General features: G+C 69.3%; 52 protein-coding genes and 1 other RNA gene (1 of these 53 only partly in view). 37 read left to right on the top strand and 16 right to left on the bottom strand.

The genetic code is table 11. The features are described from left to right. The first annotated feature begins 243 nt into the window (after positions 1 to 243). A complete protein-coding gene (locus ACLARN_RS36900) occupies positions 244 to 1,038 on the top strand; it encodes a hypothetical protein (RefSeq protein ID WP_409496120.1) in 795 nt (264 codons plus the stop codon). 86 nt (positions 1,039 to 1,124) lie between these two features. On the opposite strand, the gene ACLARN_RS36905 is transcribed toward ACLARN_RS36900, so the two are convergent. After that, on the bottom strand, positions 1,125 to 2,132 hold the full coding sequence (locus ACLARN_RS36905; protein WP_409496121.1) for a stage II sporulation protein M: 1,008 nt from the start codon (positions 2,130 to 2,132) through the stop codon (positions 1,125 to 1,127). A gap of 61 nt (positions 2,133 to 2,193) precedes the next feature. Here ACLARN_RS36905 and ACLARN_RS36910 point away from each other — a divergent pair, with 61 nt between their 5' ends. Further along, positions 2,194 to 3,081 carry an RDD family protein gene (locus tag ACLARN_RS36910; protein ID WP_409496122.1) on the top strand — a complete coding sequence of 296 codons (888 nt, stop codon included), beginning with the start codon at positions 2,194 to 2,196 and terminating at the stop codon, positions 3,079 to 3,081. A 155-nt stretch (positions 3,082 to 3,236) separates the two neighbouring features. Here ACLARN_RS36910 and ACLARN_RS36915 read toward each other — a convergent pair whose 3' ends face one another. Next, positions 3,237 to 4,622 carry a neutral zinc metallopeptidase gene (locus ACLARN_RS36915; RefSeq protein WP_409496123.1) on the bottom strand — a complete coding sequence of 462 codons (1,386 nt, stop codon included), beginning with the start codon at positions 4,620 to 4,622 and terminating at the stop codon, positions 3,237 to 3,239. A 100-nt stretch (positions 4,623 to 4,722) separates the two neighbouring features. Here ACLARN_RS36915 and ACLARN_RS36920 point away from each other — a divergent pair, with 100 nt between their 5' ends. From ACLARN_RS36920 to ACLARN_RS36970, 11 genes are all read left to right on the top strand, one after another. Then, complete coding sequence (locus ACLARN_RS36920) at positions 4,723 to 6,492, top strand: DUF2207 family protein (protein ID WP_409496184.1); 1,770 nt, start codon at positions 4,723 to 4,725, stop codon at positions 6,490 to 6,492. Position 6,493: 1 nt separating this feature from the next. After that, a complete protein-coding gene (locus ACLARN_RS36925) occupies positions 6,494 to 8,176 on the top strand; it encodes a DUF2207 family protein (protein ID WP_409496124.1) in 1,683 nt (560 codons plus the stop codon). Between the two features lie 21 nt (positions 8,177 to 8,197). Next, positions 8,198 to 9,502, top strand: a complete 1,305-nt coding sequence (locus tag ACLARN_RS36930; protein ID WP_409496125.1) for a M16 family metallopeptidase — start codon at positions 8,198 to 8,200, stop codon at positions 9,500 to 9,502. Beyond that, complete coding sequence (locus ACLARN_RS36935; RefSeq protein WP_409496126.1) at positions 9,499 to 10,875, top strand: M16 family metallopeptidase; 1,377 nt, start codon at positions 9,499 to 9,501, stop codon at positions 10,873 to 10,875. The genes ACLARN_RS36930 and ACLARN_RS36935 overlap by 4 nt, the downstream gene beginning before the upstream one ends. Next, positions 10,875 to 11,888, top strand: coding sequence for an NAD(+) diphosphatase (nudC, locus tag ACLARN_RS36940; RefSeq protein WP_409496127.1), 1,014 nt, complete (start codon positions 10,875 to 10,877; stop codon positions 11,886 to 11,888). The genes ACLARN_RS36935 and nudC overlap by 1 nt, the downstream gene beginning before the upstream one ends. Before the next feature lie 357 nt (positions 11,889 to 12,245). Then, a complete protein-coding gene (locus ACLARN_RS36945) occupies positions 12,246 to 13,496 on the top strand; it encodes an ROK family protein (protein WP_409496128.1) in 1,251 nt (416 codons plus the stop codon). 10 nt (positions 13,497 to 13,506) lie between these two features. Then, positions 13,507 to 14,889 (top strand): extracellular solute-binding protein, encoded by a 1,383-nt coding sequence (locus ACLARN_RS36950; protein ID WP_409496129.1) that lies wholly within the window; start codon positions 13,507 to 13,509, stop codon positions 14,887 to 14,889. Positions 14,890 to 14,893: 4 nt separating this feature from the next. Further along, positions 14,894 to 15,883, top strand: coding sequence for a carbohydrate ABC transporter permease (locus ACLARN_RS36955; RefSeq protein WP_409496130.1), 990 nt, complete (start codon positions 14,894 to 14,896; stop codon positions 15,881 to 15,883). Further along, complete coding sequence (locus ACLARN_RS36960) at positions 15,880 to 16,773, top strand: carbohydrate ABC transporter permease (protein WP_409496131.1); 894 nt, start codon at positions 15,880 to 15,882, stop codon at positions 16,771 to 16,773. Before ACLARN_RS36955 ends, ACLARN_RS36960 begins: the two co-directional genes overlap by 4 nt. Next, positions 16,770 to 18,035: a 6-phospho-beta-glucosidase gene (locus ACLARN_RS36965; protein ID WP_409496132.1), complete on the top strand. Its 1,266-nt coding sequence runs from the start codon at positions 16,770 to 16,772 to the stop codon at positions 18,033 to 18,035. Before ACLARN_RS36960 ends, ACLARN_RS36965 begins: the two co-directional genes overlap by 4 nt. Further along, on the top strand, positions 18,020 to 19,024 hold the full coding sequence (locus ACLARN_RS36970) for an N-acetylglucosamine kinase (protein ID WP_409496133.1): 1,005 nt from the start codon (positions 18,020 to 18,022) through the stop codon (positions 19,022 to 19,024). The genes ACLARN_RS36965 and ACLARN_RS36970 overlap by 16 nt, the downstream gene beginning before the upstream one ends. Before the next feature lie 84 nt (positions 19,025 to 19,108). Here ACLARN_RS36970 and ACLARN_RS36975 read toward each other — a convergent pair whose 3' ends face one another. From ACLARN_RS36975 to ACLARN_RS36990, 4 genes are read right to left on the bottom strand one after another with little or no spacing between them, the layout of a single operon-like run. After that, complete coding sequence (locus tag ACLARN_RS36975) at positions 19,109 to 19,633, bottom strand: SRPBCC family protein (RefSeq protein ID WP_409496134.1); 525 nt, start codon at positions 19,631 to 19,633, stop codon at positions 19,109 to 19,111. Next, entirely contained in the window at positions 19,630 to 19,959 is a 330-nt protein-coding gene (locus tag ACLARN_RS36980; RefSeq protein ID WP_409496135.1) for an ArsR/SmtB family transcription factor, read from the bottom strand. The genes ACLARN_RS36975 and ACLARN_RS36980 overlap by 4 nt, the downstream gene beginning before the upstream one ends. 46 nt (positions 19,960 to 20,005) lie before the next feature. After that, positions 20,006 to 21,373, bottom strand: coding sequence for a gluconate:H+ symporter (locus ACLARN_RS36985; protein ID WP_409496136.1), 1,368 nt, complete (start codon positions 21,371 to 21,373; stop codon positions 20,006 to 20,008). Continuing rightward, positions 21,373 to 21,864, bottom strand: coding sequence for a gluconokinase (locus tag ACLARN_RS36990; protein ID WP_409496137.1), 492 nt, complete (start codon positions 21,862 to 21,864; stop codon positions 21,373 to 21,375). Before ACLARN_RS36990 ends, ACLARN_RS36985 begins: the two co-directional genes overlap by 1 nt. A gap of 127 nt (positions 21,865 to 21,991) precedes the next feature. Here ACLARN_RS36990 and ACLARN_RS36995 point away from each other — a divergent pair, with 127 nt between their 5' ends. Together ACLARN_RS36995 and ACLARN_RS37000 are read left to right on the top strand one after the other, a co-directional pair. Next, positions 21,992 to 22,675 carry a FadR/GntR family transcriptional regulator gene (locus tag ACLARN_RS36995; RefSeq protein ID WP_409496185.1) on the top strand — a complete coding sequence of 228 codons (684 nt, stop codon included), beginning with the start codon at positions 21,992 to 21,994 and terminating at the stop codon, positions 22,673 to 22,675. A gap of 42 nt (positions 22,676 to 22,717) precedes the next feature. Then, positions 22,718 to 23,656 (top strand): cobalamin biosynthesis protein, encoded by a 939-nt coding sequence (locus tag ACLARN_RS37000; RefSeq protein ID WP_409496138.1) that lies wholly within the window; start codon positions 22,718 to 22,720, stop codon positions 23,654 to 23,656. Positions 23,657 to 23,823: 167 nt separating this feature from the next. Here ACLARN_RS37000 and ACLARN_RS37005 read toward each other — a convergent pair whose 3' ends face one another. Genes ACLARN_RS37005 through ACLARN_RS37015 form a run of 3 tightly spaced genes read right to left on the bottom strand, consistent with a single transcriptional unit; the run spans position 23,824 to position 25,804 of the window. Next, on the bottom strand, positions 23,824 to 24,444 hold the full coding sequence (locus tag ACLARN_RS37005; RefSeq protein ID WP_409496139.1) for an FMN-binding negative transcriptional regulator: 621 nt from the start codon (positions 24,442 to 24,444) through the stop codon (positions 23,824 to 23,826). Between the two features lie 53 nt (positions 24,445 to 24,497). Further along, complete coding sequence (locus tag ACLARN_RS37010; protein ID WP_409496140.1) at positions 24,498 to 25,319, bottom strand: SURF1 family protein; 822 nt, start codon at positions 25,317 to 25,319, stop codon at positions 24,498 to 24,500. A 23-nt stretch (positions 25,320 to 25,342) separates the two neighbouring features. After that, complete coding sequence (locus ACLARN_RS37015; RefSeq protein WP_409496141.1) at positions 25,343 to 25,804, bottom strand: low molecular weight protein-tyrosine-phosphatase; 462 nt, start codon at positions 25,802 to 25,804, stop codon at positions 25,343 to 25,345. Between the two features lie 130 nt (positions 25,805 to 25,934). On the opposite strand from ACLARN_RS37015, the gene ACLARN_RS37020 reads away from it, so the two are divergent. Continuing rightward, the gene (locus ACLARN_RS37020) at positions 25,935 to 26,255 is read left to right on the top strand and encodes a hypothetical protein (protein WP_409496142.1); all 321 of its coding nucleotides are present in this window, start codon (positions 25,935 to 25,937) and stop codon (positions 26,253 to 26,255) included. 222 nt (positions 26,256 to 26,477) lie between these two features. Here ACLARN_RS37020 and ACLARN_RS37025 read toward each other — a convergent pair whose 3' ends face one another. After that, the gene (locus ACLARN_RS37025; RefSeq protein WP_409496143.1) at positions 26,478 to 27,035 is read right to left on the bottom strand and encodes a chorismate mutase; all 558 of its coding nucleotides are present in this window, start codon (positions 27,033 to 27,035) and stop codon (positions 26,478 to 26,480) included. 31 nt (positions 27,036 to 27,066) lie between these two features. On the opposite strand from ACLARN_RS37025, the gene ACLARN_RS37030 reads away from it, so the two are divergent. The 4 genes from ACLARN_RS37030 to ACLARN_RS37045 all read left to right on the top strand — a co-directional run bounded on the left by ACLARN_RS37030 (position 27,067) and on the right by ACLARN_RS37045 (position 31,602). Further along, positions 27,067 to 27,888 (top strand): Nif3-like dinuclear metal center hexameric protein, encoded by an 822-nt coding sequence (locus ACLARN_RS37030; protein ID WP_409496144.1) that lies wholly within the window; start codon positions 27,067 to 27,069, stop codon positions 27,886 to 27,888. A gap of 17 nt (positions 27,889 to 27,905) precedes the next feature. Further along, positions 27,906 to 28,643, top strand: a complete 738-nt coding sequence (locus ACLARN_RS37035) for a zinc ribbon domain-containing protein (RefSeq protein ID WP_409496145.1) — start codon at positions 27,906 to 27,908, stop codon at positions 28,641 to 28,643. After that, a complete protein-coding gene (locus ACLARN_RS37040) occupies positions 28,640 to 29,752 on the top strand; it encodes a bifunctional RNase H/acid phosphatase (RefSeq protein WP_409496146.1) in 1,113 nt (370 codons plus the stop codon). The genes ACLARN_RS37035 and ACLARN_RS37040 overlap by 4 nt, the downstream gene beginning before the upstream one ends. A gap of 113 nt (positions 29,753 to 29,865) precedes the next feature. Then, positions 29,866 to 31,602: a hypothetical protein gene (locus ACLARN_RS37045; RefSeq protein WP_409496147.1), complete on the top strand. Its 1,737-nt coding sequence runs from the start codon at positions 29,866 to 29,868 to the stop codon at positions 31,600 to 31,602. Here the strand turns inward: ACLARN_RS37045 and ACLARN_RS37050 are convergent. The 3 genes from ACLARN_RS37050 to ACLARN_RS37060 are packed head-to-tail and all read right to left on the bottom strand — an operon-like array spanning position 31,590 to position 35,376. Then, complete coding sequence (locus ACLARN_RS37050) at positions 31,590 to 34,472, bottom strand: AAA family ATPase (protein ID WP_409496148.1); 2,883 nt, start codon at positions 34,470 to 34,472, stop codon at positions 31,590 to 31,592. The genes ACLARN_RS37045 and ACLARN_RS37050 overlap by 13 nt on opposite strands. Then, positions 34,457 to 34,813: a zf-HC2 domain-containing protein gene (locus ACLARN_RS37055; protein ID WP_409496149.1), complete on the bottom strand. Its 357-nt coding sequence runs from the start codon at positions 34,811 to 34,813 to the stop codon at positions 34,457 to 34,459. Before ACLARN_RS37055 ends, ACLARN_RS37050 begins: the two co-directional genes overlap by 16 nt. Beyond that, on the bottom strand, positions 34,810 to 35,376 hold the full coding sequence (locus ACLARN_RS37060; protein ID WP_409496150.1) for a sigma-70 family RNA polymerase sigma factor: 567 nt from the start codon (positions 35,374 to 35,376) through the stop codon (positions 34,810 to 34,812). Before ACLARN_RS37060 ends, ACLARN_RS37055 begins: the two co-directional genes overlap by 4 nt. A 247-nt stretch (positions 35,377 to 35,623) precedes the next feature. Between ACLARN_RS37060 and ACLARN_RS37065 the strand changes: the two genes are divergently transcribed. From ACLARN_RS37065 to ACLARN_RS37130, 14 genes are all read left to right on the top strand, one after another. After that, positions 35,624 to 36,274: a DUF4142 domain-containing protein gene (locus ACLARN_RS37065; protein WP_409496151.1), complete on the top strand. Its 651-nt coding sequence runs from the start codon at positions 35,624 to 35,626 to the stop codon at positions 36,272 to 36,274. Next, positions 36,271 to 37,080, top strand: coding sequence for a ferredoxin (locus ACLARN_RS37070; protein WP_409496152.1), 810 nt, complete (start codon positions 36,271 to 36,273; stop codon positions 37,078 to 37,080). The genes ACLARN_RS37065 and ACLARN_RS37070 overlap by 4 nt, the downstream gene beginning before the upstream one ends. Beyond that, the gene (locus tag ACLARN_RS37075; RefSeq protein ID WP_409496153.1) at positions 37,077 to 38,360 is read left to right on the top strand and encodes an NAD(P)/FAD-dependent oxidoreductase; all 1,284 of its coding nucleotides are present in this window, start codon (positions 37,077 to 37,079) and stop codon (positions 38,358 to 38,360) included. The genes ACLARN_RS37070 and ACLARN_RS37075 overlap by 4 nt, the downstream gene beginning before the upstream one ends. Then, the gene (locus ACLARN_RS37080; protein ID WP_409496154.1) at positions 38,281 to 38,847 is read left to right on the top strand and encodes a hypothetical protein; all 567 of its coding nucleotides are present in this window, start codon (positions 38,281 to 38,283) and stop codon (positions 38,845 to 38,847) included. The genes ACLARN_RS37075 and ACLARN_RS37080 overlap by 80 nt, the downstream gene beginning before the upstream one ends. 14 nt (positions 38,848 to 38,861) lie before the next feature. After that, positions 38,862 to 39,260: RNase P RNA component class A (gene rnpB / locus ACLARN_RS37085), an RNA gene on the top strand. Between the two features lie 544 nt (positions 39,261 to 39,804). Next, a complete protein-coding gene (locus ACLARN_RS37090; protein WP_409496155.1) occupies positions 39,805 to 40,674 on the top strand; it encodes an SCO6745 family protein in 870 nt (289 codons plus the stop codon). Positions 40,675 to 41,127: 453 nt separating this feature from the next. Beyond that, a complete protein-coding gene (locus ACLARN_RS37095) occupies positions 41,128 to 41,394 on the top strand; it encodes a hypothetical protein (protein ID WP_005166545.1) in 267 nt (88 codons plus the stop codon). 13 nt (positions 41,395 to 41,407) lie between these two features. Next, positions 41,408 to 41,884, top strand: coding sequence for a hypothetical protein (locus tag ACLARN_RS37100; protein WP_409496156.1), 477 nt, complete (start codon positions 41,408 to 41,410; stop codon positions 41,882 to 41,884). A 3-nt stretch (positions 41,885 to 41,887) separates the two neighbouring features. Further along, positions 41,888 to 44,845, top strand: coding sequence for an ATP-binding protein (locus tag ACLARN_RS37105; RefSeq protein WP_409496157.1), 2,958 nt, complete (start codon positions 41,888 to 41,890; stop codon positions 44,843 to 44,845). After that, entirely contained in the window at positions 44,842 to 47,007 is a 2,166-nt protein-coding gene (locus ACLARN_RS37110; RefSeq protein ID WP_409496158.1) for a magnesium transporter, read from the top strand. Before ACLARN_RS37105 ends, ACLARN_RS37110 begins: the two co-directional genes overlap by 4 nt. Before the next feature lie 3 nt (positions 47,008 to 47,010). After that, positions 47,011 to 47,607, top strand: a complete 597-nt coding sequence (locus ACLARN_RS37115) for a hypothetical protein (protein ID WP_409496159.1) — start codon at positions 47,011 to 47,013, stop codon at positions 47,605 to 47,607. Positions 47,608 to 47,611: 4 nt separating this feature from the next. Beyond that, complete coding sequence (locus ACLARN_RS37120; RefSeq protein ID WP_409496160.1) at positions 47,612 to 48,610, top strand: C40 family peptidase; 999 nt, start codon at positions 47,612 to 47,614, stop codon at positions 48,608 to 48,610. A gap of 93 nt (positions 48,611 to 48,703) precedes the next feature. Then, the gene (locus ACLARN_RS37125; RefSeq protein WP_409496161.1) at positions 48,704 to 49,867 is read left to right on the top strand and encodes a hypothetical protein; all 1,164 of its coding nucleotides are present in this window, start codon (positions 48,704 to 48,706) and stop codon (positions 49,865 to 49,867) included. 34 nt (positions 49,868 to 49,901) lie between these two features. Next, a complete protein-coding gene (locus tag ACLARN_RS37130; protein ID WP_076163388.1) occupies positions 49,902 to 50,099 on the top strand; it encodes a hypothetical protein in 198 nt (65 codons plus the stop codon). Positions 50,100 to 50,258: 159 nt separating this feature from the next. Here the strand turns inward: ACLARN_RS37130 and ACLARN_RS37135 are convergent, their stop codons facing one another. Further along, positions 50,259 to 51,224, bottom strand: a complete 966-nt coding sequence (locus tag ACLARN_RS37135; RefSeq protein ID WP_409496162.1) for an AAA family ATPase — start codon at positions 51,222 to 51,224, stop codon at positions 50,259 to 50,261. Positions 51,225 to 51,358: 134 nt separating this feature from the next. Between ACLARN_RS37135 and ACLARN_RS37140 the strand changes: the two genes are divergently transcribed. Together ACLARN_RS37140 and ACLARN_RS37145 are read left to right on the top strand one after the other, a co-directional pair. Further along, positions 51,359 to 52,768: an RNB domain-containing ribonuclease gene (locus ACLARN_RS37140; RefSeq protein ID WP_409496186.1), complete on the top strand. Its 1,410-nt coding sequence runs from the start codon at positions 51,359 to 51,361 to the stop codon at positions 52,766 to 52,768. Further along, entirely contained in the window at positions 52,765 to 53,535 is a 771-nt protein-coding gene (locus ACLARN_RS37145) for a helical backbone metal receptor (protein WP_409496163.1), read from the top strand. The genes ACLARN_RS37140 and ACLARN_RS37145 overlap by 4 nt, the downstream gene beginning before the upstream one ends. Positions 53,536 to 53,578: 43 nt before the next feature. Here the strand turns inward: ACLARN_RS37145 and ACLARN_RS37150 are convergent, their stop codons facing one another. After that, on the bottom strand, positions 53,579 to 55,009 hold the full coding sequence (locus tag ACLARN_RS37150; RefSeq protein WP_409496164.1) for an aldehyde dehydrogenase family protein: 1,431 nt from the start codon (positions 55,007 to 55,009) through the stop codon (positions 53,579 to 53,581). Then, positions 55,006 to 56,337: a 4-aminobutyrate--2-oxoglutarate transaminase gene (gene gabT / locus ACLARN_RS37155; protein WP_409496165.1), complete on the bottom strand. Its 1,332-nt coding sequence runs from the start codon at positions 56,335 to 56,337 to the stop codon at positions 55,006 to 55,008. The genes ACLARN_RS37150 and gabT overlap by 4 nt, the downstream gene beginning before the upstream one ends. Positions 56,338 to 56,446: 109 nt before the next feature. Here gabT and ACLARN_RS37160 point away from each other — a divergent pair, with 109 nt between their 5' ends. Continuing rightward, positions 56,447 to 57,003, top strand: the beginning of a protein-coding gene (locus ACLARN_RS37160; protein WP_409496166.1) for a PucR family transcriptional regulator. The gene runs 916 nt beyond the window's last position; the window shows 557 of its 1,473 coding nt (coding positions 1-557); it begins with the start codon at positions 56,447 to 56,449; the stop codon falls past the right edge of the window.

Below are 57,003 nucleotides of genomic sequence, written 5' to 3' on the forward strand. Positions count from 1 at the left end.
GATCCGGTAATACGGGCAATCGATGATCAATCGGATAATTCGGCCCCAACCAGTGTCCTTTATGACGGTCAAGGGAAGGATTCCTTCGCGGGGTTGCACTTCACGCGATCTTCACGGAATCACTCATAGGCCGAACTGCTCGCGACCGAAGTGGCGGACGCCGCGGTTCGGCTGAACCCGATGGAGTGGTGCTGGTTGGCGATGGGTGTCCCGGGCGGTTAGCTCGGAAGGAGACCGACAGGATTGGGGTCCGGCTTGCGCAAGGTCGTGCTGTTCTTCGCGTTGCTCCCGATGGTGCTGCTCGTTTCGCCCGCGTCGGCGCGACCGGCCGGGACACCGGTCTACCTCGCCGACGGAGGCGGGACCCTTTCCTTGGCCGCCGCCGAGGGCAAACCGGTCTTCGCCGACGCGAAGGACGCCGGGGCACAGTGGCTGTACGACAAGGCGGCCCTTTCGTACAAACATGTCGCGAGTGGACAGTGCCTGGCGGCGATCAGCCCGGTGGACGGGGTCGGCGTCAAACTCGTGGCGTGCGACGGCAAGGACCGGTACCAGCAATGGCGCCGCAACGCCGGGCTGCCGGGGCTGGTGCTGCTGGCGAACGCGGCGACCGCCCGCTGCCTGACGGCGGAGGCGCCGACCGTCGGGGCGCGGCTCTACCAGGAGGTCTGTTCGCTGCCCGGCCTGTCCAACACGTGGGCCGCCGGGGTGCGGACGCTCGCGATCCTGTCCGGCAACGGGCAACGGCTGTCGTCGAAGACGCCGGGGCAGCCGTTCGTGGTGCGCGTGATCGGGGAGAACGGCCAGCCCGCCGCCGACGTGCCGGTGAACTTCTTCGTCCGCGCGGCGCGGCCGAAGAACGTGCTGGTCTTCGAGGGCGGTGCCGAGACGGCGGCGGCGAAGACCGGGGCCGACGGGTCGGCGTCGAGCCTGAAGATCGTCCTGACCGAACCGGGCGAGTTCGAGATCCGGTTCGCGGGCAGCGCGAGCCTGGAGGACGGGAACAGCATCGCCTTCGAAGGTAGTTGCAGCTGCTAAACAACGGGAGCAAGGGACCTTTGCTAGCGTTGTTTAGTGCACTAAGCAATGGGGAGAGTAAAGGTCCCTTGCTCTCTTTCCGCAGGTCAGCCCGCTTCAGGGCGGGAATCTCCGGCGTACCGCCAGTCCACGTCGCCCACTTCGCCCGCCTTCGCGGCCTTACGCCCGACTACGAACACGTAGAGCAAGAAGAGGACTTCGGCGACTACGCCGATCCCGATCCGTGCCCAGGTCGGCAAGCCCGACGGCGTCACGAAACCCTCGATCACGCCGGAGATCAGCAGTACCGCGGTCAGCCCCAGCGCCATCACCACGACCGATCGGCCCTGTTCACCGAGCGCCGCCGTCCGGGAGCGGCGTCCCGGGTCGATGACCGTCCAGCCGAGCTTCAGCCCCGTCCCGGCCGCGACGAACACCGCTGTCAGCTCCAGCAGGCCGTGCGGCAGGATCAGGCCGAAGAACACGTCGAGCCGTCCCGCCGACGACATCAGCGCCGCGCCGATCGCGAGGTTCAGCGAGTTCGCCCAGAGCGCGTAGATCACCGGGACACCCAGCACCACACCGAGGAACAGGCAGGTCGCGGCCACCCACGCGTTGTTGGTCCAGACACGCGCGGCGAAGGAGCCCGCGGGATCGGACGAGTAGTACGTCTCGTACTTCCCGCCCGGCGCCGTCAGGTCCTTGAACTCCTCCGGTGACGCCAGCGACGCGAGCACCTGCGGGTCACCGGCGATCCACACCGCCGCGATCGCCATCACCGCGATCGACGCCGCCGCTGACGCCAGCCACCAGCGTCTGCTCAGGTACAGCGCCGCCGGAAACCGTTGGGTGAAGAACAGGCCGACCTCGCGCCAGGCGGGGCTGTGCGAACCCGTGACGGCCGACCGGGCCTTCGCGACCAGGCCGGACAGGTGCGCGACGAGCACGGGGTCGGGCGCGACCGAGCGGATGATCGAAAGGTGCGTCGCGACGCGCTGGTACAGCGTCACCAGCTCGTCGGCGTCCGGGCCGCTGAGTTTCCCGGCGCGGCCGACGAGGTCACGCAGCCGATTCCATTCGGCCTGGTGCGCGGCGACGAACACGTCCACGTCCAACTCGGAGCCCTCCCGGCGATCGTCCTTGGTGGCCCAGCCTATTCGTCACTACGCTTGCCAGGTGGAACAAGAGTCCGAACTCGTCACCGGCGAGGCCGTCGTCCTGGACGTGCGCGCGGCGAAACTGGCCAGCCGCGGGCTCGCCATGATGCTCGACGTCGCACTCCAGATGATCACGCTGGTCGTCGCGATGCTGGTACTGAGCCAGGTCGCCGCGTTCGGTGACGAAGCGCTCGCGCTGACCCTGTTCCTGGTGACCCTCGTGCTGGTCATGGTCGGCTACCCGGTGATCTTCGAGACGCTGAGCCGCGGCCGGACGCTCGGAAAGATGGCGCTCGGCCTGCGCGTGGTCCGCACCGACGGCGGACCGGTCCGATTCCGGCACGCGCTGGTCCGCGGGCTCGCCGGGTTCTTCATCGACTTCTGGGCGCTGGGCCTGCTCGGCGTCGTGGCGGTGGTCACGTCGCTGCTGTCCACCAACGGCCGCCGCGTCGGCGACTACCTCGCCGGCACCCTGGTGATCCGGGAACGCATGCCAGCCTCCCGGACGCCGTATGTCGGGATGCCGCCGCAGCTGGCGTACTGGGCTTCGCAGCTGGACCTGACCCGCCTGCCGAACGAGCTCGCGCTCGCCGTCCGCCAGTACTTGAGCCGCACGAGCGAGCTTCGCCCCGAAGCGGTCGAAGCCCTCGGGTACGGGCTCGCGCAGCAGGTCGCGGCGACGATCGGGGCGCCGGTGCCGCCCGGGGTGCCGTCCTGGGCGTATCTGTCGGCGGTGCTGGCCGAGCGGCGGCGGCGGGATCAGGTGAAGTTGCAACCCCGGTACGCGCCGCCGCCGCAGCCTCAGTACCCGCCGCAATACGCGCAGCCGGTCGCGCCGGTGACCGCACCGGTTCCGGTGACCCCGGCGGAACCGGTGCCGGAGAACCCCTTCGCGCCACCAGGCTGACAACGCGACCGCCGCAATTAGTCCTCTAGTTGCGGTTCGCTGGGCACCATCAGTCACAGTGCGAGCGCGTGAAGGCCCCCTGCCCTCGGCTCAGCCGAGGGAAGGGGGCCTTCACGCGCTTGAGGACGCCGCAATTAGTCCTCTGGTTGCGGGTTTCAGGAAACGTCGGAAGACTTTGCCGCCCAGGTGTTGCATTGCGCCATCCGGTTCTTCTGCGCGCCGTGCTGCCACCACGAGATCGCGTGCGCGTCGGAGCCGTGGTCGCGCGGGCCGCCGTTGTGGTCGCCGCGGTCCTGCGAACCCCACGCGTCCCGGTACATCGACTGATCGACCGAGCCGCCACGGCCCACCGTCGAGCCAAGGAACGTCCCGGACAGACACTGCGCCGAAAGTTCGTTCCGCCTCGACATCTCCAGGCCCGCCGCCGAGTCGGTGCCCGCTTCGTACCGCGCGTCCCAATAGGCCTGCGAGATACCGGAGAGCGCCTGGATGTGGTGCGCGTATTCGTGCGCGAAGACCGCGAGGTACACCCCGGGCTTGTTGCCGTATTGATCAACCTGAAGGCCTTCGTACGGCATGTACAGCGTCTCGTTCTGCGAGCAGTAGAACGCCGCCCAGCCCTTGCTGGCGTCACCGCACGGGCTTGACCAGTTCTTGCCGGACGGGTATTTCACGGTCGGGACCCGGAACGGCAGTTTCGAGTAATTCATGACCTGTTGCCAAACGCTGTCCAGGCAAGGCCGCGCGCTTTCGAAGAACGCCGACGACGCGTTCGGGTTGTTCGCCCAGCGCGAGAGATTGCACGCTTGGTTCGGCAGGCCGACGTTGGAATTGAGCCACAGCGGGTTGTCCGCCAGCTTGTGGTGCGGTTGCGGGCCGGACGGCGCTCGGTTGGAGGTCTCGCGGGTCGAGCCGGCCGACGTCTCGCGCGAGGCAGTCGAATCACGCGATCTGGTGGCCGTGGTCGCCGACGTGTCACTGGATGTGGTGGTCGTCGAGTACTCCGAAGACGAGGTCGTCGGGTACGACGAGTAACCGGCGTCGGCGACGTGCCGTGAGCCGCCGTTCGCGATGGCGATCACCATGATCAGCCCGCCCATCACCGCCATCACGGCCACGATCGCGACGGCCGCGATGACCCCGCCGTTCGACTTCTTGGCGCGGTATCCCCCGTAGGGCGTGAACGCGGGCTGAGCGAAACGCGGGCCGTAGGGAAGCTGCGGCGGGCCGACGGCGCCGGGCTGGAACGGGACCGGCGCGCCGATCCGCGGCGGCGGCAGCGGAGCCGCGCCCGGCGGGGGCAGCGGCATCCCGCCGCTCGGTGGACCCGGCCGGAACGGCGGCGGGATCGGCATCGGCTGCGAGATCGGCGGACGGCCAGGGACCGGGCGTCCACCGGGGCCCGGCCGGATCGGCGGGCCACCGCGCGGCGGCAGCGGTCGCGCGCCCGGCGGCGGGAGCGGACGGCCGCCCTGCGGTGGTCGCGGCGGCGGAGTCGGCCGGCGCCGCGGATCAGGCGGGCCGGGCGGCTGCTGGTTCATCGAGTGGATCCCCCATGCGGTTCGGCAACGCCGTTCGCCCAGGTGGCGGATCCGGCGTTTCGGCGGTCAGCATAGATCGGCTGCCCTAGAGTGTGTGGCTGTGTTGACGAAATGGGGGACGGCGGTCGTGGCCGTCGCGGCGAGTACGGCCTTGATGGCCCCGCCGACGGATTCGAACGTTCCGGAGGCGCCCGAAGCGGGCCCTTCGCTGACGAACGCGCCACAAATGCCGAAGCCGCCACCGATCGGCGCACGCGGTGAGCTCGGCCTGCTCCAGCCGCCGAGCGGCGCGGCCGCGAACGTCGCGGTGAAGGTGGAACGCGACGGTTCGGTGTCGATCACGGAGCAGGTGACCGTCCCGGGTGGACAGCGTCTGGTGCGCCGGATTCCGTTGAAGGTTCCCGCCGGTGAGGAACAGGACCGCGTCTACGGGGTCCGTGACGTGACCGTCGAGGGCGCGGGCAAGACCGAGTCGAACGGTGAACAACTGGTCGCCACCTTCGACGGCGGCGCGTCCACCCTCAAGTACAAAGTGGACGGAGCGGTCGCCGACGTCAACGGCGCGCAGCAGGTGCGCTGGCAGGTCGCGAGCGGCTGGGACGGAGAACTGTCCCGGGTGTCCGCTTCGTTCAGCGCGCCGACGCGCGAAATGCCCACAGTGGACTGTTTCGCCGGGCCGCTCGGTTCGGACAGGCAGTGTTCGCTCGCCGAAACCGACCACAGCGGTGTCGTCCGCATCGAGCAGGACAAGCTCGCGGCGGGTGAACGGGTCGACCTCGCCGTCCAGCTCCCGGCGGGCACCGTCCCCGCGAACGCGCGGTTCGAGCGGATCGCTTCGGTCAGTGGCGCGTTCGCCCTCACCACGCTCACCGGCATCGGTTTCGGCGCACTGGCACTGTTCCTGCTCCTCGGCGCGCTGGCCGTCTGGTTGTCGCGTCGTCGCGACAAGGGTGCGCTCACCGCGGGCACCGGCCCGGTCGACGTCCTCATGCGCGACGGTGATCGCGTCTCCTTCGCCTCCCCCGACGGCGTCCTGCCCGGCCAGGTCGGCACGGTCGTCGACGAGACGGTCGACGTCGTGGACGTCAGCGGCACGGTGGTCGACCTCGCGGTCCGCAACTACCTGTGGATCGCCGAGGTCCGCGGCGCGGGCACCGTCGACTGGCAGATCGCCCGCCGTAACGCGCCGGACGAGCACCTCGTCGCCTTCGAACGCGAGATCTACACCGCGATCCTCCCCGACGGCACCGATTCCGTGCTGCTGTCGGAACTCCGCGGCCGCGGCACCGTCGATCTCCGCGTGGCGGGCGAGGCGATGTACACCGACGTCGTGCGCAAAGGCTGGTTCTCGCGCCGCCCCGACAAGGGCAAGAGCAAGCTCACCTGGGTGGGTATCGGCCTGGTCGCGTGCGGACTCGTGGGTACCGCGGTCCTGACGTTCACGGCCGGGCACGCGTTGCTCGGTGTCGCGGTCGCGCTCGCCGGGGTCGCCGTGCTGCTGGGCGCCTCCTGGGTGCCGCCGCGGACCTCGCGCGGCAGGCGCCTGGTCGGCCAGGTGCGCGGGCTGCTCGAATACCTGCGCACGGTCAAGGTCGCCGAGATTCCGTTGGGGGACCGGGAAATGGTGTTCTCCCGGTCGCTGCCGTACGCCATCGTCCTCGGTGACACCGAACACTGGCTTCGGACGTTCGAAGCGCTCGACCCGTCGGCGGACGGTTCGGCCGGGCTGTACTGGTTCGGCGGGCTCGAAGGCGATCGGGATCTGCGCCGGTTCGCCGCGCATCTGCCGTCGTTCCTGTCCGCTTTGGACGGTCTGCTCGCCGAATCCGGGCATCTGCGCTCGATTCGCCCGGAACCGGTCCCCGCCTGACGTGAAGACTCGCGATTCGGCACCAGCTTGCGATCCTCGCACGCGCAACTACCGCAATCTGGTGCCGAATTGCGTGCTGGTGGCGGTGCTTTTGGGCGTGCTTCTGGTCGTGCTGGGCGCGGCACCGGCGGGAGCGCAGGGCGAGGCTCCGCTCCCGACGCTCCCCAACAGCGCGGAGATCTCGCTCAAGGTGGAACGCGACGGCGCCCTCTCGGTCGTCGAGGCGGTGTCCGTGCCGAGCGAGGCGACGATGACCCGCCGGATTCCGCTGCGGACGGCCGCGCCGCACGATCGCGACCGGATCATCGGCATCCGTGACGTCGTCATCGAAGGCGCGGGCAACGCCGAACTGACCGACGACGAATTCGTCATCCGCCTCAAGGGCGGCACCTCGATCGTCCGGTACACAGTGGACGGTGCGGTCGCCGAAGCCGACGGGCTGGCGCGGGTCGGCTGGCAGCTCGCGGGCGGCTGGGACACCCGCCTCGAACTCGTGCGCGCGAGCTTCGCCGCACCGGCCATCCCGAACGCGGTCACCTGTTACGCCGGTCCCGAGGGGTCGCGCGCGCACTGCGGGGCCGCCCAGATCGCGCATTCCGGGCTGACCCGGTTCAGCCAGCAGAACCTCGCGGCCGGGCAGCGGATGGAGATCTCGGTCGAGTTGCCCGGTGGCACCGTCCCGGCGAACGCGCGGCTGGAGCCGTCGAAGACGTTCGCCGGCGCGTTCGTGCTCACCGCCCCGGTCGGCTGGGCTTGGGGTGGCTTCGCGCTCGCGCTGATCGTGGCCGCGGTGGCACTGGGCTTGCTCCGAAGGCGGGACAAACACCCCGGCGACGCACTCCCGGTCGAGCTGCTCACCGGGAAGGATGACCAGGCCGCGTTCGCGTCGCCCGATGGCGTACTGCCGGGGCAGGTCGGGATGGTCCTTTCGGGGCATACCGACGCCGTCGATCTCGCGGCGACGGTCGTCGACCTCGCGGTCCGGAACTACTTGTGGGTGAGTGAGGAGCCCGGCGAGCTGACCGGCTGGCGGCTCGTCCGCCGCAACCCGCCGGACGAGCAGCTCACGACCTTCGAACGAGCCGTGTTCGAGGCGCTGCTGCCGGACGAGCGCGAGTCGGTGCTGCTGTCGGAGATCCAGTCCGCCCGGATCGGGATCGGGACGGTGCGCGGCGAGCTGCGCGACAGCGTTGTCGAACGCCGCTGGTACTCGCGCCTGCCCGGCAGGCTCGCCCGCGTCGGCCCGCGTATCTGCTTCTACGGTTTGTTCCTCACCGTCCTGCTGGCGCTGACCGTCGGCTACGCGCAACTCGGGCTGATCGTCGTCGCGGCGGGGGCGGTACTCGCCGTCGCCGCCCGGTGGCTGCCGGTGCGCACCGGTGCCGGTGTCGCGCTGCACCGTCGGCTGCTCGGTGTGCGTGACGTGCTGCTGGCGACCAAGCCGTCGGCCGTCCCGAAGCTCGAACGCGAGGTGCTCCTTTCCCGGGCGCTGCCCTACGCGCTCGCTCTCGGCGAACAAGAACAGTGGGTCGCCGGATTCGCCAGACTGAAGGGTCCGCCCAAGATCTACTGGTACGGAAAGGAAGGCGTCGAGGAGGACGGCCTCACGCGGGTGAGCGACTTCACGGCCGCGCTAGTGGGAACCTTCGCCGCGACCCGCCAGGGTCGTCGCCCGGAGGCCTGACTAGCCCGTAGGGTGGTGCGCATGGCCGATCCCGAGCTTGTCCGATTCACCCTCGACAACGGTCTGCGCGTGGTGCTCGCGCCCGACGCGACCGCTCCGGTGGTGGGTGTCAGCGTCCACTACGACGTGGGCTTCCGTTCCGAGCCCGAAGGGCGCACCGGTTTCGCGCACCTCTTCGAGCATTTGATGTTCCAGGGGAGCGAGAGCCTGGAGAAGCTCGCGCACTTCCGGTACGTCCAGTCGAGTGGTGGCAGCTTCAACGGCTCCACCCATCCGGACTACACGGACTACTTCGAGGTCCTCCCCGCCGCGGCACTCGAGCGCGCGCTGTTCCTCGAAGCGGACAGGATGCGGGCGCCGAAGCTGACGCAGGAGAACCTGGCCAACCAGATCGACGTGGTCAAGGAGGAGATCCGCCTCAACGTGCTGAACCGGCCGTATGGCGGGTTCCCGTGGATCACCCTCCCGCCGGTGCTGTACTCCACGTTCCCCAACGCGCACAACGGTTACGGCGGTTTCGAGGACCTTGAGCAGGCCACCCTGGACGACTGCGCGGCCTTCTTCGACACCTACTATTCACCCGCGAACGCGGTGCTGACCGTCGCCGGTGACTTCACCGTCGAGCAGGCCCGCGAGCTGATCGAGAAGCACTTCGGCGACGTGCCGCACCGGCCCGCGCCCGTGCGTCCCTCGTTCGCCGAGCCCGCCCCCGAGGGTGAGCTGCGCGGCGAGCAGGTGGACCCGCACGCCCCGCTGCCCGCGGTCGGCATCGGCTACCGGATGCCGGACCCGATCAACGACCTCGACGGCTACCTGGCGAACCTCGTACTCGCCGGCGTGCTGACCGACGGCGACGGCTCCCGGCTGCAACAGCGGCTGGTGCACCGCGAGCCGCTGGTCGTCGACATCGGCGCCGGTGCCGGGCTCTTCGGCCCGTTCGAGGCGCGTGACCCGGACACGTTCACCATCACCGCGATCCACCCGCCGGACGTGAGCACCGACCAGGTCCTCACCGCGCTGGACGAGGAGTTGGAGAAGCTGGCGGCCACGCCGCCGGGAGACCAGGAGATCAAGAAGGTCACCGCGCGCTGGGCCGCGAGCCTGCACTCCGAGCACGACAAGCTGGTGTCCCGGACGCTCGCGCTCGGCTCGTTCGAGCTGCTGTACGGCGACGCGTCGCTGGTGTACCGGCTCGCCGAGAAGATCTCGGCGGTCACCGGCGAGGCCGTTTCGGCGGCGGCGAAGGCACTGCGGCCGGATTCGCGCGCCGTGCTCGTCGTCCGCCCGGGCAGTGGATCTTCAGACCAGGAAGGTACCGAGCAGTGAGCGCACCGCACCGCACCGCCGAGGAGATCGGCCGCACGGCCGCCGGGCCGCGTCCGGTCCCGCCGCTGGGAACGCAGCGCGCCGCCGCCGATCTGTCCCATGTGGACACCACGCTGAGCAACGGGCTGCGGGTTCTCGCTGTCCGCAAGGCCACCGTGCCGCTGGTCGAGCTGCGGGCGTGGATCCCGTTCGCCGGCGACGACGCGCTGCACCCGGCGACCGCCGAGGTGCTGGCCGAGACCCTGCTGACCGGCACCGCCCGCCGCGACCGCATCGAGATCGACGCGGACCTGGCGCTGATCGGTGGTGACCTCGCGTCCGGCGTCGACCCGGAGCGGCTGGCCATCAACGGCACCTCGCTTGCCGACGGCCTGCCGACGATGCTCGACGTCCTCGCCGACGCGCTCACCGGCGCGTCGTACGCGGACGCCGAGGTCGAGCGGGAACGCGAGCGGCTCATCGAGCGGATCGCGGTCTCCCGCACGCAGCCGAGGACGATCGCCCGCGAGGCGTTGCAGAAGCACCGCTACGGCAACCACCCCGCTGTGCGCGAGGTGCCGGAGGCCGCTGATGTGGCTGCCGTCGCGCCCGATCGCGTTCGCGCGCTGCACCAGGCTTCGGTGCTGCCGCGGGGATCCGTGTTGGTGCTGGTCGGCGACATCGACCCGCAGACCGTCATCGGGGACCTGGAGAAGGCGCTCGGTGGCTGGGCCTCGGACCGTTCCGCCGTCCGCCTGCCCGTGCTGCCCGATCTCACCGGCGGCAACGTGCTGCTGGTGCCGCGCGCGGGTGCCGTGCAGTCGCAGATCCGGCTTTCCGCGCAGGCCGTGTCGCGGACCGACCCGGGTTACGCCGCGCTGCAACTGGCGAACCTCGCCTACGGCGGGTACTTCTCGTCGCGGCTGGTCGAGAACATCCGTGAGGACAAGGGTTACACCTACAGCGCGCACTCGGGTTTCGAGTTCACCGACCAGACCGCGGTGGTGAACGTCGACGCGGACACCGCGACCGACGCGACCGCGGCCGCGCTCCTGGAGACGCGGTACGAGCTGGCCAGGCTCGGTCTCGTGCCGCCGACCGCAGACGAGGTCGAGTCGGTGCGCCAGTACGCGATCGGTTCGCTGGTCACTGCGGCGTCGTCGCAGGGCGGCCTCGCCGCGCAGCTGGCCGCGCTCGCCGCGACCGGCCTTGGCGCCGAATGGCTCGCCGAGCACCCGGCACGGCTCGCCGCGGTCACCGCCGAAGAAGTGGCCGATGCCGCGCTGGAGTTCTTCGCGCCCAAGCGGTTCACCGGGGTCGTCGTCGGTGACGCCGACGTCCTCGCACCGAAGCTGGAGGCGCTGGGTGACGTGACCGTCGGGGAGCCTTCCTGATGGAGACGCCGTTCGGGTTGGGGGCGCTCCCGACGCTTTCGCGCTCCACGGCGGACCGTCAGGAATCCTTGCGCACCAACCCGGACAGGCTCGCCGAGCGCTGGCCGGACGCGCACGTCGTCCTGCTCGACGAGCACGCGCGCACCCCGGTGGTGGAGGGTTCCGGCACGCTCGCGACCCGCAAGACGCAGGACTTCGGCGCCGAGCCGCCCGCCGACGCGGTCTTCCTGGGGGAGTGGCAGGGCACCGACTTCTGGTCGCTGCCCGGCCGTCCCGCCGGGGAGACCGAGACCGTCGAGATGGCGGGCAGCTGGGGCGTCGTCGAAGAGGTCCCGCGCCACGAAGGCGAGATCTGGGTCGACCTGCGCGGCTACGGCGACCTGCTCGACGACGCGTCGGCCGGGCTGTTCACTACCGCGCAGGCGCTGCGGAACTGGCAGCGGCAGGCGAAGTTCTGCACGCGCTGCGGGAGCCCGGTCGAAGTGATCCAGCTGGGCTGGGCGAGCAAATGCACCGGCTGCGGCCGGGAGGAATACCCGCGCACCGACCCCGCCGTGATCTGCCTCGTGCACGACGACGCCGGTGTCAACGGCGAGCACGTCCTGCTGGCGCGGCAGCCGATCTGGCCGGAAAACCGGTACTCGATCCTCGCCGGATTCGTGGAGGCGGGAGAGTCGCTCGAAGGCTGTGTCGAGCGGGAGATCCGCGAAGAGGTCGGCGTCGAGGTGCGCGATGTGCGTTACCTCGGCAGCCAGCCGTGGCCGTTCCCCCGGTCGATCATGCTCGGGTTCACCGCGCGGGCCGACATCTCTTCGACGATCGTGCCCGCGGAGGGCGAGATCGAGGAGGCGTTCTGGGTCTCGCGCTCGGAGGTGCGGGCCGCTTTCGCGAACAGTCAGTTGCGGAACGCGGGCGCCGTGCCGACGCCGATCGCCGGGGGTGAGCGGCAGCTGGTATTGCCGGGGAACTCGTCGATCGCTCGCGTGATGCTGGCTGCTTGGGCGGGCGTCTGACCCTTCCCCGAATGCGCCCGCCGATGTTATGAAAGTCCCGTTCATAACACTTGAGGGGGCAGAGTCGGTGCTCCACTGGTCCGATCGTGACAGTAGCTCCTCAAGTACATGAAGGCCCCCTTCCTTGCGCCTAGGTACAGGAAGGGGGCCTTCATGTACTTGGCCGGGCCGTGTCCCTGAGTGGCCACCCTCCGCAGCGGTACATCTACCCGCTGTGCGGAACACGTCAAGCGTTACCTCCCCGTTTCCCAGGCCCGTTGACGACTGTGGTTCGGCTCACTACAGTCCCCGGAAACCGTCTGTAAAGTTTCCTAACGAAGTCGGGAGCGAACCCCAGTGCGAGCCGGTAGTCCGCGAATGCTGCGCGAGATCAACGATCGCGCGGCCATCGAGGTCCTCCTCAGGGACGGCCCGCTGACGCGCTCCGAGCTCGAGGTCGCGATCGGCCTGTCCAAACCCGCGACGGCGCAGCTGCTCACCCGCCTCGAACAGGACGACATCGTCGCCAAGGCGGGCGTGCGCGGTGGGGGCCGCGGGCCGAGGGCGCAGCTCTGGCAGGTCAACGGCGGCGTCGCCTACGTCGCGGCCGTGGACCTGACGCCCAAAAAAGCAGATTTCGTCGTCGCCGACGTCACGGGCGCGGTGCTCGCGGAGTACCAGGTCCCGCTGCCGGTCCACGCGGGCGCGGACGTCGTCGGCACCTTCGGCGAAGCACTTACGAAGGTCGCGAACAACGCCGGGCTCGCCGCCACCGACCTCCGCCACGTCGTCATCGGCGCGCAGGGCGCGTTCGATCCGCGCACCGGCCTGCTCTCTTCGGCGCCGCACATCCCCGGCTGGCTCGGCTTCGACGTGCCGAGCAGGCTCAGCCAGGAACTCGGCGTCGAGGTCACCATCGAGAACGACGTCAACCTCGTCGCGATCGTAGAAATGACCGCCGGCCAGGCCGTCGGGCTGGACGACTTCGTGATGATCTGGCTCAGCGACGGCGTCGGCGGCGCGGTGGTGGTCGGGCGGCGGCTGCTGCGCGGCGCGACCGGCGGTGGCGGTGAGATCGACTGGATGCGCGTCCCCGACCCGGTTTCCGTCGCCACCCCGAACCCCAAGCCCCGTGCCGGAGATCGGTTCGGCGACATCGTCGCGTCGCCCGCGGTCGTCGCGTTGGCCGCCGCGCACGGCATCGAAGCCGAGACCGGCGCGGACGCCGTCGCCAAGGCGCGGCAAAACGACAACGAAGGTTTCCTCGACGACCTCGCCCGCCGCGTCGCGGGCGGAGCGGCCAGCTTGATCGCGGTCGTCGACCCCGAACTCGTGCTGCTGTCGGGTGACACCAGTCGCGCCGGTGGCGACGAATTCGCCGCGCTGGTCGCGAAAAGGCTGCACGAACTCGTCCTGCCCCGCACCCCCGTCGGGGTCGCGTCGGTGCAGGGCAACGCGGTGCGGGAGGGCGCGCTTCAATCCGCCCTCGCCACCGTCCGCAGGGACGTCTTCGGCGTCAACACCCCTTCGCTCCTCGGGCCCAGCAGGTCCGGGGCGGGAGAGCCCCATCCGATCGTGGCGATCCCGGATTCACGAACAGAACCACCGTCTCCCGCCCCAACCAACTAGGAGGAGGGTCATGAGTTCCACGACCCAGGTTCGGAGAAGTGGCCGCCGTTGGCGCGGCTCGATAGTGCTCGGCGCGGTCACCGTCGCCGCACTGGTGTCCGCTTGTTCGGGCGCCGCAAGCGGCCCGGCCGGGGGAGCGGGTGACGCGGCGGCGGCACCCGCCGCGGACGCGAAGCTCACGCTGACCGTCTACAGCAAGTTCACCGACCGCGAGTACAACGTGGTCACCGCCGGGCTCAACAAGCTCAAGGCGAAGTTCCCGAACATCGAGATCAAGCACGAAGGCCAGCAGGACGACGACAAGATCACCCAGTCCATCCGCGGTGGCAACCCGCCGGACGTGGCGATCTCGTTCTTCACAGACAACCTCGGCGCGTGGTGTTCCACGGGCAGCTTCCAGGATCTCAAGCCCTACATCGATCGCGACAAGATCGACCTCGGCCAGATCCCCGACGCGGTCCGCAGTTACACCGAGTACCAGGGCAAGCGCTGCGCCATGCCGCTGCTCGCCGACGTCTACGGCTTCTACTACAACAAGGACATGTTCGCGGCGAAGGGCATCACGTCGCCGCCGAAGACGACCTCGGAACTGTTCGAGGCCACCAAGAAGCTGACCGAGTTCAACCCGGACGGCTCGATCAAGGTCGCCGGGTTCATGCCGTCGATGCCGTTCTACGCCAACTTCGCGCAGTACTGGGCCCCGAACTTCGGCGCCACCTACCTCGGCCCGGACGGCCAGTCGCATCTCGCCGACAGCCCCGAGTGGAAGGCGATGTTCGACTTCCAGAAGCAGCTCGTCGACTTCTACGGCGGCCACGCCAAGGTCGAGCAGTTCAAGGCCGGTCTCGGCGAGGAGTACTCGGCGGACCACGGTTTCCAGCGCGGCAAGCTCGCGATGATGATCGACGGCGAGTACCGCACCGCGTTCATCAAGGACCAGACGCCGGACCTGAAGTTCGGCACCGCGGCCCCGCCGGTGCTCGACAGCAAGCCGGACCGCTACGGCGGCGCGTTCACCACGGGCACGATCATCGCGATCCCCAAGGGCGCCAAGAACCCCGGCGCGGCTTGGGAACTGATCAAGCAGGTCACGCTGGACACCTCGACGCTGGTCGAACTCTCCAACGGGCTCAAGAACGTGCCGAGCACCAAGGCCGCGCTGACCGACCCGAAGCTCGAGGTCACGCCGGAGTTCAAGACGTTCCTCGACCTGTACAACGGCGGGAAGCTGCTGCCGAACCCGTCGACCCCGATCGGCGACGCGCACCTCAAGGCCGTCAACGACTTCGCGGAGAAGTGGCAGGCGGGCAACATCCCCGACATGGCCGCGGGTCTCAAGCAGGTCGACGCTCAGATCAACGACGAGCTGGCCCAGAAACGCGCCGGCGGCTGATCGCATGACCTCGACCCTGGACTCCAGGGCGGTCGGTTCCCCTTCCGCGTCCACCCGGACGCGGAAGGGGAACGCAGCGCGCCGCCGTCGCACAGTCTTCTATTTCATCGCACCGGCGATGCTCGGGTTCCTGATCTTCTTCGGCTACCCGCTGATCGCCACGGTGTACTACTCGTTCACCCGTTACGACCTGATCAACGCGCCGGAATTCGTCGGCTTCGACAACTACATCCGGATGTTCACCAGCGAGCCACTGGTCGGCACCGCCGCGTACAACACGCTGTGGCTGGTGATCGTCCTGACGTTCTGCCGGGTGGTGTTCGCCCTCGGCACGGCGTCGATCATCTCCCGGCTCAAGTCGGGTGTCGGCCTGGTGCGGACGCTCTGCTACCTGCCTTCGCTGGCCCCGCCTGCCGCGGCGACCCTGGCGTTCGTGTTCCTGTTCAACCCGGAATACGGCCCGGTCAACGCGTTCCTGGGAGCGGTCGGCATCGACGGCGGCCTGTGGTTCAACGACCCGGCGATGTCGAAGCCCGCGCTGACCCTGCTGGTGATGTGGGGTTCGGGCGAGCTGATGATCATCATCCTGGCGGCGTTGCTCGACGTGCCGCAGGAACAGTACGAAGCCGCCCAGCTCGACGGCGCCGGTCCGGTCCGCCGGTTCTGGCACGTCACGCTCCCGTCGATCTCGCCGGTGCTGCTGTTCGGAGTCGTCAACTCGATGATCTTCGCGCTTCAGTTCTTCACGCAGGCGATCGTCGCGGGTTCGGCGGCCGCGGGCGCGGCGGACGTCGCGGGCAACACGAGATTCATCGGCGCACCACAGAACTCGACGCTGACCTACCCGGTCTGGCTGTACGTCCAGGGATTCCGGTACTTCAACATGGGTTACGCGGCGGCGATGGCGGTCCTGCTGTTCATCGTCTCGGCCGGGTTCACCTGGATTCTCGTGCGGCAGCTCCGTAAGTCCCAGCACCAGGAGGAGGGCGGATGACCACACTGGCCGAACCCCGGCACACCGCCCCGGCGTCCGAACCGCCGAAGGTGCGGATGCGGCGGCAATGGGACAAGAAGCTGTACTGGATCGCGACGCACAGCCTGGGGATCGCGATGGGCGTGATCTTCATGCTGCCCATCCTGTTCGTGTTCCTCACCGCGGTGATGTCCAGTGAGCAGGCGCTTTCGTCGAACTTCTGGCCGAAGGAATGGCATTTCGAGAACTTCATCGAGGTGTTCGAAAAGGCGCCGCTGTTGCAGTACTTCGGCAACAGCATGCTCTATTCGACGCTGGCCACCTTCGGGGCACTCGTTTCGGCGATCCCGGCGGCGTACGCGCTTTCGAAGTTGAAGTTCCGCGGGCAGAACCTGTTCTTCATGCTCACCGTGGCCGCGATGATGCTGCCCCCGCAGGTCACCGTCGTGCCGCTGTACGACCTGTGGGTGCGGCTCGGGTTCACCGGGACGCTGCTTCCGTTGATCGTGCCGTACTTCTTCTTCGACGCGTTCTCGATCTTCCTGCTGCGGCAGTTCTTCCTCACCATTCCGAAGGACTACCTGGAAGCGGCGAAGATCGACGGCTGCAACGAGTTCCAGGCGATGATCAAGGTACTGATCCCGATGGCGAAGCCGGGGATCGCGGCCACCGCGATGTTCTGCTTCCTGTTCACCTGGAACGACTACTTCGGTCCGCTGCTCTACACCGGTGAGACCCGCGACAGCTGGCCGCTTTCGCTGGCGATCGCGTCGTTCCGCGGGATGCACCACGTGGAATGGAACCTCACCATGGCGGCCACCGCGCTGATCATGCTGCCGGTGATCGTGCTGTTCGTATTCGCGCAGAAGTCCTTCGTCAAGGGCGTCACATTCACAGGGGTCAAGGGATGAAACTGGCAGTCGTCGGTGGTGGATCCACTTACACACCCGAGCTGATCGACGGGATCGCCGGGCGACGGTCCACTTTGGACGTCGACGAGATCGTGCTGATCGATCCGGACGCCTACCGGGTGGAGGCGGTCGGGGACTTCAGCAACCGGTTGCTGAGCCACGCCGGGCATCCGGCGCGGGTACGGACCACCGCCAATCTCGAAGAAGGTGTCGAGGGCGCGTCGGCGGTGCTGATCCAGTTGCGGGTCGGCGGCCAGCGCGCGCGGCGCGGGGACGAGACGTTCCCGCACGCCTGCGGTTGCGTTGGGCAGGAGACCACGGGCGCGGGCGGCCTCGCGAAGGCGCTCCGCACCGTGCCGGTGGTGCTCGACATCGCCGACAGGGTCCGGAAAATCGCCGGAGACGACACCTGGATCGTCAACTTCACCAACCCCGTCGGCATCGTCACCCGCGCGCTGCTGAACGAGGGGCACCGCGCCGTCGGGCTGTGCAACGTCGCGATCCACCTCCAGCGCACGTTCGCGCACCTGCTCGGCGCCGGAGTCGACGACGTCAAGCTCGTCCACACCGGACTCAATCACCTGAGCTGGGAACGGAAGGTGCTCGTCAACGGCGAGGACCGGTTGCCGGAACTCCTCGCCGAGCACGCGGAATTCCTCGGCGAGCACGTCACCGCGCCGGTCGAGTGGATGCGGCGGATGAACGTCGTGCCGTCGTACTACCTGAAGTACTACTACGGGCACGACGAGCAGGTCATGAAGCAGCGCACCGAGCGGCCGCGCGCGGACGTCGTCAGTGACGTCGAGGAGGAACTGCTCAAGGTGTACCTCGATCCGGAGGTGGTGACCAAACCGGAGCAGCTGGAAAAGCGGGGCGGTGCCTACTATTCCGAGGCCGCGGTGCAGCTCGTGCACGCGCTCACCTCGGGTGGGCCCGCGGAGGAACACGTCGTCAACGTCCGCAACGAAGGGACTTTCGACTTCCTGCCGGACGACGCCGTCATCGAGGTTCCGTCCCTTGTGGACGGTAAAGGTCCTCGCCCGATCCCGCAGGCGCCGGTGGAACAGCGGTTCGCCGGGCTCATCGCCGGCGTGACCGCGTACGAGCACCTCGCGCTGGAGGCGGCGATCAAGGGCGGCCGGGACCGGGTGGCCGACGCGCTGCTCGCACATCCGCTCGTCGGCCAGTACACCAAGGCCGACCAGCTCGCGGACACGCTGGTGCAGATCAATCGCCAGTTCCTGCCGTGGGCCGGGGCATGACGGCGGGCTCACGGGACGTCGTCGTCGCGATCGACGGTGGCAACAGCAAGACCGACGTCCTGATCGTCTCCCGGGACGGACGGGTGCTCGGGCAGTCGCGAGGGCCGGGCGCGTCCCCGCAGAACATCGGGGTCGACGCCAGCGTCCGCGCGCTGGAGGAGCTGGTCCTGGAGGCCCTTCGCGGGGCGGGAATTCCCGACGAACGTCCTTTCGCGACACACACGTCGGCGTACCTCGCGGGGCTGGATTTCCCCGAGGAGGAAGCGATCCTGCACGCGGCGCTGGCCGCACGCGGATGGAGCGACACGCTGATCGTCGGCAACGACACGCTCGCGCTGCTGCGCGCGGGCAGTTCCGACGGGGCGGGCGTGGCGGTGGTGTGCGGTGCCGGGATCAACGGCGCCGGCATCAGCGCCGACGGTCGCGAGCACCGTTTTCCGGCGCTGGGCAAGATTTCCGGCGACTGGGGCGGCGGCTACCGGCTCGGTGAGGAAGCGCTGTGGTGGGCCGTCCGCGCTGAAGACGGCCGGGGCCCGAGCACGGCCTTGCAGGCTGCTGTCACCGCGCACTTCCAGGCGTCGTCGGTGCTGGAAGTGGTGCGGCGCCTGCACTTCGAGGAGCTGCACACCGATTCGATCCACGGCCTGTGCCCGCTGTTGTTCGCCGTCGCGGCGGACGGCGACGAGGTGGCGCAGGACGTGGTCGACCGATTCGTCGACGAGGTCGCCGTGCTGGTCACGGTCATCCTGCGGCGGCTCGAACTGACCGAGGAAGCACCCGAAGTCATCCTCGGCGGGGGAGTGCTGACCGGGGTCGGCGCGCAGGTGATCGCGGAGATCGAGCGGCGATGCCTGAAGGTGGCGCCGCGCGCCGCGATCCAGGTCGTGGACGTCGCCCCCGTGGTCGGCGCGGCACTGTTCGCCCTGGACACCGTCGGTGCGCCCGATACCGCCAAAGTCGCGCTGAAGGCGGCCACCAAGCGGGTCTAGAGAGGGCTGAAGGGGCCCTTCGCCGCATGCGATGCGGTGAAGGGCCCCTTCGTCGCGTGAGACGCGGGGAAAGTCCCCTTCGGCTCAGGAAGCGGCCGGGACCAGCGGCTCCTCGGTCTCCAGCAGCGACTTGAGATCCGACAGGATCCACGCCCAGCCGCCACCGGCGTTCTCGCCCGGTCCGGCGTTGACGTCCTCCTGCGAGCCGTTGACCAATGCGGCGGTCGAGGGCGCGTCGGTGACGTCGTGGGTGACGGTCAGCCGGGTGCCGGCGGTCTGCGTCGCTTCGATCTCGTAGGTGAGCTTGGTGTACGGCTCCTTTTCGAAGGACGGGTCCATCAGCAGCTTCCAGGTGATGACCAGCTTGCGCGGCGGGTCGACTTCGAGCACCTCGCCGTCGACCAGGTCGTTCGTGTAGCCGGCGTCGATGAAGCCCTTCGTTGGGTGGGTGGAGTGCTTGCCTCCCACCCGCAGGTCGTAGTCGACGAGGCCGGTGTAGCCGTACTTCTGCGACCACTCGGGCTTCGTGATGGCGTCCCAGATCTTCTCCGGGGTGGCCTTGATGTAGACGCGGTAGACCTGGGTCGTGGCGACGGTGGTGGCGGTCATGGCGGTGGCTCCTCGGTTTCGAGTTCGGCTTTGAGGTCGAGCAACGCGGTCACGTTGCGTTCCGTGAACTTGTCGATCCACCGGTCGTGGATCTGCCGGATCGGAACCGGGTTGAGGAAATGCCGCTTCTCCCGGCCCTCCTTGCGCGTGACGACAAGTCCGGCTTCTTCCAGCAGTTTCAAGTGCTTCATCACGCCGAACCGGCTCATGTCCACTTCGGACTCGAGCTCGGTCAGCGTGCGGCCGTCACGCGCGAACAGCTGGTCGAGCAGGAACCGGCGAGTCGGATCCGCCAGGGCCTTGAAAACCAGGTCGTCGTCGGGCACGTCAGAAGAATAGGTGACCAAAAGGTCACGTGTCAACCGGTGGTCGCTAAAGGAGTGCGCCGAGGGGGAGGATCAGGGCGATCGCGACCACGGAGATGACCGTCTCCATGATCGACCAGCTCTTCAGCGTCTGCCCGACCGAAAGTCCGAAGTACTCCTTGACCAGCCAGAACCCGGCGTCGTTGACGTGCGAGAAGAACAGCGAACCGGCGCCGATCGCCAGCACCAGCAGTGCGCTGTGCGACGGGTCCATGGTCGCGGCGAGCGGTGCCACGATGCCGGCCGCGGATACGGTCGCGACCGTCGCGGAACCGGTGGCGAGGCGGATCGCGACCGCGACCAGCCAGCCCAGCAGCAGCGGCGACAGGTTCGCTCCGGTCGCCAGGTTGGTGATGACGTTGCCGACCCCACCGTCGACGAGGGTCTGCTTGAACCCGCCACCCGCGCCGACGATGAGCAGGATGCCGGCGATCGGCGGGAGCGAATCGCCGATGGTGGACGACATCTTGTCGCGGGTGAAGCCCGCGGCCTTGCCCAGCGTGATCATGCCGAGCAGGACGGCGGCGAGCAGGGCGACCAGCGGGTCGCCGATGAAGTCGAGTACGCGGCGGAGGTGGTTTTCCTTCTCCAGCAGGATGTCCGCGAGCGCCTTGCCCATCATCAGCACGACGGGCAGCAATACTGTCGATAGCGTGGCGAGGAAGCCGGGGCGCCGTCCGTCTCCCGAGGACGATTCCGGCACGAGCCGTTCCGGCGCGACGGCGTCCGGGACCATCTTGGCGGCGAGCCTGCCGAACAGCGGTCCGGCGATGATCACCGTCGGGATCGCGACGAGCAGGCCGAAGGCGAGGGTGAGGCCGACGTTCGCGTTCAGCGCGCCGGCGGCGGCGAGCGGGCCGGGGTGCGGCGGGACGAGACCGTGCAGCACCGAAAGCCCGGCGAGCGCCGGAATGCCCAGCAGCAGCAACGGTTTCCCGGTGCGCTTGGCGACCAGCAGGATCACCGGGATCAGCATGACCAGGCCGATCTCGAAGAACATCGGCAGTCCGATGAGGACGGCGACCAGCGCCATCGCCCACGGCAGCGTCCGGTCGCTCGCCCTGCGCAGGATCGTGTCGACGATCTGGTCCGCACCGCCGGAGTCGGCGAGCAGTTTGCCGAGCATCGCACCGAGCGCGATCAGCACGCCGACCGAGGCGACCGTGGAGCCGACGCCGGAACTGAAGCTCTTGATCAGCTTGTCCACCGGCATGCCTCCGACGAGCCCGAGTACGCCGGAGCCGAGGATGAGGGCCAGGAACGGATGCAGTTTCGCCTTGGTGATCAGCACGACGATCACGGCGATGGCGAGCACTGTCGCGCCGATGAGGCGAGTGTCGTGCCCGGTCCAGGAGGCGGCGAGGGTGGTGGTCATCAGCGGTCCTTGAAGGCGGAAAGGGTGGTTTCGACGATCTGTTCCGGTGACTTCGCTATGTCGGCGACATAGCCGAACTCGTCCGGCTGCAACGGTTCGAGGTCCGCGAGCTGGGAGTCCAAAAGGGACACCGGCATGAAGTGGCCGGAACGCGTCTTCATCCGGTCCGCGAGCAGGGCGCGGTCGCCGTGCAGGTGCAGGAACCAGACGTCGCCGCCGCCGCGCAGGACGTCGCGGTACCGGTACTTGAGGGCCGACGACGTGACGACGCCGCCCGAGTCCTGATGGTCCCGGATCCAGCCGGCGATGGCTTCGAGCCACGGCTGCCGGTCTTCGTCGTTCAGCGGGTGGCCGGAGCTCATCTTGTCGATGTTCGTCCGCGGATGGAACGTGTCCGCTTCGGCGTAGTCGACGCCGAGGCGTTCGGCCAGTTCCGTGCCGACGGTCGTTTTGCCCGAGCCGGAAACACCCATCACCACGATGACGGTCATCCGTACCTCCCACGTCGTTGTAGCCGGGACGAGTACAGCTCAAAAGTACTACTTAAGCAACATCAAGTACTACTTAATCGAGTCAGAACGTTAAGGTCGCCTGGTGGGCAACGACAGGCATGCCGAAATGCTCGACGCGCTCGGTTCCGCGATCGCGAACGGGGAGATCCCGCCGGGTTCGGTGCTGCGCTCCGACGAAATCCAGGAACGGTTCGGCGCGTCCCGCACGGTGGCACGCGAGGTCGTGCGCGTACTGGAGACGATGTGCCTGACCAGCAGCAAACGCCGGGTCGGGATGATCGTGCGCGAGCCCCGTGAGTGGAACCATTACGACCCGAGGCTGCTCCGCTGGCAGCTCGACGGCTCCGAGCGGAAGACCGCGCTGCGCACGCTGACCGAGCTGCGTTCCGGCGTCGAACCGTGCGCGGCCCGGTTCGCCGCGCTGCGGGCGACGCCGGAAGAAGGCGGCCGTCTCCGGGCTTTGGCGAAGCGGCTGGAGGAGACGGCGCACCGCCGGGATCTCGTGACGTTCCTCGGTCACGACGTCGCTTTCCATGAGCTGCTCCTGACCGCGTCGCGGAATCCGATGTTCGCGCAGCTTTCGGCGGTCGTGGCCGAAGTGCTCGCCGGGCGGACCGAGCATGGCCTGATGCCGGAGGAACCGCAGCCCGAAGCCGTCGCGCTGCACGTCGAAGTCGCGGCCGCCATCGACGCCGGCGCCCCTGACCGGGCCGAACGCGCGATGCGGGACATCGTCATCCAGGCGAGGGACGAGATGGCCCTCGGCGTTGAACGGATGATCTTCGAGTAATCTCTGCAGGTCTTTCGAGTGAACTGCATGCAGGGGGCGACGGTGAGCGCGGCACGCGCGATCGGCTTGGTGTTGGGGGTGGCCGCGGACGGGGCGATCGGGGATCCCCGGTCACGCCGTCCGGTGACGGCGTTCGCCAGGGCGGCCTCGGCGATGGACGCGAAGGTCCGGTCGAAACATCCGGCGGCCGGTCTGCTGTGGACCGGCGGCCTCGCGGGCTCCGCCGTGCTGGCGGGCGTACTCGTCGAACGCGCCGGGCGGCGCAGCCCCGTCTTGCAGGCGACCACGACCGCGGTGACCACCTGGGCAGTCCTCGGCGCCGCCGGCCTCGCCGCGCACGGCACCTCGCTCGCGCGCGATCTCGAGGAAGGCGAACTCGAAACCGCCCGCGGCACACTGTCCACACTGGACCCACGAGTCGCCGACGACCTCGGCGTCATCGGCCTTTCGCGCGCTTCGGTGGAGACGCTCGCCGAGAACACCGCGGACGTCGTCATCGCGCCGCTGGTGTGGGGAGCGCTGGCCGGTGCGCCCGGCCTGCTCGGCTCGCGTGCGATCAGCCTGCTGCGCGGTCTCGGCCGGGGACGTCCCGAGCGGTACCGGTGGTTCGTCGCGCGGCTGGACGAAATCGTCCATCTTGTACCCACCCGGGTCGCCGCCGGGCTGACCGTCCTCGCCGCGCCGGTCGTCGGCGGCTCGGCGGGCGGCGCGTGGCGCGCTTGGCGCCGCGACACGACCGCTCACCCCAGCCCGAACGCGGGCCGCGTCGAAGCCGCGTTCGCCGGGGCGCTGGAGATCCGGGTCGGCGGGCGGACGGTGTACCCCCACGGGGTCGAGGAACTGCCGGTGCTCGGCATCGGCCGCAACCCGGACGCCGGGCACGTGACGCGGGCCGTGGAGCTTTCGCGGGTGGTCGGGTGGCTGGGCGCGATCAGCTCGGTGGTGCTGGCGGTCTTGGTGGGGCTTCGGCGACGGCGATAGCAAGGGACCTTTGCTGTCGCTCGGACTGCGCCTGCCCGTCCCGGCTTGGGCTGCCTGTCGCGAAAGCCACTTTCGGGACGTCAGATGTCCCGAAAGTGGCTTTCGCGACGTCCCCGGGATCGACCACCCGCGCCGCTGACCTGCGGAAAGAGAGCAAGGGGCCTTTGCTATCGTTCCCGCCGCGCCAGCTGCGCCCGAGCCCGAGCGTCCATCGGACCGTCGCGCCGCTCCAGCTCGGCGTCGATCCGTGACCGGTCGCCGGGCTGCTTGTTCCCGCCGAACTTGAACTTCGCCCGCACCCCCGTCACGGTCAGCTCGACCCCGCGGATGCCCGGCAGCAGCCGCTTGTCCGGCGCCTCGGTGGCGCTCACCGCCAACCGGCCCGAGCCGGGTTCGAAGTGCGCCAGCTGCCGGTCCAGGAGCGCGGCCTTCTCCTCGGCGTCGTCGATCAGCCGGACGTCGCATTCGAGCTGGACGGACGCGTAGTACGACGTCGGGACGCCGTGCGGCGGGTCGGCCGGGGTGTTCCAGCCGGATCGGATGTAGGTGTGGTCGTCGGTCACCGCGAGGAGCGCGCGCGGGTGCTCCTCGAGCAGCGGCCAGACCGGGTTGGGGCGCGCGAGGTGCAGCAGGATCGCCCGGTCGCCGTCGTAGACGAAGTGCGCGGGGTTGACGATCGGCAGGTCACGGCCCGCGCCGCCGGCGATCAGCTGCCCGAAGTCGTGTCCGGACAGCCAGGCTTTCCACTCGGCGTCGTCGTGGGCGGCATCCCACGGGTGAATCAGCATGAGCGAGTATGAACACGCGAAATGGACCATGAAAGGTCCATTTTCGAGTCGGATCAGGTGGCCACTTCGGAGCGTTCGTCCTCGGCCAGCATCTCCGCGACACTCTTGCGCCGCTGCGGCCGTTCCGTGGTCAGCACGCCGCCCGGCTTCAGCTCGCGGACGGTGAAGTACAGCCAGCCCATCAGCGCCATGGCCCCGAACGCGATCCACTGGAGCGCGTAGGAGAAGAACGGTCCCGAGTCGGTCTGCGGCAGCGGCAGCGCACCCAGCACGCCGGGCTGCTCCACGTCGAGCTGGAAGTAGCCGGGCCGGATGTCGAGCTTCGCTGCCCGCGCGACGACCTGGGAATCGACGACGTAGCTCTGAAGCTTCCCGCCGGTCGACTCGTCGGCGAAGGCGTCGCGGTTCTTGCCGTCCCGCTCGTCGTGACGGGCCCGCGTGACGATGTCGACGGTCCCGGCGGGCGGCGGGGCGAAAGGGAGGGCGCGCGATTTGTCGTCGACCCGGACGTAGCCGCGATCCACCAGCACGATCGTGCCTTCGACGGTCCGGAACGGCGTTAGTACCTCGTAGGCCGCTTCGCCCTGTACGGAGCGCAGCCGGGCTACGACCTCGCCCTCGGGAAGGTACGTCCCCTTCATCGCGACCAGGTGCCATTCGGTGCGCTGATCAGGGGCGGCTCCGCCGGGAAGCAGCTGGTCGAGCGACCTCGGCTGCCCGGTGAACGACTCCCGCAGCGCCGCGTTCTGGTGTTCGCGTTCGGTGTTGCGGGAGAACTGCCACGGCGCGAGCAGGGTGAAGCAGGTGATGGCGAAGGTGAACACCACCAACGTCAACGCCAGCCAACCGGGCTTCAGCAGGAACTTCAACCGCACCCCACCACGGTAAGCGGTCCGCCTCAGGCGTGTGCGCGCACCCAGTCGAGCAGGCCGGGAACGGACCGCTCGATCATGCCGAGGACGTCCTCGAAACCGTCGTCCTCGCCGTAGTACGGGTCTGGGACCTCGGCGCCTTCGGGAGCGGACGGGTCGAACTCACGCAGCAGGCGGACCTTCGACGGGTCCGGCACCTTGCGCCGGAGGAACGAGAGGTGGCTGTCGTCCGCGGCGAGCAGCAGATCGGCGGCGAGATGCCCACGATCGACCTCGGCCGCGACGTGACCGGTCGGATAACCGTGTTCGGCCAGCTTCGCGCGGGCCCGCTTGTCGGCGGCCTCGCCGACGTGCCAGCCGCCGGTGCCCGCGCTGGACACCTGCACGAGGTGATCGAGACCGGCCTCCTCGACCTTCGCGCGGAAGACGAGTTCGGCCATCGGCGAGCGGCAGATGTTGCCGGAACAGACGAAGACGATGTGCAGCACCCGATCAGTGTGAAGGCAGGGGGAGATCGACCGCTCACCGGCTCCGAACGGCTTCCGGGCGCGCGAAGCTGGAAAGCCGGGGCGAAGCGGGAGTAGACCTCCTGGAGAGAAACACGCAGGAAGGTCGCGTATGAGCGCCCCAACACCCACCGTGGAATCCCCGGCAACCGGGCTCCGCTGGTACCGCATCACCGTCAAGCATCCGCACCCCTACGAGGTCGGGCGGATCCTTTCGGAGCACCACTTCGTCCAGGCGAGATCGCCGAAAGAGGCGATGACCAGGATGCCGTTGCACCTCCGGTCGAGCGCGTCCGTCGCGCCCTATCAGGTCGACTACTCCGACGTCCCCGACCACTCGACGAAGGCCTATCGGGCCATGCTCTGGACCGGTCGCGTCATGCGCGCGGCGGGCCGTTGGGCGGTCAACAAGGACGCGAAGGCGCTGGAGTGAGCCGGGACTTCTGACGGCCCGCCCCCCCGGCCGCCCGCGATAGCAAAGGTCCCTTGCTCTCTTTCCGCAGGTCAGCGGCGCGGGTGGTCGATCCGGGGATGTCGCGAAAGCCACTTTCGGGACATCTGACGTCCCGAAAGTGGCTTTCGCGACACGCAGCGCGGGCCGGGGCGGGCAGTCGCGCCCGAGTGAGAGCAAAGGTCCCTTGCTCCCGCCCCGCGGTCAGGGGTGGGAGCAGGCCGACCTGACGGACTCCCCGAGCGCCACCGAGTGCAACCGGTCCAGGTCGCGCCGCGCGTCGACCAGCCGCACCGTGACCGCGAGCCGCGCGTCGCAGGACGGCCGCGTCCGCGCGTCCCGCGTCGCCGCGAGTTCGGTGAGCAGGCCCGCGTTGAGCCGGTCGATCACCGGCCGGACCTCGGTCGCCAGATCGGGCCGTCCGGGCGGCCGCGAGCCGGGATGCGCGGTCCACCGCGCGTACAGGCCGCGCTGCACGACCTTGTTCGCCTCGATCTGGTCGCGGAAGAACCGCACCACGCCGCCGGAGTCGAGGCCGAGACCGGGCGCCTTCGCCGCCACCGAGTCGAGGATCTGCTGTTCGCGCACCGGGTCGTCGATCGGCGACGGCGTGCCGAACTTCGCGGCCGCGACCTTGTCGGCGATCTGCACGCGCTGAGCGGCCAGGTCGGTCAGCGTCCAGAATCCCGGAGACGCCGAAGCGGGCGCGGGCACCGCCAGCAGTCCAGCCACGAGCAGCGCACAGAGCACCCGAAGTCGCATGGCCGGAAACGCTACATGCGAAAATCCTCGGGTGCCCGCGCTAGCCGAAGTCATCGCCGCCCTCGAGCAGGCGTACCCGCCCGAACTCGCCGAATCGTGGGACGCCGTCGGACTCGTCTGCGGCGACCCGGCCGAGAACGTGGACAAGGTCCTGTTCTGCGTCGACCCGGTCGACGAGACCGTCGACGAGGCGATCGCCGACGGCGCACAGCTGATCGTCGCGCACCACCCGCTGCTGCTGCGCGGCGTCCACGGCGTCCCGGCCGACAGCACCAAGGGGCGCCTCGTGCACCGCCTGATCCGCGCGGGCGTCGCCCTCTACTGCGCGCACACCAACGCCGATTCCGCGTCACCCGGCGTCTCCGACGCGCTCGCCGACGCCATCGGCCTGACCGTCCTCGGCCCGCTCGACCCCCGCGAGGACGGCGTCACCGGCATCGGCCGCATCGGCGAACTGCCCGCGCCCGAACCGTTCTCGGTCTTCGTCGAACGCGTCGCGAACGCCTTGCCCCGCACGGAACCCGGCGTCTACGGCGCGGGCGATCCGGCCCGCCCGATCCGCCGCGTCGCGGTGTCCGGCGGCTCCGGGGACAGCTATCTCAAGCGTGCCACCGCCGCCGGGGTCGACGCGTACGTCACCGCCGATCTCCGGCATCATCCCGCCGGCGAACACCTCGCCGAGATCGCCGAAGTCCCCGCACTGGTCGGCGTCACACACTGGGCGAGCGAATGGCCGTGGTGCGAGCAAGCCTCGGCCGTCGTCCGCGCCGCGTTTGCGGGTAACGTCGACGTTCACGTCTCCACGCGGTGCACCGACCCGTGGACGCTACGGGCCACCCGAACCGAGCACTAAGAACTACAAGGAGCACCGTGAAGGCCGACCCCGCCGTCCAGCGCCAGCTGCTCGAACTCGCGAAGGTGGACGCCGAACTTTCGCGTACCGCCCACCGCCGCCGCACCCTCCCCGAAATCGCCGAGATCGACGCGGGCGAGAAGACGGTGCGCGACAAGCGTGACGCGCTGGTGTCGGTCCAGACCGCGGCGTCCGACCTCGATCGCGAGATCGCCCGCCAGGAGAAGGAGATCGAGTCGGTGCGCGCTCGCGGCGACCGCGACCGCAAGCTCCTCGAATCCGGTTCCGTCGCGGCGAAGCAGATGGCCGACATCGAGCACGAAATCACCAGCCTCACCCGCCGTCAGTCCGCGCTCGAGGACGACTTGCTCGAATTGATGGAACGCCGCGAGGCGCTCGAGCTCGACGCCCAGCGCACCAGCGCCGAGGTCGCGAAGGCCGAGAACGAGGTCGCCGAGGCCGTCGGTCGCCGCGACGAGAACTTCACCGACTTCGACACCACGCAGGCGCGCCGCGACGAGGACCGCGCCAAGCTCCTGCCGCGGTTCCCGGAAGATCTGATCAAGCTCTACGAGCGCGTCCGGGCGCAGAAGGGCATCGGCGCGGCGCTGCTGCGGGCCCGCCGCTGCGGCGCCTGTCAGCTCGACATCGACCGCCGCGAGATCGCCGAGATCAAGGCCGCGCCCGAGGACAACGTCATCCAGTGCGAGAACTGCGGCGCCATCCTGGTGCGCACCCTGGAGTCCGGCCTGTGACCGACCACGTGCTCATCGAGGCCGACGGTGGTTCGCGGGGCAACCCCGGGCCCGCCGGCTACGGCGCGGTCGTCAAGGACGCGAACACCGGTGAGGTGCTCGCCGAGCGCAAGGCCTACGTGGGCATCGCGACCAACAACGTCGCCGAGTACTCCGGCCTGATCGCCGGGCTCGCCGCGGCCGCCGACCTCGGAGCGTCCACAGTGGACGTCCGAATGGACTCGAAGCTCGTGGTGGAGCAGATGTCCGGGCGCTGGAAGGTCAAGCATCCGTCGATGCAGCCGCTGAACGCCGAAGCCAAGGAACTCGCGGCGCGCTTTTCCCGCGTGCGCTACGAGTGGATCCCGCGCGCGGAGAACTCCCACGCGGACGGGCTCGCGAACGAGGCGATGGACGCCGGGACCGAGAAGAAGCCAGAAGCGCCGAAGACCGTGAAGCAGGACAGGATCAGCCCTGTCGGCTGGACCGGCGCCACCGGGACACCGACCAAACTGCTTCTCGTGCGGCACGGCCAAACGGCGATGTCGGTCGAGAAGCGCTACTCCGGCCGCGGCGACGTGCCGCTCACCGAGCACGGCAAGCAGCAGGCGGCCGCCGCCGCGAAACGCCTCGGCTCGATGGAGGGCCTGGTCGTCGACGGTGAGGCCGCGCCGATCATCGCCTCACCGCTGATCCGCACCCAGCAGACCGCGCAGGCGATCGCGGACGCGCTCGGCGGCCGCGTCGAGACCCACCCCGGGCTGATCGAGACCGACTTCGGCGACTGGGAAGGCCTCACCTTCAAAGAGGCCATGGACCGCGACCCCGAATTCCAGACCGACTGGCTTTCGGACACCTCGATCGCGGCGCCGGGCGGCGAGAGCTTCGACGGCGTCCACCGCCGGGTCCGCAAGGCCCGCGACGAACTGATCGCGAAGTACGGCGGGCGGACACTCGTGCTGGTCAGCCATGTCACGCCGATCAAGGCGTTGCTGCGGATGGGCCTGGACGCCGGGCCGTCGCTGCTGTTCCGCCTGCACCTTGACCTGGCCTCGCTGTCGATCGTCGAGTTCTACCCGGACGGCAACGCGTCGGTCCGCTTGGTGAACGACATCTCGCATCTGTCCTGACGCGGTGAATGTGGCGCGGATCACGCCTGGATATGACGTGTCGTGGGCGGCCGATGGGGTATTGGCTACAGTTTCGGCGACGGGCACGTGAGCGAAAAGGCAAAGACGGGGACATGACGGCGAGCGCACTCAGCGAAGCTTCCGAAAAAGGCGTGCCCGACCCGGCGGAGACGCCGGCCCGTCGTGGCCCGGCCGCCCGGATCGCGCCGTACCTGGCGGTGCTCGCCGGTGTCGCGGCGCTGGCCTGGCACGCCACCCTCTACGGCCACTGGATCGTCGACGACGCGGCCATCACCTTCTCCTACGCGCGCAGCTTCGCCGATGGGCTCGGCCCGGTGCTGCAACCGGGACAGCCGTCGGTCGAGGGATGGTCGAACTCGACCTGGCTGGTGCTGCTGGCGGTCGGCAAGCTCTTCGGGATCTTCGACAGCGGAATGCTGTTCGGCCTCCCCGACTACGTCCTGTTCCCGAAGCTGCTCGGGCTCCTGTTCACCGCCGGGACGCTGGCCGCCTGCCACATCGCCGCGAAGCAGATCTTCAAGCGCTTCGCCTGGCTGGCGACACTGGTCGTCGGGCTGACGCTGGCCGCGATCCCGTCGTTCGTCATCTGGACCATCTCCGGTCTGGAGAACTCCCTGTTCGGGATGGCCGTCGCCTGGCTCGCGGTGCTGCTGTGCGTGGCCGTGCGCAAGGACACCGTGCTCACCGCGAAGGTCGCCATCTGGTCGGGAGTGCTCGTCGCGTTCGCCGCGCTGACCCGCCCCGAAGGCCTGATCTACGGCGGCGCGTACCCGCTCGTCGTGCTGTTCCAGCTGCGGAAGCCGCTGCTGGGGCAGAGCGTCAAGTTCATCGTGGTCTCCGTGGTCGCGTTCGCGATCCCGTTCGGCGCGTACCTCGCCTGGCGGATCGCGGAGTTCGGCAGGCTGCTGGCGAACCCGTCCATCGCGAAGGGGCAGGGTCTTCCTGGCCTTTCGGCGCTGAAGCAGCCGTTCGAGCTGGTCGGCTACGCCGGTGTCGCCGGGACGATCCTGCTGGCGCTGACCATCGGTTACGCGCTGGTCCGCGCGGAATGGCGGCGCGCGCTGGTCGCGTTGCTCACGCCGCTGGCGCTGGGGATCATCGCCTACGGCGTGATGGTCCCGGACTGGATGGGCCAGCACCGCTTCGCCACCCCGATCTGGATCCTCGCCGCGCTGGCCGGAACGCTGGCCGCGGGCGAACTGCTGCGCCGTTCGCGCGCGGTCCTGCGGACCGTCGTGGTGCTCGTGCTGGTCGCGGCCGCGATCCCGTCCGGGATGGGTTTCGCGTCGTCGTCGGAGAAGTTCCAAGAGGTCCCGACGGTGCCCGCGTGCCTCATCGCCGACCGTTTCGGTCGCGGTTTCAACACCATCGCCGACATCCTCGGTTTGCAGCAGGCGTCGTTGCTGCTGCCCGACCTCGGCGGCTCGTCGATGACCAGCCGCCTGCACCTGGTCGACATGGCCGGGCTGGTCGAGGCGGACGTCGCGGACTTCCTCAAGAAGAGCGACCTTCCCGGGCTGCGCGACTACGTGTTCGACAAGGTCAAGCCGACCTTCATCCACTCGTGGGGCCCGTGGGCCGCGGGCAACGGCATCACCGTCGACCCGCGGATCGACCGCGACTACGAGCCGATCTTCGTGTACCCGGGCGGCGGGCCGCGTAACGGGGACTTCGTGCGCAAGGACGCCGTCTCCAGCCCGGAGAAGTTGAAGGCGGCCCAGGACTACGCCGCGAAGACCCTGCCGGACGTCGAGAAGGCACGCTTCGGCGGTCCGCTCAAGGACTGCGGCCCCACCATGCACCCTGGCCAGACCGTCTACCTGCCGTAAACCCCTACGCAATTCGGCACCTGCTTGCGATCCTTGCATGCGCAAGCATCGCAAGCAGGTGCCGAATTGCGTGGGCTCCGTACGTCCGCGCGCTGGGAACGGCCGAGCGCGGAACTCAGTTCGGTGCGCCCGGTGATCCCCAGTTTGCGGTAGGCCCCGGACAAATGCAGTTCGACGGTCCGGCGGGTCAGGTGCAGCGCCTCGGCGATCTCCCGGTTGGTGAGTCCTTGTGCCGCCATCACCGCGACGCGGTACTCCTGTTTGGTGAGGCCGTGCTCGTTGTCCTTCGCCGTCGCCAGGCTCACCCGCGCGTCCCGCAGCGACTCGGCGGCCCGCCGCGCGAGCGGCCGCGCCCCGCAGTGCTTGCTCGACTGCGCGGCCTGCCGCAACGTGGCGATCGCCTTCTCGTCCTGTCCGTGCCGTGCCTGCGCCGCGCCGAGTTCGGTCAATGCCTCGGCCAGCGCCAGTTTCGCGGTCGATCCGCCGAGGACGTCGACGGCCTTGGTGAGCAGGCGTTCGGTTTCCTCACCAAGGGCATCGTCGCGGACGAGCCCCGCCGTGGTCAGCGCGACGCCGAGGATCCGCGGCGCTCCCCAGCGTGCCGCGGCTTCGAGATCCTCCTCGGCGAGCCGGGCCGCCGCGTCGGTGCGCCCGAGCGCCAGCGCGGTGCGGGCGGCGTGTGCTCGCCAGGGCGCGAACCCGGGGAAGCGCATGCCGTGGTGTTCGAGACGGCGGCCGCAGCCGCGCAGGTCTTCGTAGCCGAGTTCGGGCTCACCGGTGACCGCCCGGAGCCTGCCGCGGGCGTAGAGCAGATAGTTGTGCGTGAAAAGTGCTTGTGTGGCCCCGAAATCGATCTTGTCCAGCAGGGCGTTCGCGACGTCGAACCGGCCGAGGTCGACCGAGGTCTCGATCAGCCTGGCCGCGCACAGCACGGCCACCGGGCACAGGCTGGTGGCGTCGCGCTCGTCGAACTGCCGCACCAGCGATTCGTAGTGGACACTCGCCCGCACCAGGTCGCCACCCGCTTGCAGGGCGATCCCGCGGGCGAGCGTGGCGAGGGCGCCCTTCGGCACGTGGAAGTCCCACGGCAGGCGTTTGGTGTCGAGCACTTGGCAGAGCCGGTCGGTGAGGGCGGCTTCGTCGGCGAGCACGGCCGTCGCGAGCGTGAAGAAATAGGGCTGCTCGAACAGTTCCGGCTGCTCGGCCGACAACGCCTCCCCGAAATGGCGGACCGCGTTCGCCGAAGACTTCCCGCTCCGCACCGTGTCGAACGCGAGCAGACCCGATCGGCTCTGCTGCGCGGCCGGGTCGTTCAGCGGCGCCCACTGCTGCTCGAAGTCGCGGAAGTCCGGCGGCGGGCCGAGCCTGCTGCCCGCTTCGGCGAGATACGTCATGCAAAGCAGCGGCCAGACTGCGTCGGGACCGCCGGCGTCGAGCCGCGCGGCGAACTGGCCGGCGGAGTTGATCGCCAGCCGCGCGTCCGGGCCTCGGCACAGCGAAAGGATCATGGCCGTCGCGACGAAGGCCGCGGTTTCGCGGTCGTCGATGTGGTCGACGGCCTCACGCACGCGGGCGGGCGCCAGCTCCGGGTCGCAGCGGAACTCCGCGTGCGCGAGCTGGAGCAGGATCGCCATCCGCTTGCGTTCGCTGAGCCGTTCTTCCAGCGCCCGCACCAGGAATCGGGCCGCGAGTCCCGGGTCGCCGTCGATGACCGAATGCCGGGCGGCCAGCCGCAGGACGTCGACCGCCCACGGGATCCTGATCGCGGTCGCTTCCAGAAGGTGCGCCCCGACCCGCTCCGGCGGGGCGCCCGAGTCATGGAGGAGCAGCGCCGCACGGGAGTGGTTGACCGCCCTGGTGGTGAGCGGCATGTCGGCGAGCACCGAGTTGCGGACGAACCGGTAGGTCAGCGCGGGCAGATGGCTGTTGGACAGCAGATGCACGCGCACCATCGTGTCGATGGCCTCCAGCGCGGTGATCTCGTCGACCCCGGCGAGCCGCGCCAGCAGGTCGAAACTCGCGTCCTCACCGAGGATCGCGACGGCTTCGAGCATCTTCGGCGCGGCGGTGTACTCGTGCATGCGGACCCGCAGGACCTCGCCGATCATCGCCGACCCCGCGGTGCCGGTGTCCATGCCGGGGACCATGCGGTGCCGCAGCGCCCCGAGGAGATACGGGTTGCCGCCGGTCACCTCGCGGCATTCTTCGGCGAACCGGCCGGGGGAGATACGGAGGAATTCGGCGACGTGCCGCGTTTCCAGCCCGCGCAGCCGGATCGTCGCCGGGGTGCATCCGGATATCTCCACCCACGCGACCTCGCCTGCCTGGAGATGCCCGATCAACGAGGTCAGCACGACAAGCACCGGCAGGTGCTCCACGCGGTGCCGGAGGTAGGCGAGGCAGCGCATCGACCACGGGTCGGCGAGGTGGATGTTGTCGATGCCGAGGAAGACCGGCCCCTGTTCGGCGGCGTGCCGGACGGTGCGGAAGAAGGCGTCGAGCGACTCGGTCTGGTCGTGCTCGGTCTGGGGACGGTGGTCCGGCAGCGATTCGGCGGGCGTGCGGGTGAGCCCGTCGATCAGCTGACGGCCGACACCACCGCTCAGATGTGTTTCCAGCCGGGACGCGGCGGCGATCGCGACGGTGAACCCGGCCGCCTCGGCCAGTTCGCCCGCCGCGGCGAGCACCGAAGACTTGCCCATGCCGAACTCGCCGACCACCACCGCGCTCGTCGCGCGCCCGCCGAGGGCGATCCGGAACAGCTCGGTGATCGTGTCGAGTTCGCTGTCGCGACCCAGCAGCCCGGCGGCGTGGTGCTTCGGTACCGAAGGCCCTCCGAAGGGACTCTCGGGATTTACTTCGGTATGCACCGTAGAGACCTTCGTGTCGGCTTGCGGCAGACTACTCGAAGGCGCCGACCGGACGCTCGGTGTGACGACATCAAGGCCGCGACGACGCACGCCAGGAGGATCACCACGAGGTTGGCCGTGATCATCGACAGCCGCCCGCAGCGCCGGACGCCGCCGCCGGGGGACAGGTAGCGCGGATCGGCCCTCGCCAGCGCGACTTCCACCGGCGCGAATTCGGCGACCCGGCGGCCACAGCGCCCGCAGCCTTTCAGATGTTCTTCGAAGGCGCATGCCTCGGTTCGATCGAGTACGCCGAGCACATAGGCCGCGACATCGGTGTGTTTCGTCTTTCGCTTCCTCATCGCGAACCCAGCTCTCCTAACGACCGTCGCAATGTCCTCATAGCCGCGTACAGCCGTGATTTGACCGTGCCCTCCGGTATTCCCAATATCACCGCCGCCTCCCGGACCGTATGTCCGGTCAGATACGTCTCGTAGATGACAGCCTGGTATTTGCTGTCCAGATATCGTAGTGCCTCAGAAATGACGAGCGCGGACAGCGACCGATCCGTCTGGTCCGCTATTTCGGCGTTTTCGGAACTTTCCAGCTCCACCTCCTGCGGTCGGGCCCGCCGGTTTCGCCAGCCGTCGATGACGATCCGCTTCGCGACCGTGAGCAGCCAGCCGCGCAGCATTCCCGGCTCGCGGTTCAGAGTGTCGGAATGTTGCCAGGCACGAATCAGCGTCTCTTGGACAACGTCCTCTGTCCATTGTTGATCATGGCCGGTCAGGTACAGGACCTGACTGAACAGAGTCTCCCGAAAATCCTTGTACAGCAATGAAATAAGCTCGTCGGACGGATCCGCGGACAGGGCGGCGACCTGGCGATCGCGGCCGAACCGGCACCCTCTGCCCACTGCTTCCATAGGGTTCGCAACCTCCCCGGCGGTGGAGGATTTCACAGGTCGGTACACCGTAGCGCAGACTATCGCCGTAAGCCATGTGCAGTAGTGCTCCAATTACCATTAGTCGGCCGGTACGTATGGCGAAGAGAAACGGTTCTAAATGTGTCGTGTGATGCACGTCACACTAGAGTGAGTGGACAGAGATCGAACCGGCCGCTCCGTTTCGCCGTACTCCCCATGAGGCACTTTACGGACGGGGACGGGTGAAATGATCTATCGACTGCTCGGAGTGGTGATCGCCTGCCTGGTGATATGGGTGGGAATGCCCGCCCATGCCTACGCGGAAATCGACGCCCATGATCGGGAACTGCTCGCCGCCGTGCGACAGGCGGGTCTGTGGGAAGGCCCGGTCAGTCGTCAGGCGGAACAGCGCGGAGGCGCGCAACGGGTGCGCGAGGTCGGCCGCAAACTCGCGGACGATCACGATCGCCTCGACGCCAAGGTCCGCGAACTCGCGTCGAGGGTCCGTGTCGAACTTCCCGGTGAACCCACCGAAGAACAGCGGTCCTGGGTCGACGAGATCACCGCCGCCGACGGCGCCGACTTCGACCGCGTCTACGTCAACCGCGCCCGCGCCGCGCACGGGAGCGTCTTCGGCCTCGCCTCACAGGTCCGGGCGGCCACCCGCGACGACGCGATGCGTTCCTTCGCCCAGACGGCCGTCGACACCGTCATGCGGCATATGACCCTGCTCGAAAGCACCGGTCTCGCCGAGACGACCTCGCTGATGGTCGTTTCCGCCGGTGGCAACGAACTCGACGGCGGCGACCTCATGCTCGGCGTGCTCATGGCCGGGCTCGCCGGGGGAGCGACCTTCGGCCTGGTGCGGGTGCTCGGCTCGCCGGGCAGGCGCGCATGACGGCCTCGCTGCTCGCGGTCATCCCGGTCCCGTCGCCGCACGACAGCGGGGTGCGGGACATCGCCACGCTTTCGGCCCGGTTCGCCTACGTGACGATGTGCCTGACGCTGGCGTGGGGCGTGCTGAGCGCCACCGGCTGGATCCGGCGCGTCACCGGGCACGAGGCGTTGCGCGGCGGGCACGTCGTGCTCGCCGCGTTCACCCTCGCCACCGGCGTTGTCCACGGCCTGTCCTATCTCTTCCTCGACGACGGCTCGTTCGGAGTGCTCGCGCTGGTGATCCCGTTCGCCGGTGGCGGGTTCGCGCGGCATGCGGCGGGCGTTGTCGGGCTTGAGCTGTTCATCGCCGTTTCGGTCACCGCCGCGTTGCGCCGCGGCCTGGCCGACCGCGGCTGGCAGCGATTCCATCAGGCAGGCTATTTCTCGGTCGGCCTGCTGGCGATCCATTCCTGGCTCGGCGCGGCCGCGAACGGCCACCTCGCGGCCGTCTGGCTTGGCGGGATCACCGTGCTCACCCCGGCCGTCGCGCTCACCGTGCTCCGGGTGCTCCCGCCGCGGGCGCTGGTCCGCCTCGGGCTCCTCGACGGCGACACCGGCCGGGCCGCGCCGATCCGGATCTCCGTCGACGACAAGAAATGCCACCGCTACGCCATCTGCCAGGCCGAAGCGCCGCAGGTCTTCCAGTTACAGGGTGACGGCCAGCTGCGCTATCTCCGGAAACCCGGCGCCAAACAGGTGCCGCGGGTCCAGGCCGCGGCGAGAGCTTGTCCGATGCGAGCCATCCAACTGCAAGGGGCGCGACAATGAGCGAACGGATCGTCGTGGTCGGCGGCGGGCTTGCCGGACTGCGGTGCGCGGAACGGTTGCGGGAACTGCGGTTCGACGGCGAACTGGTGATCGTCGGCAACGAACCGGATCTGCCGTATCACCGGCCCGCGTTGTCCAAACAGTTGTTGACCGGCGCCACGGATCCGGCGGAGATGAGGCTCGCCCGGCTCGACGAGATCGACGCCGAATGGCGGTTCAGCACCCCGGCCACGCACCTGCAACCGGGCCGCCAGGTCGTCCATCTGCCCGGTGCCGAGGAACTGCCGTACGACGGGCTCGTCATCGCCAGCGGTGTCGAACCGCGGCGGCTTTCCGGTGTCCCGCACGGGCATCCGCGCGTGGTCGTCGTCCGGACGCTGGCCGACGCCGCCCGACTGCGCGACAACCTCGCCGCCGACCACGGCCCCGTCGCGGTGCTGGGCAGCGGGTTCATCGGCTGCGAGGTCGCCGCGAGCCTGCGTGAGGTCGGCCGGGAGGTCACGATCATCGGCCGGTCCGCGAACCTGCTCGGCGAGGTCGTCGGCAAGCACATCGGGCAGAAACTCTCGGCGCTGCACCGGGCGCGGGGTGTCCGGCTCGCGCTGGGCGCGTCGATCGACGACTGGCGGACCACGGCGAACGGGCTGCGGCTGCACTCTTCGGACGGCTGGATCCTCGACGTCTCCTGCGTCATCGTGGCCGTCGGGACCGTGCCGTCGATCTCGTGGCTGCGCGGTGCCAAGCTGCCGCTCGACGACGGCGTCGTCTGTTCGCCGACCTGTCACGTGCTGGGGACGAGCAACATCGTCGCGGCGGGCGATGTCGCGCAATGGCCGAATCTGCGGTTCGACGAGACGCCACGGCGGGTCGAGCACTGGCTCAACGCCGTCGAGATGGGCCGGGCCGCCGCGGAGAACCTCCTGGCCGGGCCGCAGGCTTCGCGGCCGTTCGCGCCGGTGCCGCGGTTCTGGTCCGAACAGCACGGCGTGCGGATCCAGGCGGGCGGCATCCCGAAGCTCGGCACCGACACCGTCGCGCTCGCCTCGCCCGTCGGCGGCGAGAAACCCGTCACCGGCTTCGTCCGCAAGGGACGGCTCGTCGGTGTCGTCGGCCTCGACAGCCCGTCCGCCGTCCTCCACTGGACCAACGAGATCGCGGAGCAGAACCCCGCCAGCCGTCAAGGAGAAACGGAGACGCCTGATGCGCCGATCGCGGTTGACCATGCTCGTCGTCATCGCGGCACTCGTCGTGGGCGCCGCGATGTGGTGGCAGGCGGCTGATCCCGGCCCGGCGGCGCTGACGGCGGGGGCCCCGGTCACCGAAGCCCTCCCCGGCCCGCGAGTCCCGCCGTCCAGCACCTCGCGGCCCAGCACTCCGGCGGACTCCCCGCCCGGCACGCGGCTCACCGCCGTCTACATGACGAAAATGGGGCAGGCCATCCTCGATGAGACGGGCGCCGTCCTCTTCCGCTACGAACGCGACAACCCGCACAAGGCCCGCTCGGCGTGCCTCGGCGACTGCGCCGCGGTGTGGACCCCCATCACGACCACCGGCACGCCGTCGGTGACCGGCATCGATCCCGCGCTCGTGGGAACCGTCAAACGGCCCGAAGGCGCCAAACAGGTGACGCTGGCAGGCCGGCCGCTCTACAAGTTCGCCAACGCGCGGCCCGGCGAATGGACCGGACAGGGCACCGACCACGTCTGGTTCGTGATCAGACCCGACGGGCAGCGCAACCTGAACTGCCTGCCCACGCCCGTGCAGTAGGATTCGCCGACGGACGAGTCGGCAGGGCGGCCGCGAGCCGGGAGACCGGTTCGAGGAAAGTCCGGACTCCACAGGGCAGGGTGGTTGTTAACGGCAACCCGGGGCGACCCGCGGGACAGTGCCACAGAAAACAGACCGCCTCCGCGCGCTTCGCGGGCGGAGGTAAGGGTGAAACGGTGGTGTAAGAGACCACCAGCGTCCTGGGTGACCAGGACGGCTAGGTAAACCCCACCCGGAGCAAGGCCAAGAGGGAGCCGCGAGGCTCCTGCGCAGACGACCGAGGGCTGCCCGCCCGAGTCTGCGGGTAGGCCGCTCGAGCCCGCCGGCGACGGCGGGCCTAGATGGATGGCCGCCACTCGCTCCGCCGCAAGGCGAGGCGAGGACAGGATCCGGCTTATACGCCGGCTCGTCCTGGTACATGAAGGCCCCCTTCCTTGCGCCTAGCGCAAGGAAGGGGGCCTTCATGTACTTCAGGCTTGGGCGGGGGGCGTGTCAGTGTGCGGTCCGTGAAGGCCACCTTGGGGGACTCTGGGTCCCTCAAGGTGGCCTTCACGGACCCTCAGTGACATCAACTGCCCCAGTGACCTCACTGGTCACAAGCACGGCGCGTGAAGGCCCCCTTCCCTCGGCTCAGCGAAGGTAACTCGCCCATCGCGCCTCCCCGCGCCGCCGCCAAGTCCGTGAAGGCCTCCTTCCCTACCTTGAGGGTAGGGAAGGAGGCCTTCACGGACCGCCCGCCGCCCGCCGCCCGCCGCTCGACGCCCGCCGCTCGACGCCCGCCGCCCGCCGCCCGCCGCCCGCCGCCCGCCGCCCGCCGCCCGCCGCCCGCCGCCTCGACCCGCCGCGACCCGCCGCGACCCGCCCCCGACCTGGGAAGTGATAGCAAAGGTCCCTTGCTCCCCGCCTCGGCCCCTTCGGACACTGCGCCCCCTGTCTACTTGCCGGTAGGGTGCCTTCATGGGCGAAGCGAGTCGGGTCACGGGACGGTTCCGCGGGACGTTCGATGTACTGCATTCCCTCACCTATTTCGCCCCCGAGACGGATGCCGCGCTCACTGACGCGGGACTCCGGCCGGGGCGCATGACGTACTTCGCGGGCCGCGCGGCCCCCATGGGTGCGGTGAGTCCGGGTGTCGTCGCCGCCACGTTCTACAACTTCAATCCCGAGCTGGTCGCCCGCTACATCTACATCCCGCGCGCGTGGACGCTGGCCAGCCCGGACCGGATCATCGAGGCCCGGTTCGAAGCCGTCGACGCGACGCTGACCCGGCTACTCGGCAAGGACACCATCGACTCCGAAGAGGTCGCCGAGGCCGCCGAACTCGCCCGGGAGGCGACCGGGGGCTGCCAGGTCGACGGCCGCCCGCTCTACGCCGGGCACGCGGACCTCGACTGGCCGAGCGAACCGCACCTCGTTCTCTGGCACGCCATCACCCTGTTGCGTGAGCACCGCGGCGACGGCCACATCGCGGCGCTCGTCCTCAACGGTCTCGGCGGGCTCGACGCTCTCGTCACGCACACCGCCACCGGCAAGGGCTTCCAGGCCGCGGCGGCCAAGGCCTCCCGTGGCTGGAGCGACGAGCAGTGGGACGCCGCGGCCGACGCTCTCCGCGAGAGGGGCGTTCTCGACGCCGAGGGCGGTCTGACCGAGGCCGGGAACGATCTTCGCGAGCGGATCGAAGCCGCCACCAACGCCGCGTCGACAGGGCCGTGGGAGCACCTCGGCGAGGAGAAGACCAAGCGGCTTCACGAGCTGTGCGGGCCGTTGAGCCGCCAAGCCGTCGAAGCAGGCGCTTTTCCCGCGAATGTGTTCTCGACGGGCCGATAATCACGCTATGTAGTGAAAATGCGGGTGTGGTTTTCGCTTTGGGTAACGGAAGCGTGACTTTCCCTTGATCGGTGTCCATGATTTTTGTCGAATACGCGCTCACGCACTGGACTCGCGGAAAGCCACCGAACGAGTCATGTCACACTGGTCGCGGCCCGATTCCCGGCCGCCGACCCGTACTCACAGTGAGCAAGAACTTCGCAACCGGGTGAGTTCGTCAGCACACTGCGAAATCCGGGTGGCCGGGGTTAATCCTGACGACCCTTGCAACGATGATGGAGACCGAGGATGGTCGTGGTGCTGTGCCTCGCTCTGTGCTTAGTAGACGCTGCGTAAAACAAGAGGTATCTACAGAGCGCGCTTTGACCACTACCCCTCGTGACGCCATGATGTTCGAAGCACCACCGAGCCAGAACCGCGCGAACCCCCTCTCCGCGCACCGGGAGTAATGCGATGATGACCTTGACCACCCTCGACACGCTGGCCGCCGGCGAGCTCGGCACCGGCAACGTCCGCACCTGGCTGATCGACAACATCATTCCCCTGGTGCTGCTGGCCGTCGCACTTCTGCTGCTGTGGCTGGGTGGCGGCAAGGGGGACAACGCTGGTGTCATGCGCCGTCTCGCCGGTGTCGTGATCGCGCTGGCGATCATCGGCCTCGCGGTGAGTGGTGCCGGAGTCAACGTGGGCCAGTGGATCGCCGGCCTCTTCACGGGCTGAGGCAGGGCCCGCGTTGCGTATCCGCACCGATGACGAGGTTTACCGGGTCGATGCCGTGTGGCTCGGCCCGCCGAAAGCGACTTTTCCCTGGAGAGCCCGCTACGTCGCGTGGCTCGTCGGTATCCCGGTCTTCCTGATCGTGCTCACCGTCGAACGGTGGGCAGGCTGGAGCTTCGGGTTCTTCTCGACCGCCTGGGCCTTCGTCGCCACAATTGTGATCACCAGATTGATCACGGCCAAGATCAGCCATGAGCGCCCACTCGGCGCCGTGGCCGCGATGGCGGCGAAAGAGCTCAATTCACCCAGAGAACGGACCACGGGTACGGGCGGCGCGGCCAGCGCATCCCGCGTCCGGGTGCGGGCGACCCGCCCGCTGCCGAAGCACCGCAGGAGACGGCAGTACCAGCAACACGGCTACGGCGGCGGCGCCGGAGCTCAGGGAACACCACGAGCGCGTCGGAGCCGCCCTGCGGCTCAGGCCGGGAGGTAGTCGTTGTTCGGTCGCGGCGGAAGCCGAGGAAAACGTGATCGTGACCTGCAGCAAGGGGCCTGGAGCCAGCCCCAGCAGGTCCGCTCCGCGCAGCCCAAGAAGGCCGGCAAGGGGAGGCGGTTGCCCGGTGAGGCGGCCATACCTGCCTACACCCCGTCGATCGCGGCGCGAAGCATCGACGGGCACCTGTTACGCACCGGTTATGAGGTCTACGCCTGGTACCGGCTCGCGCCGCAGCGCTGGTCGTTCCGGTCGGACTCGCAGCGCCGCGACCTGATCGCGGCCATCGCGGGCCAGTACGCGGAACTCCAGGGCCGCTGGCTGCATCTGCGCGTGACCAACCGGCCGTACCCGATCCGCATGTGGGCCGAGGCCCACGTGCACAACGCCGTCGGACGTCCCCAGGACGTCCAGGGCGCGCTCTCCTTCGACGACTACCTCATCGGCGAGCAGCAGCAGCTCATGGGCCGCTCGATGGCCGAGAAAGAGGTCTATCTCGGCGTCCAGGTGCAGACCCGCCGGATGATCGACCGCGCGGTCGAGAGCGCCGCCCCGGTGCTGCGCAAGATCCTTCCGGAGGCCGTCGATGCCGAGCTGGCCGCGCTCGACTCCGAGGTCGAGCACCTCGACCAGGTGATCGGCTCCGCCGGTCTCGAAGGCCGCCCGGTGCACGCCGAAGAGATGTCCTGGCTGATGCACCGCTCGTGCTCGCTGGGCCTGCCCGCGCCGCGCAACATGCCCGCCGTCCCCGGCGCCGCCTGGGAACCCGAGGACCTCGCCAGCTTCACCGACGCGGCGGACTTCCACGCCGAGCCCTACGCGCCGACGGTCACCGTGCGCGGCCGCACCGGGTCGAACGCCGGGGTCTCGCGGCACCTCGCCGTCCTCACCGTCGGCCAGATGCACGGCTTGCAGATCCCCGAGGTCGACGACCCGTGGATCCAACACGCGGACCGGCTGCCCGCTGCGGTCGAGGTGTCCGCGCGGATCTACGTCCGGCGGCCCGAAGAGGTCGCCGGCGAATTGCAGCGCCAGATGAACAAGGTGCGTTCGCAGGTCAAGCACTACACCGACGAGCACGAACTGGAGCCGCCGCAGTCGCTGGCTCGCCAGGCGGGCCGGGTGCTGGAGATCGACGACGAGATGACGTCGGGCTTCACCGCGCTGGCCACCCGTGTGCGCTCCTGGTGGCGGCTGGCGGTTTCCGGGCCGACAGAGCGTGACGCGCTGCGTCTCGCCCAGCAGCTTCTCGACCTCTACAAGCCGAAGATCGCCGTCGAGCATCCCGAGGCCCAGTACGCGCTGGCCCGGGAGTTCATCCCCGGCGAGCCGCTGGCCTCGGCGGCGTACATGCGCCGCGGTTCGGTCGTGTGGGCGTCCTCGTCGGTGCCGACGGCGACGGCCGAGGTGGGCGACCGCCGCGGCATCCTGCTCGGCGAGACGGTGACCGCGACCCGGCGCCCGGTGGCGTGGGACCCGTGGATGGCGCAGGAGATCCGCGACGGCTCGGGCCTGACGGCGATGGTCGCCGGCCTCGGTGGCGGTAAGTCGTTCCTCGGCGGCGGCATCGTCTACAAGACGCTCCGCGCGGGCGCGCACTGGACGATCCTCGACCCGTCCGGCCCGCTGTCTCGCCTGTGCGATCTGCCCGAGATGCGGCCGTACGCGCGAAACATCAACCTGCTCAACGCGCAGCCCGGCATCCTCAACCCGTACCGGGTGGTCGCCGAGCCGCAGATCGAGCACTTCATGGACGAAGAGGACCCCGAGCGCTCCTGGCGGCGCGAGAAGGCCCTCGCGGGCGCGACGCGGCGACGTCTCGTGCTCGACGTCCTCACCGGTGTCCTGCCGTACGAGGTCTCGCGGATGGCGCAGACCCGGATCGTGCTGCTGCGCGCCGTCCGCGCGGTCGGCGGCCGGTTCGAAGCCGACCCCGGCCAGGTCATCGACGCGCTGCGCCGCGACTCCAGCGAGCACCACGAGCACGCCGTCGTCGTCGCGGACTTCCTCGACGAGATGCGCGAGCGGATGGCGCTGCTCATCCCGGAGACCGACGCGGACCCCTACGCCGAGACCCGCGACGACCGGATGACCGTGCTGACCATGGCGGGGCTGACCCTGCCCAAGGACGGCGTCCCACGCGAGTACTGGACGGACGCGGAATCCCTTGGCGTCGAGATGCTGAACCTCGCCGCGTGGCTGACGCAGCGGTCGGTGTACGAGAAGCCGAAGGAACTGCGCAAGGGCGTCTGGATCGACGAGGCGTTCTTCCTCTCCGAGGTCCCGACCGGTCGCGTGCTGATGAACCGCTTCGCGCGTGACTCGCGTAAATGGAACGTCCGGGTGCTGCTGTCCTCGCAGATCCCCGCGGACTTCCTGAAGATCCAGGGTTTCGTGGCGCTGCTGGACTCGGTGTTCGTCGGCCGTCTCGACGACGACGACGCCCAGGCCGACGCGTTGCGCCTGCTCAAGGTCCCGGTCGGCGTCGGCTACGAGCAGGTCGTCGCGGCGCTGGGCCGCCGTCCCGGCTCGTCCCGCGATCTCCAGCGGGACGTCGAGCCGCGCCAGTTCATCTTCGGTGACGGTGCCGGTGGCGTGGAGCGGATCCGCGTCGACTTCTCGGGGCCGCACCTGGAACACCTGCGCCGGGTCATGGACACCACGCCGGGTTCGCCCGACGCCAAGCCTTCCCGGCCGGGCAACGAACTCGCGGTCCCGGCGGAGAAGCAGTTCGTGGCGTCGCCGCCGGAGGAAGACGACTTCGAACTCGAAGAAGACCTCGAACTCGCGGCCGAACTCGAAGTCGGCCTCACCGACGAGCAGATGCTCGGCGCCCCGGACCCACTGGCGGCCGAGACGGGCGAAGTGCAAGGCGCCGTCCAAAATGGACACATCACGAACGGGGAAAAGGGCGAGCCCGCGCGCGCCGGCAAGGGTGGCACCGGCAGGGATGCCGCATGAACACGGTGATCACGCTGGCGTGCGTGCTCGCGTTCGCCGCCGGCTGGCACGCGCTGCGCCGCCGCCTCAAAGAGGGGCCGCGGCCGGGTAAATCCATGCCCAGCCGCCGCGCGACCATGTTCGTCGTCGTGCTGATCCTCGGCTTGCAGGCGGTGGCGACCGCTCCGGCGGCGTCGGCCGCGGCCTGTGGTGAGGCGCCGAACCCGGAACGGCCAGGAGCCGGCATGGTCGGCGCCCTCGACCCGCCCGCGACCGCTCGCGGTGAAGGCGGCAGCCCGTACAACGTCTACGGGTACGCGGGCCACGTCTGGGACACGTTCGAAACCGACTGCGGCCCGCTGGCCGGGATCACCTCGCCCAACTCGACGATCGACACCTGGGCGGGCAACCAGCTCTTCAACATCGGCAAGAACCTCGTCGGTGCCACGAACTCGCTGCACTACACCGTGTTGCAGGGCAGCCTGCTCAGCCCGCTGTACAACGCCGTCAAGGCCGGGGCCGAAAAGGTCTACAACAACATCTACGCCCAGTTGTTCGGCCTGGCCGCGCTGATCATGTCGATCATGCTGTTCCGCAACATCTGGCGGGGCGACCTCGCGGCGGTCAGCAAACGGGCGCTGTACGGGCTGGCCGCGGTCTGGCTGGCCGCGTCTTCGCTGGCACTGCTGCGTTTCCTCGATCCGATCGACAACGCGATCGTGCAGACCACCACCAACATCCAGGCAGGCTTCATCGACGAGCCCAAGACGCCGCCGCCGACCCAGCCGCCGCCGCCCTCGGCGCAACCGTGTCTGGCGACCCCGGAGGCCGTCGCGGCTCGCCAGCCATGGGACCGGGTCCCGACCGAACTGCACTGCCGGGTCGTCTACGACAACTGGCTCCGTGGGGAGTTCGGCAGCCCGGACTCGCCGCAGGCGCTGCAGTACGGTCCGCTGCTGCTGGACGCACGCGCCTTCACCTGGGGCCAGATCCAGCAGGGTGGCGACGCCGACACCGCGCTGGTCGACTCCAAGAAGGCGGCGTTCAAGGACATCTCCACCAAGCTCGGCCCGGCGACGGGCTATTTCACGGGTGAGGACGGCAGCCGCGTCGGCGCCGGTTTCCTTTCTCTCGGCCAGGGAATCTTCTACTCGCTGTTCCAGTTGCTGGCCAAGGCCACGGTGCTGCTCGCGCAGGTGCTGATCAGGATCTTCGTCCTGACGGCTCCGCTGATCGGGCTGATCGCGCTACTCCAGCCGCAGATCATGCAGCGCATTCTCAAGGTCGTCGGCGCGGTCGCCTTCAACCTCATGGTGCTTTCCGTGCTGGCCGGCGTGCACACCCTCCTGCTGGAGGCGATCTTCACCGCGGGGAACTCGCTTTCCCTGCTGACGAAGATGGCGCTCGCGGGCATCATCACCGTGTTGCTGTTCATGATCGGCCGCCCCGTGCGGCGGCTGTGGCAGATGGTCGAGATGTCCGTCGGCATGGTCGGCGGCGCGGTGCCTTCGCCACGTGGCGGGCTCTTTTCCCGCTTCCGCAAGAAGAACAACGAGCAGACCCCGCAGGACGCGTTCTGGCAGAACGTCCGTGACACCGACGACGTCGTCGACGGCGACCTCCGCGGTCCCGTCGGCGCGACCGTCGGCGGCGGGCGATTCCGGCCGGAGGCGACGATCTTCGCCAGTTCCCAGCGGCTCGACAACGGTTCCGGCGCGATCCGGCCCGCCGCGGCCTGGTCCGGAGCGCCCTGGCCGGGCGCGGTCGGCGGCGGTGGTGGCCAGTCCGCGCTTCCCGCCGGTGGCGGCGGAGGCGTTCCGGTGTTCGGCCAGTACAACCCGTCCGCGGGTAACCCCGGCGACTCCATGTTCACCTCGGGTGGGCGGAGCCCTGTCCAGATACCGAGCCGCCGCGTCGACACGTCGCCGGTCGCCGACCGGCGCTGGAGCGACGAACCGGAGCCGGTCGTCGTGCCGTCGCGGATGAATTCCGCCGGTGGCGGCTACGCCACTCCCGACTACTCGGGTGTCGTACCGGTGCAACCAGGCCCGTCCACACCGCGTCCCCGCCGCGTCGATCCCGAAGTCGTCGCGGGCAAGCAGGTCTTCGTGGTGTACCGGCCTTCGCGCGGGCTCGAGGTCCGTGAGGACTTCCGGGACACCGACCACGCTGTGGGCCGGTGACCCATGCCGATCCGGACGAATCGCGGGCGTACCGCGGTCTATCGCAGGCTGTGGGGGTGGCCGCTGCGTTCACCTCGCCACCTCATCGGCACGCTGGTGGTCCTCGCGGTGGCGCTCACGGCGGTGGGCATCCTGCTGCCCAAGGCCGTCGGAAAACCGGGGCAGACGGCCGGCGGGCCGGGTTCCTCGGCGACCAGCACTTCGCGGCCGGGCGTCGCGGCGCCGGTGACCGTGACGTCGACGCTGCCGCCGAGGCTGACCACCCAGCCGCCGCCGTCGTCCGCGCCACCTGACCAGAGCGGTGTCCGGGTCGCCAAGGAGTGGGTGACGGCATGGGCGAACCATCCCGACGGTACGACCACCGAGAAATGGCTGAACGGCTTGCGGCCGTACACCACCGAGGAATATCTCGCCGGGGAACTGACGACGGTGGATCCCGCGAACATCACCGCCACGAAGGTGACCGGGGAGCCGCAGGTCGTGTCCTCGCTCGCCGGATCGATGGAGGTGGACGTCCCGACGGACGGGCCCAAGGTCCGGGTCACCGTCGTCAAGCTGAACTTCGGGTGGCGGGTCACCAAGTTCACGCAAGCGGGCTGACCCGATGAAGATCGGGATCATCGTCGGCGTGCTGATCGCCGCGGTCTTCGCCGCGGTGGTCACCACGAACACGGTCACCGAGGTGGTGACCGAGCATATGGAGGCGCAGGCGGGCGGCGTCGTCAAGACCTCTTGTGACGCGTCGATCGGGCCGACCCTGCCCGGCCAGGTCGATCGCGGTTCTTCGGACGTCAACAAGCTCGACGAAGAACAGAAGGGGATCGTCGCGCTGATCATCTCGATCGGCAAGCAGCGGACGTTGTCGCCGCGCGCGTGGCAGGTGGCGATCCAGGCCGGGATGACCGAGTCCAAGCTGCGGAACCTGACCTACGGCGACCGCGACTCGCTCGGCATCTTCCAGATGCGGCCGTCGATGGGCTGGGGCACCGTCGCGCAGGTCACCGACCCGCCGTACCAGGTCAACAAGTTCTACGACGTGCTGCTCGCCGTGCCGGACTGGGAGAACATGCGTCCCGGTGACGCGGCCCAGCGGGTGGAGCGGTCCGGCTTCCCCGACCGGTACCACAACTGGGAACCGATGGCGGCGCTCCTCGTGCAGAACGAGGGCCAGATCGTCGACGTCGTCGGCTGCGGGACGAGCGTGGGCAGCGTGGTGCCGCCGAGCCAGGCCGCCGCGCAGGCCATCAAGTTCGCCCTCGGCGAGCAGGGCAAGCCGTACATCTGGGGCGCCACCGGGCCGAATTCCTACGACTGCTCCGGGCTGATGCTGCGGGCCTACGAGTCGGCCGGGATCGTCATCCCGCGGGTTTCGCGGGACCAGTACAAGGGCGGCGCGATGCTGCCGGTCCGCCAGGCGCAGCCGGGTGACCTGCTGTTCCTCGCCACCGTCCCGTCGAACCCGGCGACCATCCACCACGTGATGATGTACCTGGGTGAGGGCAAGATCGTCGAGGCGCAGCAGACCGGGGTCCCGGTGCACATCCGCGACTTCTCCTTCGACGAGGCCGAAGTGGTCGCGCAGGCGGTCCGTCCTGGCGTTTAGCATGGTGAAAGCGTGGTTTCGCGACCGCGGGACCATCGGATTCACCCGAAGTGGCGGCCTGTCCACCGGCGAGCGGCCGCACACTGGCAGAGGATGAAGAACGTGGCACGGAAATTCGGAAGGCGAAGCAAGCCCGCTGTGGCGCACGGCCCGGAGGTCGATCCCCGCGATCTTTTCGGTACTCCGCAACCCGCGCGGCAGGCCGCGAGGCCGGCGTCGAGCACGCCGCTGGCCGACCAGCTGAACCAGGGCTGGCCGGGAGTCGACCCCGGTTACGTGGTGTTGCCGCGTTCGCTGGCCGAAGGGATGTCGCTGCCCTGGCAGCAGCAGATGGCCGCCCTGCTCGCCCAGTTCCACCACGAGAACGCCCACCTCGCCTGGCCGATCTACCGCGTCGTCCCGTCGCGGTACGAAAAGCTCGTCGATCTCGACGAGGAGCAGCTGGCGGAGGCCGGCTACCTGGTCGAGATGGACACCGAAGGCGAGATGATCTACCGCGAGCGCAGCGGCCGGAAGATCGATGATCCGGCGAACACGACGGTTCTCGTCTCCTGCCTCGACCCGATCCCGAAGCCGGCGCAGCGTCAGGCGCCACCGCCTCCTTCGCAGGCCGCACCGCCCGTGACCGGGCAGCCACCGCGAGCCCCGGCGCCGATGAACATCGGACCGGCCCCGGTGTGGCGCACGGTCACCCCGCCTGCCAGCCCGCCCGCGCCGCCGTTGCCGGGCGGATCCCCGCCGCCTGCCCCTCCTCAGGCAGGGCAGCCTGCCGCTGCCCCGGTCACGCCTCCGCCGGTGCGGCCTCAGCCTGTTCAGAGTCCGTCCGCGCAGGGTCAGCCCGCGCAGACGCCGCCTCCTGCGCAGACGCCGCCTCCAGCGGTGAGCGCGCCTCCGGCGGTGAGCGCGCCACCGGCCACGCCGGAACCGCAGTCCGCCACGCCGTCGCAGGCCGAACCGCAGCCGGATCCGCCGCAGGCCGCGAGCCCGCCGATGCCGGTCACCCCGCCGCCCGCTCCTCCGGTGACCGGGCCGCCTCCTGGACCCTTACCGCAGCCGGTGTCACCCAGTTCGCCGCCGCAGGGCATCCCCGTCGCGCCGGAGGCGGCCACCCCGCCGCGCGGCATCCCGATGAACCGGGGCTGGTTCGACGAAATGGGCGAAAACGTGCCCGAAAGCTCGAAACTGGATCCGCCCGAGAACGGCGAGTTCGGCCCGACCGGTGATCCCACGGAGATCCCCTATCGCTACCGCAAGTGATGACAGGAGGTCCGGGTGATGTCACGCTAGACGTATGTCGAGCGACCCGAACCCGGATCAGGGCTGGTACTTCAACACCAAGACGAATCAGGTCGAGCACCTGGAACGCGGCCGGAGCGTCGACCTCCTCGGCCCGTACCCGGACGAGGCGACGGCCAGGCGAGCACTGGACATCGCCAAGGAACGCACCCGGCAGGCCGACGCCGAGGACGCCAAGTGGAACGGTGACTGAGGGCCGCGGCACCACCGATCACCGGGGTGTCGCGAAAGCCACTTTCGCGACGTCTGATGTCCCGAAAGCGGCTTTCGCGACATGACCGCTGGGCAGGTACCTAAACACCCTTGGCCCTGATCCGAATTGCCCCTCACGACCACCTGCGACCGACCGCGGTCAGGCGTCCTGTCCGGCCAGCGCGGGCCCCAGCACGAACTCCGGGTCCACCTGCGCCGTGAGGTCTTCCCCCGCTCGCCCGCTGCCCCACGCCCGCGCGTTGCGCAGGTGGAACTCGACGCCCTGACGCTGGTAGCGAGCCCAATCGCGCCGCTCGGCGTCGACGGTCGCGAGCATCGAGCCCAGCGTCCCGAGGTTGTGCGCCTCGAGTTCGCCGATCGGGCGCGCGCGGCCGCGTTCGGCGGCGCGGACGTGCCGCGAGTTCTCCATCCAGCCCAGCAGGGCGTCGCCGACCTCGTCGCGCAGGAACTCGATGTCCTCGTCCTCGGTCACCTTGTTCCCCACGACGACCAGCCGCACCCCGAAGTCCCGCGCGTAGTCGGCGTACTGCCGGTACACGCCGACGCTGCGCACGGTCGGTTCGCACACCAGGAACGTCACGTCGAACCGCGTGAACAGCCCGGACGCGAACGCGTCGGCGCCGGCGGTCATGTCCATGACCACGTATTCGCCGACGTCGTCGATCATGTGGTTCAGCAGCAGTTCCGCCGCGCCGACCTTCGAGTGGTAGCAGGCGACGCCGAGGTCGTCCTCGTCGAACTGCCCGGTGACACCGAGGCGCACGCCGCCGAATTCGCGGAAACAGGCCTGGAAGATCGGGTTGTCCTCGAACGGCCGGACCAGCCGCGACCCGCGACCCGGCGGGGTCGTCTTGATCATCGAGGCCGCGTCGGCGATCCGCGGGTTGTCGCCGCGCAGGTAGTCCTTGATCAGGCCCATGTTGTCGCCCAGCGTCGGCCACGCGATGGCCTCTTCCTCGCTCGCGCCGAGCGCGACGGCGAGATGCTGGTTGATGTCCGCGTCGATCGCCAGTACCGGTTTCCCGGCTCCGGCCAGGTACGCGGTGAACAGCGACGCCAGCGTGGTCTTGCCGCTGCCGCCCTTCCCGACGAACGCGATCTTCACGCCTCGGCCCTTCCTGTCGTTTTGAAAAGGGTATCGGTTTTCATTTCGGCTCGTAACGTACACCCGACCGGCCCGCGCCCGAACGGGCGATCAACCGGGCCGGAGCGGGATAGGGTTGGGTGGTGCCTCCACTCGTGATCAGGACACACACGGCCGGAGGGGACTTCGGTCACCTGCGAGCCGAGTTCTCGCTGCCGGAGACGTTCGGGCCCGACGTGCTCGCCGAGGCGGAGGCGGCGGTCGTCGACCCGCTCGAGTCCGCGGGGGAACGCGAGGACGCCACCGGTCTGCCCTTCGTCACCATCGATCCGCCCGGTTCGAAGGACCTCGACCAGGCGGTGCTGATCGAGCGCGCCGAGGGCGGTGGCTTCCGGGTGCACTACGCGATCGCCGATCTGGCGGCGTTCATCCCGCCGGGTGGTGCGCTCGACAAGGAGGCACGCCGCCGGGGTCAGACGCTCTACCTGCCCGACGGCAACGTCCCGCTTCACCCGCCGGTGCTGTCCGAAGGCGCGGCGAGCCTGCTGCCGGGGGAGACCCGGCCCGCGGTGCTGTGGACCATCGACGTCGACGCCCAGGGCGAACCGACCGCCACCAACGTCCGCCGCGCGCTTGTCCGGTCCACCGAACAGTTCGACTACGAGACCGTCCAGGCCTCGATCGACGCGGGGAATCCCCATCCGTCGGTCGCGGCGCTGCCGGAGCTGGGCCGCCTGCGCCGCGAACTCGCGGTCCGGCGCGGCGCGGTCGAACTCCAGTTGCCGGAGCAGGAGATCAACGGTGATCCCGATGGTGGCTGGGCGCTGATCCAGCGGCCGCGCAACGACGTCGACGCGTGGAACGCCGAGATCTCGCTGCTCACCGGGATGGCGGCGGCCAAGATCATGATCGACGCCGGGATCGGTGTCCTGCGCACGCTGCCCCAGCCCGACGATGAAGCGATCGAGTGGCTGCGGCGGTCCGCGCAGGCGCTGAACATCGAGTGGCCCGAGGGTGCGAGCGTGTCCGAGTTCCTGGCCGCGCTGGATCCCGGCCAGCCCGCTTCCATGGCGCTTTTCGCCGACACCACAAGGCTTTTGCGGGGCGCCGGGTACACCGCGTTCGACGGCGAACTGCCCGCCTTGACCACGCACGCCGGCATCGGCGGCGCGTATGCCCACGTCACCGCGCCGATCCGGCGCCTGGTCGACCGGTTCGCCACCGAGATCTGCCTCGCCGTGAGCGCCGGCCGCGAAGTGCCCGCGTGGGTCCGTGCGGCGCTCAAGGAGGTGCCGGACCAGATGACCGCGTCCGACACGCTGGCGGCCAAGGTCGAACGCGCCTGCATCGACCAGGTCGAGGTCTGGGTGATGGCCGAGCACATCGGCGGCGAGTTCGGCGCGATCGTCCTGCGCGCGGACGAGACCAAGGCGGAGATCCTGGTCGAGGATCCGCCGGTGATGTCCAAGTGCACGGGCGAAAAACTGCCCGAGGGTGAGCGGATCCGCGTCCGGCTCACCGCGGTGGACGTCACCAAGCGGAAACTGTCCTTCGAGCGCGCATGATCGACGATCTCGGCGAAGTGGTCCCGCTGTCAGGTCCTGCGACGCGGGTGGTTTCGCTCGTGCCGTCGCTGACCGAGGCCGTCGAGGTGAGCGCGCCCGGCAAGCTGGCCGGTGCCACCGACTACTGCACCCACCCGGTCGGCTTGGACGTCCCGAGGGTAGGGGGTTCGAAGTACCCGAACGTGGACAAAGTGCTCGAACTCGCACCGGATCTGGTGCTGGCCAACTCCGAGGAGAACCGGCCGGAGGACGTGGAACGCCTGCGCGCCAACGGGATTCCGGTCTGGGTGATGGAGGCGTCGGCCACCGTGCCCGGCGCGCTGGGCTCGATCAGACGGATTCTCACGCAGGCCTACGACATCACCGAGCCGGAGTGGCTGGTCGAGGCCGAAGAGGTGTGGCGGGAGACCCTGCCGGAGCGGTTCCGGGCGGTCGTCCCGGTGTGGCGGAAACCGTGGATCGTGCTCGGACGTGACACCTTCGGCGGCGACGTCCTGCATCGCGTCGGAATCGGCAACGCCTACGCGGACGACGAAGAGCGCTACCCGCGTCCGAAGCTCGAAGAGCTCCAGGCGCGCTTCGCGGACGAAGACGCGAACCTGCTCGTACTGCCCGACGAGCCCTACGAGTTCACCGCGGACGACGGCCCCGAAGCGTTCCCCGGCGCGAAGTACGTCCTGGTCTCCGGACGCCATCTCACCTGGTACGGCCCTTCGCTCGTCGAGGCCCACTCCCACCTCACGCAACTCGGCACCTCATTGCGATAGTTCGTGCCACGAATCATCGCAACCAGGTGCCGAATTGCGGGGATCAGAGAGTCAGGCCGGTCAGGACGGTGACGCGTTCCTCGGTGAAGTCCGCCATCGCCGACGCGGGGCCCTCGCGGCCGACGCCGGAGTCCTTCACGCCGCCGTAAGGCATCTGGTCGGCCCGGAAGCTCGGCACGTCCCCGACGAGCACGCCGCCGACGCGCAGCTTCGCGGACACGTCGAACGCGGTCGGCAGGTCACGGGTGAACACGCCCGCCTGAAGCCCGAAGCGCGAGTCGTTGATCCGGCGTACGCCGTCCTCCACCGACTCCACCCGCGTGATCGACACGACCGGCCCGAAGACCTCGTCGGCCATCACCGACGCGTTCTCCGGCACGTTCGCGAGCACGGTCGGTTCGACGGTCGCGCCGTCGCGCTTGCCGCCGGTCAGCAGTTCGCCACCGGCGTCGACGGCGGCCGCGACCCACGACTCGACCCGCTCGGCCGCGGCGGTGTTGATCAGCGGTCCGACGTCCACGCCGTCCGCCCGCGGGTTGCCGGTCCCGAGCGCGCGCACCTGCTCCAGCACCTTCGCCTGGAGTTCGTCGTAGACGTCGGCGTGCGCGTACACCCGCTGCACCGAGATGCACGACTGTCCCGCCTGGTACATCGCGAAGGTCGCGATGCGCTGCGCTGCGAAGTCCAAATCCGTCCAATCAGGACAGACGAGTACCGCCGCGTTGCCACCGAGTTCGAGCGCGACGTGCTTGCGCGGAACGCTGTCGCGGATGCCCCAGCCCACCGGCACGGAACCGGTGAACGACACGACCGGCAGTCGCGGATCGGAGACCAGCCGAGCCGATTCCTCGTTGCTGACCGGGAGGATCGACCAGCTCCCGGCCGGAAGGGCGGTCTCGGCCAGGATCTCGCCGAGCAGCAGCGCGGTCAGCGGCGTCGCGGGCGCGGGCTTGAGCACGATCGGCGCGCCGACCGCGATCGCCGGGGCGACCTTGTGCGCCACCAGGTTCAGCGGGAAGTTGAACGGCGTGATGCCCAGCACCGGGCCCTTCGGCACTCGCCGCACGAGCGCGAGCCGTCCGGTGCCGCCCGGGTCGGTGTCGAGCCGCTGCAGGTCACCGGAGAACCGGCGCGCCTCCTCGGCGGCCCAGCGGAACGTCGACGCCGCGCGCCCGATCTCGCCGCGCGACCACTTCAGCGGCTTGCCCGACTCGGCGGTGATCAGCTGCGCGAGCTCTTCGGACCGCTCACCCAAAACTCGGGACACGTGGTCCAACGCCCCCGCCCGGACGTGCGCGGGCAGCGTCGCGAACTCATCCTGGACGTCGTGCGCGGCCTGGACCGCGGTCTCGATGTCCGAAGAGGACGGAACGTGGTGCGAGCCCGCCTCGCTGCTGTCGAAGGAGTGGCGGACGACGATGGTCTCGTCGCTGGTGACCGGCTTTCCGGCTACCCAGAAAGGAAAGGTACTCACTTGGAGGCCTCCGTACGGACAGCGTGCTCGAGGACGGACAGGCCCTCTTCGAGCAGTTCGGTGGACAGGGACAGCGGCGGCAGCAGGCGGACGACGTTGCCGTAGGTGCCGCAGGTGAGGACGACGACCCCGGCCTGGTGACAGGCCTGCGCGACCCGTTTGGTCAGGTCGGCGTCGGGTTCGGTGGTGCCGGGCTTGACGAACTCGGCGGCCAGCATCGCGCCGCGGCCGCGGACGTCGCCGATCACGCCGGTCTCCTCGGCCAGCGCCCGCAGCCGCGGCAGTACCGTGTTCTCGATGCGTTTCGCCGACGCCGCGAGGTTCTCCTGGCGCATGACCTCGATCGAGCCGAGCGCCGCGGCGCACGCGATCGGGTTACCGCCGTAGGTTCCGCCGAGCCCGCCCGGCGGGACGGCGTCGAGCAGTTCCGCGCGGCCGGTGACGGCGGCAAGGGGCAGCCCGCCCGCGATGCCCTTGGCGGTCGCGATCAGATCGGGCACGACGTCCTCGTGCGTGGACGCGAACCACTCGCCGGTGCGGCAGAAGCCGGTCTGCACCTCGTCCGCGACGAACACGACACCGTTCTCGGTGCACCAGCGGGAGAGCGCGGGCAGGAAACCGGGAGCGGGCTCGATGAACCCGCCCTCACCCTGCACCGGTTCGAGGACGACGGCCGCGACCTGGTCGCCGCCGATCTGCTTCTCGATGCGGTCGATGGCGATGCGCGCCGCTTCGGGACCGGACAGGCCGTCGCGGTACGGGTACGACCCCGGCACCCGGTAGACCTCGGGCGCGAACGGGCCGAAACCGTGCTTGTAGGGGATGGACTTCGCGGTCAGCGCCATCGTCAGGTTGGTGCGGCCGTGGTAGGCGTGGTCGAACACGACGACCGCCTGGCGGCCGGTCGCGGCGCGGGCGATCTTCACCGCGTTCTCGACGGCCTCGGCGCCGGAGTTGAACAGCACCGAACGCTTCTCGTGGGTGCCCGGCGTCAGCTTGTCGAGTGCTTCGCACACCTCGACGTACCCCTCGTACGGCGTGACCATGAAACACGTGTGCGTGAACAGGCCCACCTGCTCGCGGACGCGGTCCACGACGGCGGGGGCGGCGTGGCCGACGTTGGTCACCGCGATGCCGGAACCGAAGTCGATGAGGACGTTGCCGTCGGCGTCGGTGAGCAGGCCGCCCTCGGCCGAGGTGATGTAGACGGGCAGCACCGAACTCACGCCCGCGGCGACGACGCCGGCGCGGCGCTCCTGCAAGGCGCGCGAGGCGGGGCCGGGAATCTCGGTGCGCAGCCTGCGCTGGGTTTCGGTGGTGACGGTCACGGCCAGACTCCTGCGGACGCGAGGGACGGGGTCGCTCTCCAGGATGAGAGCCGGGCCGGTCCGCGTCAGCTCGACATCTTGTCGATATCGAGGCGTAGAATTGGACAACATGGCACTGACGCTCCGCGCCCTCGCGGCCGAACGCCCGCTGGGCCTGCGCGTGCGTGCGGCCGAGGCCGGGCTCGACCGGCCGATCGGCTGGGTCCACCCCACCGAACTGACCGATCCGCAGGCCTTCCTCGAAGGCGGCGAACTGCTGCTCACCACCGGCCTCTCCCTCGATGAGATCACCGCGCCGGAGTACATCCGGCGGCTCGTCGACGCGGGGGTGGCGGGGCTCGGTTTCGGAGTCGGCCTCAGCCACGAAAGCATTCCTCGGTCCCTTGTGGACACCGCCGAAGAGGTGGGGCTCCCGGTACTCGAAGTGCCGAGGAAGACGCCGTTCATCGCGATCACGCGCGCGGTCTCCCGCGCGGTCGCCGCCGACGAGTACGCCTCGCTCGTGCGCACCGGCAAGGGACAGCAGGAACTGACCAGGACCGCTGTCGGCAAAGGCGGCACTGGGGGAGTGGTGCGCAAACTGGCGAAACTGGTCGACGGCTGGGTGCTCCTGCTCGATTCGGCGGGCGCCGTCACCGAAGCGTCGCCCGCGTCGGCCAGGCACTT

The sequence above is a fragment of the Amycolatopsis sp. cmx-11-12 genome (genome assembly GCF_046269425.1).
GTDB lineage: Bacteria > Actinomycetota > Actinomycetes > Mycobacteriales > Pseudonocardiaceae > Amycolatopsis.

Excerpts from the sequence above, each read along its gene's own strand:
- ACLARN_RS36915 (WP_409496123.1), bottom strand. The coding sequence starts at position 4,622 with ATGAACCAGCAGCCGCCCGGCCCGCCTGATCCGCGGCGCCGGCCGACT.
- ACLARN_RS36930 (WP_409496125.1), top strand. The coding sequence starts at position 8,198 with ATGGCCGATCCCGAGCTTGTCCGATTCACCCTCGACAACGGTCTGCGC.
- nudC (WP_409496127.1), top strand. The coding sequence starts at position 10,875 with ATGGAGACGCCGTTCGGGTTGGGGGCGCTCCCGACGCTTTCGCGCTCC.
- ACLARN_RS36945 (WP_409496128.1), top strand. The coding sequence starts at position 12,246 with ATGCTGCGCGAGATCAACGATCGCGCGGCCATCGAGGTCCTCCTCAGG.
- ACLARN_RS36950 (WP_409496129.1), top strand. The coding sequence starts at position 13,507 with ATGAGTTCCACGACCCAGGTTCGGAGAAGTGGCCGCCGTTGGCGCGGC.
- ACLARN_RS36955 (WP_409496130.1), top strand. The coding sequence starts at position 14,894 with ATGACCTCGACCCTGGACTCCAGGGCGGTCGGTTCCCCTTCCGCGTCC.
- ACLARN_RS36960 (WP_409496131.1), top strand. The coding sequence starts at position 15,880 with ATGACCACACTGGCCGAACCCCGGCACACCGCCCCGGCGTCCGAACCG.
- ACLARN_RS36965 (WP_409496132.1), top strand. The coding sequence starts at position 16,770 with ATGAAACTGGCAGTCGTCGGTGGTGGATCCACTTACACACCCGAGCTG.
- ACLARN_RS36975 (WP_409496134.1), bottom strand. The coding sequence starts at position 19,633 with ATGACCGCCACCACCGTCGCCACGACCCAGGTCTACCGCGTCTACATC.
- ACLARN_RS36985 (WP_409496136.1), bottom strand. The coding sequence starts at position 21,373 with ATGACCACCACCCTCGCCGCCTCCTGGACCGGGCACGACACTCGCCTC.
- ACLARN_RS36990 (WP_409496137.1), bottom strand. The coding sequence starts at position 21,864 with ATGACCGTCATCGTGGTGATGGGTGTTTCCGGCTCGGGCAAAACGACC.
- ACLARN_RS36995 (WP_409496185.1), top strand. The coding sequence starts at position 21,992 with ATGCTCGACGCGCTCGGTTCCGCGATCGCGAACGGGGAGATCCCGCCG.
- ACLARN_RS37005 (WP_409496139.1), bottom strand. The coding sequence starts at position 24,444 with ATGCTGATTCACCCGTGGGATGCCGCCCACGACGACGCCGAGTGGAAA.
- ACLARN_RS37020 (WP_409496142.1), top strand. The coding sequence starts at position 25,935 with ATGAGCGCCCCAACACCCACCGTGGAATCCCCGGCAACCGGGCTCCGC.
- ACLARN_RS37025 (WP_409496143.1), bottom strand. The coding sequence starts at position 27,035 with ATGCGACTTCGGGTGCTCTGTGCGCTGCTCGTGGCTGGACTGCTGGCG.
- ACLARN_RS37045 (WP_409496147.1), top strand. The coding sequence starts at position 29,866 with ATGACGGCGAGCGCACTCAGCGAAGCTTCCGAAAAAGGCGTGCCCGAC.
- ACLARN_RS37055 (WP_409496149.1), bottom strand. The coding sequence starts at position 34,813 with ATGAGGAAGCGAAAGACGAAACACACCGATGTCGCGGCCTATGTGCTC.
- ACLARN_RS37060 (WP_409496150.1), bottom strand. The coding sequence starts at position 35,376 with ATGGAAGCAGTGGGCAGAGGGTGCCGGTTCGGCCGCGATCGCCAGGTC.
- ACLARN_RS37065 (WP_409496151.1), top strand. The coding sequence starts at position 35,624 with ATGATCTATCGACTGCTCGGAGTGGTGATCGCCTGCCTGGTGATATGG.
- ACLARN_RS37070 (WP_409496152.1), top strand. The coding sequence starts at position 36,271 with ATGACGGCCTCGCTGCTCGCGGTCATCCCGGTCCCGTCGCCGCACGAC.
- ACLARN_RS37075 (WP_409496153.1), top strand. The coding sequence starts at position 37,077 with ATGAGCGAACGGATCGTCGTGGTCGGCGGCGGGCTTGCCGGACTGCGG.
- ACLARN_RS37080 (WP_409496154.1), top strand. The coding sequence starts at position 38,281 with ATGCGCCGATCGCGGTTGACCATGCTCGTCGTCATCGCGGCACTCGTC.
- ACLARN_RS37090 (WP_409496155.1), top strand. The coding sequence starts at position 39,805 with ATGGGCGAAGCGAGTCGGGTCACGGGACGGTTCCGCGGGACGTTCGAT.
- ACLARN_RS37095 (WP_005166545.1), top strand. The coding sequence starts at position 41,128 with ATGATGACCTTGACCACCCTCGACACGCTGGCCGCCGGCGAGCTCGGC.
- ACLARN_RS37110 (WP_409496158.1), top strand. The coding sequence starts at position 44,842 with ATGAACACGGTGATCACGCTGGCGTGCGTGCTCGCGTTCGCCGCCGGC.
- ACLARN_RS37115 (WP_409496159.1), top strand. The coding sequence starts at position 47,011 with ATGCCGATCCGGACGAATCGCGGGCGTACCGCGGTCTATCGCAGGCTG.
- ACLARN_RS37120 (WP_409496160.1), top strand. The coding sequence starts at position 47,612 with ATGAAGATCGGGATCATCGTCGGCGTGCTGATCGCCGCGGTCTTCGCC.
- ACLARN_RS37125 (WP_409496161.1), top strand. The coding sequence starts at position 48,704 with ATGAAGAACGTGGCACGGAAATTCGGAAGGCGAAGCAAGCCCGCTGTG.
- ACLARN_RS37130 (WP_076163388.1), top strand. The coding sequence starts at position 49,902 with ATGTCGAGCGACCCGAACCCGGATCAGGGCTGGTACTTCAACACCAAG.
- ACLARN_RS37145 (WP_409496163.1), top strand. The coding sequence starts at position 52,765 with ATGATCGACGATCTCGGCGAAGTGGTCCCGCTGTCAGGTCCTGCGACG.